Below are 57,671 nucleotides of genomic sequence, written 5' to 3' on the forward strand. Positions count from 1 at the left end.
TTTTTCAGGTTTCTTTACCTTTTCCTTTTCTTCCATTTTTTTCTCTTTTACTTTTTTCACGAAATCAGATGCCTCTTTAGCAGTATCAGCTGGAAGAATTTCTTTATTTGCCTGGTCCCCTTGTTTCTTTTCAATATATTTCTCTACAGCCTTTTTCGTCTCTTCTTTAGAAGATGCTGGATTAATTTCTCCTCTTTCTTTCAGAGCTTCCGCTAGACGATCTTCTTGAATTAAATTGTAATCAATTGGTGTTGTAGACACATTTTCTTTCTCTTTTGCTGGCGTTTCTGCGTATGCTAATGGAGCACTCATTACAGATGTGCATCCGATAATTGCCGCAATTGCTAATGACGATAACACTTTAAATGGCGCTTTTCTTCTCATTTCATTTCTCTCCTTTTATAAAACTTAAAATTCAGATAAAGTGGGATAAATAAGTGCATTTAAATCAAAAGCTCTACTTTCTGACCTCCCTATATAAAGTGAAACTTTAATCAGTGGGGAGTTTGTTCATCCCCACTGATTATTAGTTGAACCAATCGGGCATTTACGGGCAGTTGATTTCCCACCTAACTTCTTTGCCCCAGCTGAATTTTGAGGTGGGAGTCTTACTGACCGTTAATGCGGGATAAAAAGGCATAATTCTATAAACATTAAGCTTTCTGTTATAGAATCATGCCCTCCAGTTTTCTGGTCAGACTCTCTATCTGTCTATATCAAAATATGAAAAATAAAGAGTGATTTGTATATATTAAATAGTTTATATAACAAATTTAAAAGACAATATGCAAAATTGCATGAAAATTCTTTTAAATAAAAAAGAATCCTAGTCAATTAAACTAGGATTCTTGATTTTCTATTATTTCTCTTGTGTTTTTTCCCAATCAGCTAAGAATTTCTCAATTCCTTGATCTGTTAATGGATGCTTCACTAATGAAGCAATTACGTTTGCTGGGATTGTTGCAATATGTGCACCGTTTAATGCTGCGTCAGTTACGTGAACACTGTGACGTACAGATGCTGCGATAATTTCTGTTTCAATACCATGAATTGCAAAGATTTCTGCGATTTGGCGAATTAAGTCCATACCGTTATGACCGATATCGTCTAAGCGACCTAAGAATGGTGAAACGTATGTTGCACCAGCACGAGCTGCAAGTAATGCTTGAACTGCTGAGAATACTAATGTAACGTTTGTACGAATTCCTAAGTCAGAGAATGCTTTTACTGCTTTTAAACCTTCTGTTGTCATCGGAACCTTTACAACAACGTTTGGAGCAATTTTCGCTAATTCTTTTCCTTCTTCGATCATTTTATCAGCTTCTAAGCTAATTACTTCTGCACTTACAGGTCCTTCTACAACGTTGCAAATTTCACGAATACGCTCGTGAAAATCTACGCCTTCTTTTGCTACAAGTGATGGATTTGTCGTTACTCCAGCTAATACGCCTAATGCATTTGCCTCTTTAATTTCGTTAATGTTTGCTGTATCAATAAAGAATTTCATTTGTTATTCTTCCTTCCTAATTTTCATTTTATATTTATTTATTTTTCTTAATAAGCTCTAATTCAATCGGAATAGATTTGTCCACTTTTTTACCTTGCGTGATCTCTTTTGCTGTTTGCATCGCCTTCTCTCCGATTAATTCCGGTTTTTGAGCAACTGTTGCAGCCATACGCCCATCTTGAACCGCTTTTACAGCATCTTCAGTTGCATCAAATCCAACAACGACTACATCTGTTTTTCCAGCAGACTTCAATGCTTCAAGTGCCCCTAATGCCATTTCGTCGTTATGGGCAAACACCGCTTTAATGTCGCTATTCGCTTGCAAAATGTTTTCCATAACAGATAATCCTTTTGCTCTATCAAAATCAGCCGCTTGTTTGGCAACTACTTTTAAAGACTTATCCGCTACGTTATGGAATCCTTTCCCGCGCTCGCGAGCAGCAGAAGAGCCAGGGATTCCTTCTAATTCAGCAACGTTTGCTCCTTCGCCAACTAATTCACGAATGTAATCACTAGCCATTTGACCACCTTCAATGTTATTAGAGGCAATGTGAGAAACAACTTTACCTGAATTTGCAACGCGGTCTACTGTAATAACAGGAACATTCGCTGCATTTGCTGCACTTACTGCTGAAGCAACAGCATCTGAATCAGTTGGATTAATAACAACTACATCGACACCTTTTTGAATTAAATCTTCAACATCATTTGTTTGCTTTGCTGCATCATTTTGTGCATCAACAGCAATCAATTCGATGCCACTATCTTTCGCTTTCTTTTCTGCACCTTTTTTCAAAGTTACAAAGAAGGGATTATTTAAAGTTGAAACAGAGAATCCAACTTTAATAGTTTTATTTCGACCTTTATCGCTAGAATCCTTTGCCCATTCTGGTGGTTCCATTGAACAACCAGCAGTAATGACCATAATACATGCAACGAGTATAAGTAACCATTTCTTCATGAACTGTCCCTCCATTACGCTTCTTTTCGGCGATCAATTAATACAGCTAGTAAGATTACAAGTCCTTTTACAACTTGTTGGAAGAAAGAAGATACACCTAATAAATTTAAACCGTTATTTAGTACACCGATAATAAGTACACCGATGAATGTACCAACAATCCATCCTCTTCCCCCAGAAAGACTAGTTCCACCTAATACAACTGCTGCAATTGCATCCAATTCGTAAGAAGAACCTGCAGTCGGCTGTGCAGAATCTAATCGTGATGTTAAGACAATACCTGCAAGCGCTGCCAAAATTCCGGAAAGACCGTAAATCATTACTTTAATTCTCGTAACATTAATACCTGATAATGCTGCTGCTTCTTCATTTCCACCAATTGCAAATGTACGGCGACCAAATGTCGTTTTCTTCAAAATGAAGTACAGCACTGCGAAAGCGATCATCATTGTAACAGCTGGTACTGGAATACCAAGAAAATAACCGCGGCCAAACATTTGGAACATTAAATGATCACCAAGACCAGTGATCGGACGTCCGTCCATATAAACAAGCGTCAACCCGCGAAAAATAGTCATTGTTGCTAAAGTCGCAATAAATGGAGCTACTTTTCCCTTCGCTATGATGATACCGTTTACAATTCCCATTACAAGACCAGCTAATAATCCAACTGCCATCGCAAGGAACGGGTCCATGCCACTTGCCATCATTCCAGCAACAAGTGCACTTGATAATGCTAAAATAGAACCTACCGATAAGTCAATACCCCCTGTTAAAATTACAAAGGTCATTCCGAATGCAATAAGCGCATTAATCGATACTTGACGCAGTATATTAAATAAATTTGGAATTTCAATAAACGCTGGATTTAAAGCCGTAATTACTACAATAATTAGCGCTAGTCCAATTAAAGACCCAAGTTGTTGTAATACATTCCCCTTCTTAGCCATCCTTACTCTCCCCCTGTAGCTAGTGCCATAATAGACTCTTGTGATGCCTCACCTTTCTCTAAAATGCCGCCGACTTTTCCTTCATGAATAACAAGAACGCGATCACTCATCCCTAAAACTTCTGGAAGCTCAGATGATACCATAATAACGGCATCTCCTTCTTCGGTAAGCTTATTCATAATAGAGTAAATTTCTTTTTTTGCTCCAACATCAACACCCCTTGTTGGCTCATCTAAAATGAGTAACTGCGGGTGGATACCTAGCCATTTTGCAATTACAACCTTTTGCTGATTTCCACCAGAAAGAGATTTTACCGCTTGCTCTCCACTAGATGCTTTCACATTAAGAAGCTTCATCATGTCCGCCGTAAACTGTTGTTCTAGTTCGTTACTTACGACACTCCCCTTTGAAAGACTTTCTAAATTCGTTAAAGCCAAATTTTCCCGAATTGAGAAATCTAACACTAATCCTTCAGATTTTCTATCCTCTGTAATGAAAGCGATTCTTTGTCTAATCGCATCTATCGGACTATCAATCTTTACTTCTTGTCCATTTATAAAAATTTGGCCAGAATCTAAAGGTTCGTATCCAAATATCGCTTTCATAATATCTGTACGGCCAGCTCCCATCAAACCAGCAACACCAAGGATTTCACCTTTTCTCACCTGAAACGATACATTTTCAAACTTCCCTTTTTTCGTTCCATTACGCATCTCAAAAATCACATCGCCAATTTGACTATTTCGTTCTGGGTAACGTTCACCAATGCTGCGCCCCACCATCATACTCACTACTTCATCAAATGATGTTTCTGGAATTAATCTCTTTCCCACGTATTCTCCATCACGCAAAATCGTAATAGCATCACATATTGAGAAAATCTCTTCCATACGATGCGAAATGTACACGAATGAAACACCTTCTTTACGTAACTTATTGATTACTGTAAAGAGCGTTTCGATTTCACGATCCGTCAGTGCCGCAGTAGGCTCATCCATAATAATAACGCTTGCATTTGTCATTAGTGCTTTCGCAATTTCGATAATTTGCTGTTGTCCAACCGATAACTCTCCTGCCAACATAGCTCCTTTTACATGTAATCCTAACTCTGCTAGTTGCTGCTGCGCAATCGCGTTCATTTGGCGCGTACGTAAAATACCTGTCTTCCCATACATTAACTCTTTACCGAGAAACATATTTTCAGCTACTGTTAAATTCGGTAATATGTTCAATTCTTGATGTATAAATGCAATACCGTACTCTTCAGCTTCTTTCGCATTTTTAAAAGTTCGTTCTTGTCCATCAATCGTGATCGTTCCACCATCTCTTTTGTATACACCTGTTAAAATCTTCATGAGCGTTGATTTACCCGCTCCATTTTCCCCCATCAATGCATGGACTTCTCCTGTTTCAATCATAAACTGTGCATTCTTCAAAACAGGATTGCCATTGAACGCCTTTGAAATATTTTTCATTTCAATACGCATTCCCATCACTTCCCTTTATTAAAAAATCACGCCTGCATGTAAAATTACATTGGCATAAGGCGTAGCCTCGCCTGTACGAATAATGGCCTTCGCTTTCTTTGTATGCTCCTTAAATTGTTCATGAGATACATATTCAAACGCTGGCTCTACTAATTTCAGCTCAATCTCTTTATTTATTTCCGCATTATTGTTAATAACCTCTTCTGCTAACGTCACTTTTTCAATTGCCATATCATCAGCTACCACTTGCAATACATCTAAAAAGCTAGGTTTTCCTATTTCAACAGCTAAATCAATTCTTTTTACTCCGTCAGGAATTGGTAAACCGCAATCAGCAATTACAATCGTATCCGTATGCCCAAGTGAAGCAAGGATTGATGCAATCTCACTATTTAATACGCCGTGCTTCTTCATCCGACAATCACCTGCACTTCACGTACTTTATCTCTCGTTGGCATACCGCCTTGCGCCCCAAGTTTCGTTACAGAAAGACCACCAGCAATATTCGCAAAACGAATTGCTTTTTGAAGTATTTCTCCTTCAGAAAGCGCAACTGCTAATGCACCATTAAATGTATCACCAGCTCCAGTCGTATCTACTACATCAACAGCAATGCTAGGAACATGTACAATCTCTGTACCATTATGGAAACGTACACCGTTAGAACCTTCTGTCATCAATAGTTTGTTTGGATATTTAGCCAGTAACTCTTCAATTGGTGATGTGAAATCATCTAATACGATGCGACACTCATGTTCATTTGGCGTAATATAAGTTGCCTTTTCTAAAATATCTTCTGATAACACTTGTGCTGGCGCTGGGTTTAACATAACCGGGATTTTGTGTTCCTCACAAATAGCTAATACATATTTTACTGTTTCAAGCGGAATCTCTAGTTGAAGCACAACCATATCAGCTTTTATAAGAAGATCTTTTGAACGATTTACAACTGACTCATTGACAAGAGCATTCGCTCCTTGCACGACAACAATACTGTTATCCTCTTCTGCTAAAACGATATGAGCAATTCCTGTCGCCGCATCTGTAACCGGTACCACATAGTCGATAAAAACGCGTTCGTTCTCTAAATTTTTTCTAACTACAGTTCCATAATTATCGTCTCCTACCGCTCCAACCATCGCTACATTTGCGCCTAATCTAGCTGCAGCAACCGCCTGGTTAGCTCCTTTCCCTCCTGGAATTGTATGAAATGCTTCACCAATTACTGTTTCCCCTGCTTTCGGACGCTTTTTTGAAACGGCCACTAAGTCCATTGAAATACTACCTACTACTGCAATATTTGGCATCTATTTCATCTCCTTACTTCGTTGTATTTCGTTCTATAATTTCAATCGGTAAACGATAATGTTTCTCTTCTAATACGTTTCCTTCCATCTGCTCTAACAGCAGTTCTGTTGCAATTTTCCCCATTTCATAAATTGGCTGTGCAACAGTTGTAATAGATGGATACATCATCTCTGTTAAAGAAATTCCATCGAATCCGATAATTTGTAAATCATCCGGAATAGAGATCCCCTTTTGAAGCGCAGCCTTTACGATACCTATTGCAATTAAATCATTCCCAGCAACAATTCCATCAATATGCGGGTATTGTTCTAATAGTTCCACCGCTACACGCTCACTATTAGCTGGATCAAATGTACTCTCTGCAATCATATAAGAAAGATTATTTTGCGTAATAACGTCTACAAAGCCTTCAAAACGTTCATTTGCTGTGCTTACGTCACGCGGTCCACGAATATGTGCAATATGTTTACAGCCCTTATCTATTAATAACTTTGTCGCTACCTGACTTCCCGCATAGTTATCTGCATACACAGCAGGTATACGCTCATTAAACATACGGTCAATTGCAACGACTGGTACTGACAAGTTCATGTAATTCACACTATTTTGTGGATTTGTCGCTACAATAAATCCATCTACATTATTTTGCCTAAGTACATCAATATATTGCTTTTCTTTCTCTAAACTTTCATCAGAGTTACAAAGTACAACTGTATACCCTTGCTTATGCGCTACATCTTCTACGGCACGTGCAACTTCTGGAAAGAATGGATTCACGATATTTGGAACAACTAAGCCAATTAAACGAGATTTTTTATTATACAGTGAACGCGCTACTGTACTAGGCTTATAGTCTAGCATCTCAATCGCTCGTTCTACTTTCTTTAAAGTATCTTCATGAACATATCCATTTTTATTTAACACTCTGGAAACGGTCGCAACAGATACTCCCGCTAATTTTGCAACGTCTTTAATCGTACTCATTTTCTTTCCTCTCCATTTCATGTAACCGTTTACAGAAAATAATATAACGTATTTCTAGAAATACGTCAATCATTTCTCACGAAAAAGCTTTTAAGGTTATACTCAAAAAAGCACCGCCATAAGGCGATGCTTTTTCATTACGAATAGGATACAGTTTGTTCTTTTTCCTCTGTAGCTGGCTCTTCAGCATCTTTTTTACGATCTGACAGTTTAATCTTCTGTAAGAAAATCGTAAAGATAGCGCCTACTACGATAAATACTAATCCTGTTAAGAATACAGTATGAAGTGAGTCTACTAAAGAGTTTTTCAAAATTGGTACAATGCTATTAGCGAATGCTTCTGGCATTTGTTTTAATGCCTCTGGACTAAATAACATTGAATATAAGCCTTGCGGATCTGTATGAATCATATCTTTAAATTTCGTTACCATTTGTCCCGCTTCTTTTGGGAATGTATCTAATACAGGTACTAAATTTTTTGTTAACGTTGTACCTGAAGTGTTATTCATGATTGATCCTAAAATTGTAATACCAAATGTTCCACCGATTTGACGGAAGAACTGACTTGATGATGTTACGACACCAAGATCTTTTTTCGGGAAGCTTTCTTGTAACGCTAATGTTAATGTCGGCATTACAAGACCCATTCCTAAACCGATAACCATCATATAAGAAGTAGCAGTCAATTTAGTTGTGTGCATATCCATCGTTGTTAATAACCAGAACCCTCCAGCCATTATAAGCATTCCTGTAATAATTTGTGGTTTTACACCAACTTTTAATACAAGTTGCCCGCCAATAATACTCATTACAATCATAGTAATCATCATTGGCGTCATAATTGTTCCTGATTCAGCAGCACTGACTCCTACAATTCCTTGCATGAAGAATGGTACGAACATAATCGCACCGAACATTCCAATACTCATAAAGAATCCAATCGCATTTAGTAATGTAAATGTACGATTTTTAAAGAAATGCATCGGTAAAATGGGTTCTTCTGCTTTCGTTTCAACGATAACAAAGCTAACAATACCAATTAGAGCTAATGCAAATAACCCGATAATTTGCCAAGAATCCCATGCATAATCTTTCCCGCCAAACGTTAACGCAAGTAATAAACTTACAACACCGAGAATCATCGTAAAGATTCCAGCGATATCAATTTTAATTGGTCCTGTTTGTTTATGTGATTTTAATCCCATTGCAATAAAGATTGTTGCTAAAATACCAACTGGTAAGTTGATATAGAATACCCATCTCCAGTTCACTGCGTCTACAATCCAACCACCCACTTGTGGCCCAATTACAGAAGCAAGACCGTATAACGCACCAAAAATACCTTGCCATTTCGCACGTTCTTTCCCCGTGAACATATCTCCGATAATAATCATAGCCATTGGCATCATAATACCGCCACCAAGACCTTGAATACCACGGAAAATAATTAATTCTGTCATACCATTTGCCATACCACATAATGCTGAGCCAACCATAAAGATAACTAGCCCTGTTATATATACGTTACGACGGCCAAGTAAATCCGCTAATTTACCTGCGATTGGTACAACTGTCGTTGATGTTAACATATAAGCTGTTGTTAACCACGTCATTAAGCTTAATCCGCCTAGTTCACCGACGATACGCGGCATTGCTGTACCAACGATTGTTCCATCTAAGGCAGCAAATAGCATCGCAATGATTAAACCGATTAACAACAACTTTCTATTTATATTTTCTTGTTGCTCCATGTAATCTCCTCAATTCCTCTTAGTTATTCTCTTTTTTCTCTTGTGTCCCGCAAATAATTGTTTCTAACTTCTCAAAGAGGCGTAACAAATCTTCTCTTTCTTGTAATTCTAAATGTGAGAAATATTTTGCAATGTGCTCATTACGAGCGGTCATTGCCTCTTCTACTCTAGCTTTCCCCTTTTTGGTTAACTCAATGACGACAACACGACGGTCCTCTTTGTCGTGATAACGCTCTACAAGCTCTTGGTCAATTAAGCGATCGATCATCACTGTAATTGCACTAGGCTTTACATACATCTTTTTTGCTAATTTTGTCGCCCTTGAAGCTCCATAATGATCTAAAATCTTTAAAATATAAAACTGCGGTGGTGTAAGTCCTGTTGCTTGCATTTGTTCTAATAACTCCGTCTGCATTTTCTTTCCAATTGAAAAGGCAAGAGCTTGAATTTTATCGATATGCATCATATCATTTGGCATGTTATCCACCTCTTATTTAAACAATAAAATATTTAATGTATTTAAATATTAATCCGACGAATAAAATCCGTCAACGTTTTTATTTATAAAAACGTTTACATTTTTGTCACAAAGTTGTATAATTTTCGACGAAGTTAATATTGACAGTCACGGAGAATCGGAGTACACGGCTATGAATCATAAAAAAGGAAACTTTTTTATATTTCATGGCCTTTTTATATTCTCTCTGACTTACGACACTTCGAATTAATTTGGGGAGGATTTTCATTTTATGTTTTTTACACAATTTTTTAAACCTGCGCCCCACGCGGAACGCTTACCAGCTGACCGCGTTGATAGTGAATACCGTAAACTACGTTTACAAGTATTTTTAGGTATCTTCATCGGCTATGCAGGTTATTACTTTGTTCGAAAAAACTTTTCACTAGCAATGCCATACTTAATTGAACAAGGCTTTAGTAAAGGGGAACTTGGGGTTATCCTTTCAGCAGTTTCTATCGCTTACGGATTAAGTAAATTTCTTATGGGTATCGTATCCGATCGTTGTAATCCTCGCTACTTTTTAGCAGCTGGGCTATTTTTATCAGGTATCATTAATATTATTTTCGGCTCATTTTCTTTCATTACAACGAGCATTATACTTATGTTTGTACTTCAATTTTTAAACGGATGGGTGCAAGGTATGGGATGGCCTCCTTGTGGGCGTACGATGGTTCACTGGTTCTCTATTAGTGAACGTGGTACAAAAATGTCTATTTGGAACGTCGCTCATAATGTCGGCGGCGCACTTATGCCTTCTCTTGTAACATTAGGCCTATATTTCTTTGCAAATGACTGGAAGAGTATATTTTACTTCCCAGGTATTCTTTCAATTTTAGTTGGTATTTATGTATTAATTACGATGAGAGATACACCTCAATCTTGCGGATTACCTTCTATTGAAGAACATACTGGAGAATATCCACCAGATGAGAAAGTACAAGATCGCGAACGCGAACTTTCGGTAAAAGAAATTTTATTTAAATACGTATTAAACAATAAATTTTTATGGTACATCGCTATTGCGAACGTTTTTGTTTATTTCGTACGTTACGGTGTTGTAGACTGGGCTCCTACTTATTTAGTAGAAGAAAAAAGCTTTACTCATAGTAGTTCACGTACAGCCTATGCTCTATATGAATGGGCTGGTATTCCAGGTACACTTCTTTGCGGCTGGATGAGTGATAAACTATTTAAAGGACGCCGTGCACCTGCTGGTATTTTATTTATGGTTGGTGTATTTATCGCCGTTCTTGTGTACTGGCTAAACCCTCCTGGTAACCCAATGGTTGATAGTATCGCACTTGTTGCAATTGGATTTTTAATTTACGGACCTGTTATGTTAATTGGTCTACACGCTCTTGACTTAGCACCAAAGAAAGCGGCTGGAACTGCAGCTGGATTAACTGGCTTCTTCGGTTACTTAGGCGGAGCAGCTTTCGCTAGTGCCGCTATGGGCTTTATCGTCGATGCATTCGGATGGGATGGCGGATTCATCTTATTACTTGTATCTTGTGTACTTGCAATGTTCTTCCTTGCTCTTACTTTAAAGACAGGATCTCCAAAACAAAAGCAAGCTTAAGCACTAATATTATTCTTATCAAAAAAAGAGAGACTGTTCTTTCCAGAACGTCTCTCTTTTTCTACATATAATACTTTTTTCTTACAAAAGATTTATTTCCCTCTCTTATACATGTTAGCGTTTTCAAAGCGCTTCAACTACTTATATACATGCATCCAATCTCTATATAAAAAGATTTTTGAATATTTTCTCAACTTATGCTTGTCAAACATTGTCAATTTATATTAAAATAACAACAACATACAAAATATTTAGTCTTTTCAGAAAGATGGAGGGATAGCCATGAAGAATCCACTTCTTCGCATTGAAAACTTACAGACTTCCTTTCGCATACAAGATCAATATCATGCCGCAGTTGATGATGTTTCGTTAACTGTCCATGAAAATGAAATTGTCGCGATAGTTGGTGAATCAGGTTGCGGAAAAAGTGCACTTGCCCTTTCCATTATGCGACTGCATAATGAAGCAAATACAAAATTACAAGGGCAGCTTAACTATAGAGATAAGGATTTACTAACGATGTCAGCCGCAGAGATGAATAAAGTACGCGGATCAAACATCGGTATGATTTTCCAAGAACCTCTTACAGCACTCGATCCTCTTATGACAGTTGGAAAACAAATCGAAGAAAATTTAGACTACCACACAAGCCTTTCAAAAGTTGGAAAGAAAGAACGCACCTTAGAACTACTTCATCAAGTTGGTATTCCAAAACCAGAACTTACATATAAACAATACCCACACGAATTATCTGGCGGAATGAGACAAAGAATTGTTATCGCAATTGCAATTGCTTGTAACCCAGCACTTATTATTGCAGATGAGCCAACAACGGCTCTTGACGTAACCATCCAAGCACAAATTTTAGACTTACTAAAATCTATTCAAGAACAAACGAAAATGGGCATTATTTTAATTACTCACGATTTAAGTGTTGTCGCAGAAACAGCCGATCGTATCGTCGTTATGTACGCTGGACAAGTTGTAGAAACAGGAAAAGTTGAAGAGATTTTTAACAACCCTCTTCACCCATATACTCGTTCTCTATTAAACTCCATTCCATCTGCGTATGCTGAAAAAGAAAAATTGCATGTAATTCAAGGGGTGGTTCCTTCGTTAGCGAAGATGCCTCGCACAGGTTGCCGCTTCCAAGCTCGAATTCCATGGATTAGACCTGATCAGCACGAGGAAAATCCAATTTTACATGAAGTAAAACCAGACCACTGGGTGCGTTGTACTTGCTACAAACATTTTAACTTCCAAGATAAGAAAGGAGATGACGTAACTCATGGCACTGCTTAAAGTAGAAGATTTAAAAGTACACTTTCCAATTAAAGGTGGTGTTTTCGGTCGTACATTAGATTACGTTCGTGCTGTTGATGGCGTAAGCTTCGAACTACAACCTGGCGAAACGTACGGAATCGTTGGGGAATCTGGGAGCGGCAAATCAACAACTGGAAAAGCAATTATGCACTTAACAAAAGCAACAGGCGGTAGCATTCATTTTAATAATAGAGATTTAACAAAATTAAGTCGCTCAGAACTAAGAGAACAGCGAAAAGATATTCAGATGATTTTTCAAGATCCTTATTCATCCTTAAACCCGAAGAAACGTGTTATGGATATTATCGCTGAACCACTTCGGAATTTTGAGAAACTCTCACCTGATGAAGAGCGTAGAGCTGTTCAAGATTATCTTGATAAAGTTGGCTTAAATCCAGAGTCTATTTATAAATACCCACATGAATTTTCCGGTGGACAAAGACAGCGGATTGGTATTGCACGCGCACTTACACTAAAACCGAAGCTTATTATCGCAGATGAACCTGTATCTGCACTTGACGTGTCAGTACAAGCGCAAGTTTTAAACTTCTTACAAGATTTACAATCCGAACTCGGACTAACATACTTATTTATTAGTCATGATTTAGGTGTAATTCGCCATATGTGTGACCGTATAGGTGTTATGTATCGCGGACGCATTGTGGAAGAAGCAACTAGTGCTGAAATTTATAATAATCCACAGCACATCTATACGAAGCGCCTAATATCAGCTATTCCTGACATTCGTCCAGAAAACCGCGAACAACAGCGTAAATTGCGCCGTGAAGTAAGCGCCGAGTACGAAAAATCATACGAAAATTATTTCAATGAAAATGGACGTGCTTACGATTTAAAACCAATCTCGCCAACTCACCGGGTGGCATTACCATAAGGGAGTGATAAAACATGTGGAAATTTATATTACGCCGGATTTTAGTTATGATACCGCAATTATTCGTATTAAGCGTACTCGTCTTTACACTTGCTAAAGCAATGCCAGGTGACGCATTAAGTGGCGCTGAACTAGCAAACCCAAAAGCCGATCCAAAAGTAATTGAAGAACAACGTGAGAAACTTGGGTTAAATGATCCTATTCCCACACAATATGTAAGGTGGATTTCAAATGCCGTACAAGGAGATTTCGGTATTTCTTACGCACATAAAATACAAGTAACAGATATTATTGGGGAACGCCTTGGTAATACAGTGCTGTTAGCTCTTCTAATTCTTATTCTTACTTATTTAATCGCCATTCCACTTGGCGTTATAAGTGGGCGTTGGAATGATACGTGGGCTGACCGACTCATTACACTCTATAACTTTTTAGGATTTGGTACACCCCTATTTATTTTCGGATTAGTAATGTTATTCTTATTCGGCTTTTTATACCCGATCTTCCCTACAAGTGGTAGCGTTGATCCACAAGTGGCAGCCGGATCATTTGATTACTATTTAAGTAAATTAAATCATATGATTTTACCAGCTTTATCTGGGGCATTAATTGGCACTGTAGGAACTGTACAATATTTACGAAGTGAAATTATTGATACGAAACATAAAGATTTTGTACGCACAGTAAAAGCAAAAGGTGTACCAGAATCTAAAGTATATTCCAGACATATTTTACGAAATTCATTTTTACCAATTGCAGCATTTTTAGGATATGAAATTACAGGTTTAGTTGGTGGCTCTATTATTCTAGAAAATATTTTCGGCTACCCAGGAATTGGACAACTATTTTTCCAATCTATCACTCAACGTGATTTCAGTGTCGTAACTGCTCTTGTATTATTTACTGGATTCGCAACGCTACTCGGGACTCTTCTTTCCGATATTATTCTAAGCATCGTTGATCCACGTATTCGTATTGATTAATGGAGGTGAAGAAACGTTATGTTAGCAAATCCTGAAAAACAAACTGAGGTCATTCATTACGAAAAGAGCCCTTCTGGTTTCTCCATTATGTGGCGAGAATTTCGTAAAGATAAACTAGCAATGTTTTCCCTATTCTTTTTAGCTTTAATATTAATAGCCGTTTATACAACTTCATTTATTATGAAACAAGAAGATATCGTTCGAGTCGATCTGTTCGCCATTTATGATCCTCCTTCTGCTGAACATTGGCTAGGAACTGATTATGGAGGCCGTGATATTTTCGGACAATTAATTATTGGTACACGTAATTCCTTTACAGTTGGTTTAGCCATCACTCTTTTATCAACTCTTATCGGTCTTACAATGGGACTAATTGCTGGCTATTTTGGAGGAGTTGTCGATAACATCATCATGCGTTTTATCGACTTTATGATGATTTTACCATTCTTAATGATTGTTATCGTATTTATCTCACTCGTTCCAACTTTCAATATTACTACATTTATTCTCATAATGACCGCTTTCTTATGGGTCGGAAAAGCAAGACTTATACGCTCTAAAGTATTAACTGAGAAAGAACTTGATTACGTATCTGCATCTAAAACGTTAGGAACACCAAATTGGAAGATTATCTTCCAGCAAATATTACCTAATTTGAGCTCTATTATTATCGTAAATATTACATTAAATCTTGCTGGTAACATCGGGATTGAATCTAGTTTGACTTACTTAGGCTTCGGTCTACCAGAAAGCACACCGAGTCTTGGTACACTTGTAAGTTATGCAACAAACCCAGATGTATTGCAAGAAAAATGGTGGATTTGGTTACCCGCATCAATCATGATTTTAGTGTTGATGCTGTGTATAAATTTTATTGGTCAAGCGTTAAAACGTGCGGCTGATGCGAGACAAAGAAAAGGTTAAGGGGTGGAGAAGTTATGAACAAACCAAAACTGTACAAAGTATTAAGTACACTTGCTGCTTCAACATTATTACTGTCTGCATGTGGGGGTGCTGATAGCGGTAGCAAAAAAGCAAATACGAAAAAAGTAGAAACAAATAAATTTAGTGCTGCTGTAAAAAATGATGGTAAAGAAATTAAAGACGGATCATTAACTTATGGACTCGTTTCAAATTCACCTTTCGCTGGTGTTTTAAGTAGGGTATTGTATGAAGTTGCTCCAGATTCAGAAATTATGGATTTCTTTGATGAACAATTATTAGCTACAGATAAAAACTGGGAAATTACAAATGATGGTGCTGCAACTTATACAATTTCTGAAGATAAAAAAACAATTACAATTAAGATTAAAGATAATGTAAAATGGCACGATGGTAACCCTTTAACAGCTGAGGATTTAGAATATTCTTACTTAATTATTGGGAATAGCAAATATACAGGTATTCGTTACGATACACAAATGCAAATGATTGAAGGTATGGAAGAATATCACGCTGGAAAAGCTGACAAAATTTCTGGTATTAAAGTAGTCGATCCAAAAACAATTTCTATTACTTATAAAGAAGTAAACCCTTCACTGAAAACTGGTATTTGGACATATCCTACACCAAAAAAATATTTAGGTGATGTACCAATTGAAAAACTAGCTGAATCAGATAAAATCCGTCAAAATCCAATTGGATTCGGACCATTTAAGGTGAAGAAAATCGTCCCTGGTGAATCAGTTGAGTATGAGCGCTTCGATGATTATTGGGGTGGCAAACCTAAACTAAAAAATATAACGCTAAAGGTTGTAAATCCATCTATTGTTAGTGCATCTCTGAAAAAAGGTGATATCGATATTGCAGCAATTACTGCTGATCAATATCCGAACGTAAGTAAATTAAAAAACACACAACTAATTGGTAAAACTGACCTTGCTTACACTTATATCGGATTTAAGTTCGGACATATGGACAAAGCAAAGAATGAAGCTGTAATGGATAACGATAAGTTCAAAGACGTTCGTTTACGTCAAGCGATGGCGTATGCAATTGATAGAGAAAAATTAGGAGAAAAAGTATATCACGGACTTCGTGTTCCAGCTAACTCTCCAATTCCACCATCTATGCCAAAGTATCATAATAACAATGTTGGCGCATATAACTTAGATGTAAATAAAGCGAAAAAACTATTAGATGAAGCTGGCTATAAAGATAAAAATGGTGACGGATTCCGCGAGGATCCAAAAGGTAATGAATTTAAAATTAACTTCCTAGCTAGTAACGGTAGTGAAACAAGTGAACCACTGGCTAAATTCTATATTCAATCTTGGAAAGATATCGGCTTAAAAGTAGAACTTGTTGACGGACGCTTACATGAATTTAATGCTATGCGTGATATGATTAAAAAAGATGATCCGAAAGTTGATATTTTCTCTGGTGCTTGGAACACTGGCTCTGACCCTGACCTTTCTGGCCTATGGGGCAAAAATGCTGGATTTAACTATCAGCGCTGGGTAAATGATGAAAATACGAAGTTATTAGACGCAGGATTATCAGAAAAAGCTACTGATGAAAAATATCGTAAAGAAGTATACGATAAATGGCAAAAATTAATTCATGACGAAGCACCGATGATTCCAATTCATTACACATTTGATTTAACAGGTGTTAATAAGCGCGTAAAAAATTATGATGTCAACACTGAAGTGAATCAAATAACTTCACATTGGAAAGACGTTACTGTAACAAGTGAAAAGCCAGAAGTAGAAAAATAATCATAAAAATAGCTCCTAGCATCTACATACATGCCAGGAGCTATTTTTTATTTACAACCTTTTTAGTGCTATTAATAACAACCAATTCCTTCCCTACTCTAAGATTAAAAGATTTGATGAATTATCTTTATTACAACAGCTAACGTAACAGATGCAGCAAATCCCCCTAAACAAATAAGACCAACACCTTGGCTATATGATAAATTTTGAAGTGCTTTCATCTTTTTCATCCTCCCTATCTCCCCTTCGTTATTTTTATTTTACCAATGGAATAAATTTCATAACATCGATTTTTCTGACAAAAAACTTACAAATTTGTAAGTTAATATTTTCTAAAACTTATGTATCTATTATGTCCACACTCGCCCCTTTTATACGTCAAAAAAGACCTCGAATTATATCAAGGTCTTGCTTACACTACAAAATATTTCACTCAATTTATTTAATAATCATCACCGGACATTTCACACGCTTTGCTATTTTATGACTGACACTACCAAGCACCATTTCTTGCAATGTATTTAACCCTCTACTCCCAGCAATAACAAGATCTATATCTCCTGTATTCACATATTGAACAATCGTATCTCCTGGATCGCCATGTAATATCGTAATTTTATAAGAAATGTTCTCTTTCTTTAATAACCCTTCAATCTCTTTCAATTTATCTTTTCGACTAGCCGATATTGTTTCTAAATCCGTTTGACCTTGTATAATATCTGATTTTGCTGTTCTATTATCTACTACGTACACAACTTCAACATTTGCTTCTTCGCTACATTTCGCAATATATGTTGCATGTTCCGCCGCTCGAAGTGCATGTTCAGAACCGTCACATGCTAATATAATTTGTTTATACATATGCTGAATCCCCTTTTCGTTATCCTACTCGTATTATATAATAAAGCCCCCTAAAAAGGAGGCTTCTAACTAGCAATTCTTTTATTATAAGTAGCTAAATTTTTAACAAGTTTTGCACTACGTTCATTTAATCCCGTTATACTTACTTTCACGCCACTTTGTTCATACTTCATGATAACTTTATCAATTGATGCCACTGCTGAATCATCCCATACGTGTGCGTGAGAAAAATTCAACTCAATTTCTTTTACATCTTCCTCAAATGAAAAATTATTTATGAACTCTGCCGTAGATGCAAAGAAAAGTTGACCGTGAATTTCGTATATTTTCTTATTTTCAATATATAAATGTTTCACGTGAATCTTTGCCATATTGAATGCAAATAAAACCGCACTAATTACTGTTCCGATAATTACACCTAATGCTAAATTATGTGTAATTAAGACAACCACAACTGTTACGATCATAACAAATGCATTCCCTTTTGGTACTTTATGAATCGTTGTTACAGAGTTCCAATCAAATGTTCCGATTGAAACCATAATCATAACCGCAACTAAAGCTGCCATCGGAATATGCACGACATAGTCACCTAAAACGAATAGTAATACGATTAAAAATCCGCCCGCTACAAACGTCGATAAACGACCGCGCCCACCTGATTTAATATTAATAACAGATTGTCCAATCATTGCACATCCTGCCATTCCTCCGAAGAAACCAGCAACAATGTTTGCAATACCTTGCCCACGTGCTTCTTTATGTTTATTACTTTCCGTATGCGTCATATCATCTAAAACTGAAGCTGTTAATAAAGACTCTAGTAAACCGATAATTGCAAGCATAACTGCGTACGGTAAAATAATCCCTAATGCCTCAAGTGTAAAAGGCACGTCTGGAATACTAAAGAACGGTAATTCTTTCGGCAAACTTCCCATATCCCCTACTGTTTTTAACTGTAATCCGCTCATAATTGCAATACTTGTCACAATAATAATGGAAATAAGTGTAGACGGTACAGCCGTCGTAATACGTGGAAATACATATATAATTACAAGTCCTAATGCGACAAGCGCGTACATTTGCCAAGTTGCATTTTTAAAATGTGGCAATTGTGCTGTAAAAACTAAAATTCCAAGTGAATTTAAAAAACCACTCATAACAGATTTCGGAACAAACTTCATAAATGAGCTCAGTTTGAACACGCCAAAAATAATTTGAACAATACCTGTTAATATTGTTGTAGCAAATAAATATTGCAAACCATGATCTTTAACAAGCGTTACCATTAACAATGCCATTGCACCTGTTGCAGCTGAAATCATTCCAGTTCGTCCACCAACAAATGAAATGGTAACGGCAATACAAAAGGCTGCGTACAACCCAACGGTCGGATCCACGCCTGCAATAACAGAGAAAGCAATTGCTTCAGGGATTAACGCTAAAGCAACAACTATTCCTGATAGCACATCCCCTTTCACGTTGGAGAACCAATCATTTTTTATCGTCTGAAACAAAATACCACTCCTCTACTCTTTTACCCCGCTATTTGCCGGGCAGTAAGACCCTACCTCAAAATTCAGCGACAACAAAGAAGTGAGGTGGGGATCAACTGCCCATAAAAGCTCGATTGGTGAAGGCTAATAATCATTGGGAGATGAACAACCACTGATTAAAGTTTCACTTTATCATTCGATTTTCTCCATAAGAAAATCTAGCCGACTGCACGAAGGCTATTATATAACGAGTAGAGGATTTTGCGCTATGTAAAAGTTTCCTAAAAAAGACGCTACCTTCATAGCGTCTTCTCTCATTTCATTAATGTCCACCGTGCCCTTGACCACTTTCCTGAACAATTTCTAACCTCTCATCTAGTATTCCTTGCGTTTCAAATGAAATATTTTCAGTATTCCCTAATAAGAATCCATGATTGTACGGGCCAAGTGTTGGGTCATCTTTAAACTTCGGTTGAATAGTAGCAAGGAAATCATACACTGGTTGTGAAGCTTTTCCTTCCTCTAATAAGATAACGGGGGCATGTTTACCCATATGTGAAAATGGTGCTCCTGCAACTGCTAAGTCTGGTGTTTTGCTTGAAACAAATGATACACCGTGACCTGGTTTTGTGAACCCCCATCCAAATTTTGTTTTTTCATCTTTAAACTTTGCAAATGCAATAGAATTCTCTACTGGAGTCTCTCCACTAATACGCGTTACTTTCCCGTATTTGCTTAACTCTTTTTCTACTTCTTTTGAAATGATTTTTTCTGGTCCTAGTACATATATATTTGCTTTATCTTTTCGCGTCTTTAATGCCTCTATCGTCGCTTCTGGCACTTTATTCTTTTCTGTATAAAGTAGTGGTTCTGGCATATGAGAAATCCAGTTTACAGCTGGTGTTGTATATAAACGCCCTTCCTCTTCGGATGAGCCGATAATAACACTATTCGGATAACTACCTGTTATATCGGCATATTCTTTATCCACATCTTTAGCAAATGTAGCTGGATCCGTTTCTTTTATTTGCTTTACTTTATACTCTTTTAATTGCTCAAGGATAGATGCATCGACATCCCCCATCACCATAATTTGTGTTCCATCTTTCGTTCCGAGCGGATTTAATCGTTTTATTTCTTTTAATGTCATTTCGGGTACCTTTTCTTTTTCTATAAATAGAATCGGTCCGTTATTCGGATGATGAATAAGGTCTGCACTTGCAATACCTAATTGCCAGTCTTTTACTGGTACTAAAATAACAGCGCCTGGCTGATTCTCTTTATGTGTTGCTGGCCATATCGTCTGCGAAGTTAATACTGCCATTTGAAGAGGATCATTTGTGTTTAATCTCGTTACATTTTTTAAACTTATCGTTAATAAATCATTTGATGCCCCTTTGTTCATTTCTTTCGGCGCAGTTACCTCCTGATTCATTTTCATTTCCTTCTGCTCTGTTTTCTTCGCTTCTTTAGATTCATGATTTTTATGATCTGCATTTGTTTGTCCACACGCCGCAAGACCAACTGCTGTAATTATTGTTATCCCAAAAACTCGGGTCATTTTTTTCACTATACCGCCTCCGTATAAATCATTTTCGAGCCAATATCATTACCTAAAATGGAATTTCAACTTTACAATAACAAGCAATTCTGAAGAAATTATGCAGACGCATTACAATCTGCACCATTTCTTCATGATTTTGCATTACAATTTAAGTAAAGATTACATATGGAGGGCTCTCTATGATTGATATACTGCTCGTAGACGATGAACCGAGAATGCTTGAATTATTAACGCTTTATCTTACTCCAATTGGATATAACTGCATATGTGCACGATCCGGAGAAGAAGCGATTTCACATATAGAAAATCAAAACTTTAAATTTATTTTACTGGATATTATGATGCCAAAGATGGACGGATGGGAAACGTGTAAAAAAATCCGCTCATTTAGTAACGTTCCTATCATTATGGTAACAGCTCGTGATCAAACGGTAGATGTCGTCCAAGGATTAAAAATCGGAGCAGATGATTACGTAACGAAACCTTTCCATGAAGAAGAGCTTTTCGCGAGAATTGAAGCTGTTTTAAGGCGAACGAATCAACGGACGCAAATCCAATATCACGGCATTTTATGGGATGAGGCAAAGCATTTCGTTTCTGTCTATAACGAAGAACTTCTTCTTACACCAATTGAATTCTCTTTACTCGGATTATTTTTACGTCATGTGAACTACGTATTAAGCCGCGATCAGCTCATTGAACGAATTTGGGGATTAAATACAAATACAGAAGATAGAACTGTCGATTCACATATTCGTAATTTGCGTGATAAATTACGAAAAGTAAATTTCCCTATTGATGATCATTTAAAAACTGTGTACGGAGTTGGCTATCGATGGGTTGATACTTTAGATTAAGGAGCAAAGCAATGAAGCGAATTTCTATTCAGCTCGGATTTTATTTTTTGATTGTTACACTTTTAATCGAAAGTGTTCTATTTGTCTCGCTTTATTATAGTCTTGTCAACAATAGAGTAAATGAAGAAATGACAGCTTTATTAAAGCGCGGAAATAGTCACAGAGATGTCCTTGAAAAGTATTTTGATAAGCAAACAATCTCTCATGTTGCACTAATGGAATCCGAAGCCGAAACCACTGTTGTTATTACAAATGCAAATAAGGAAGTACTAGCTAAATCCAATGAAATAAATACTACTATAAAAAAGCATATTGAAAAGATGCAAACACGGACAGATCATGACGGAGCAATTATAGAGAATCACTGGAAAACATCTAATTATATATGTACGGTTAGTCCCATCATAGTAGCTGGAAAACATGAGGGGTATGTGTATATGTTTCTTGGGACAGAATCCATTGAAAAGTTGGTGAATGGATTAACAAAACAATTCATTATCGCTGGTGCCATCACGTTTCTACTCACAGTCATTACCATTTTTCTTTTATCTCGGTTATTAACAAAACCATTGTTACACATGAAACATGCCACTGAAAAAATGAGTAAAGGAGATTTATCAGTTTCATTAACGACTACTCGAAATGATGAAATTGGTGAACTAGCATCATCTATTCAAACACTCGCAAATGATTTACATTATATGAAAACAGAGCGAAGTGAATTTCTGGCAAGTGTTGCTCATGAATTACGAACACCATTAACATACGTAAGAGGTTATGCTGACATTGCTTCAAAAGAAGCAACATCTCCTGAGCAACGTTTGCGGTATTTATCTATTATAAAAGATGAGTCTGATTACATCACAAACTTAGTTCAAGATTTGTTCTCCCTTGCACAAATGGAACAACATAACTTTTCTATTCAAGTAAAGGAAGTGCATTTACACACCTTCCTTACGCGTATATGTGAAAAAGTAAACGCCATGTATAAAGAAAGGTACATTACAGTTTCTTTCTCTTGTCCTCCTACACTGCTAGTAAACTTAGATGAACAACGATTCGAACAAGTTGTGGTGAATATTTTAAATAACGCTTATAGACATTCAAAAGAGCATTCTCATATAAACATTTCTGTTACAGAAGAACATAAAAGTATTTCCATTGCAATTGAAGATGAAGGCGAAGGTATTCCGCTTGAAGACCTCCCTCACATTTTCGACCGCTTTTATCGAGTTGATAAAGCGAGATCACGAGCTACAGGCGGAACTGGTTTAGGATTATCTATCGTGAAAGAAATTGTAGAGCTGCACGGTGGGAATATTACTGTAACGAGCGAAGTTGATCACGGATCTTGCTTTATTATTTCATTGCCATCTATACAAAAACACGACTACCATCAGTAGTCGTGTTTCTTTATCATTTTACTTTATAATATAAGTTTACAAATTGCCCAAAACGTTTCGTATCCGTTAAAGTTAAATGAATTTCTGGGTTCTTGTCTTGAAATAACGGAACTCCAGAACCTAATATATGCGGTGTAATCGTAACAACATATTCATCAATTAGATTATTCTTAAAGAACTCTCTCAGTAGACTCCCTCCACCGACCATCCATATTTTAGATCCTTCTTGCTCTTTCAACCTTTTTGTAAACTCCACTACATCTTCATTTACAAACTCCACGTGTTCGTTCGAACCTTTTTCTGAGTTAGAGAAAACATAACATTTTTTATCTACATACGGGAATGTTTCCATATGCTCTACTACATAATCGTACGTTCTTTTTCCCATGATTATCGTATCAATTGTTTCATACATTTCTGTATAACCGTTATCTCCCTCTCCTTCTGTTTCCATTAACCACTCTAAATCATCATTTTCTTTCGCAATATATCCATCTAAGCTCGCCGCAATAAATAAAACTATTTCACGTGACATATCTTTTCCTCCTTGCATCTCATCTTGATAATCATCTTGATAACATATGATGTAAACAATATACTAACAATAAAACATGACAATTTATGTCATGTTAAAAAGAAAAAAGGTGATACATTTGTCAAAAGCTAAACGCTTATTAGATATTCTTATATTTGCTTCTGCCAAAAAGACATTTACAGCGCAAGAAATAGCTGATGAATTTAATATCTCCGTTCGTACTGTCCATAGATACATTTTAGATTTAAGTGATATGGGGTTGCCCATTTACGCAGAACAAGGTCGTAACGGCGGCTATAAAGTATTAACGAATAGAGTCATTCCACCTATCTTATTTACGGAAGAAGAAGCAGTCTCCATCTTTTTTGCTTTTCAATCTTTAAGTTACTATCGAGACTTGCCTTTTAACACAGAAATCAATTCCGTTACACATAAACTGTATAGCTCCCTACAACATGATGCGAAAGTGAAAGTTGATAAAATACGTTCTTACATCGCCTTTTGGAATCCGAAGCGTACAATTGATACACCTCTTTTAAACGAAGTACTAACTGCGGCTATTGAAAATAAAAATTTACAATTTCAATATGAATCTAAATCGGGGATAAAAACAAAACATGTTCATCCTATCGGTGTATATGCTCATGACGGACTATGGTACTTACCATCCTATGACTTCAGTAGAAAAAAAGTATTACTGTATCGCGTTGATCGTATTCTTTCTATATTATCAACGGAAAAAAATGAAAGTACATTCATGAATTTAGCAGAATGGTTTGACTCTAGCTCTAACGTCGTACACATTCCTACGCAGTTACATGTTTTACTGACAAAAGAAGGTGTGCGCCAATGTAAAAGCGTGCCTTACCTTGAAGAATTCGTTGTAGTAAACGAGGACGGGACAGGATATATACATTCAACAATTGATAAAGGTGAAATAAACTTTATTATCCCTTTATTTTATAGACTTGGAAAAGATGCAAAAGTGTTAGAACCGAAAGAATTAATAGATGGTTTACGTATACGTGCGAAAGAAATTTTACATATGTATGAAGACGAAAAAAGCTGCTAGATGTAAGCAGCTTTTTAGTCTCTTTGTTACTATTGACGAATATCAATCCACCAACGATATTCCGCATTCATATTTTCAGTGCCACCATTCCCTCTGTAATGGAAAGCATCAAGGAAGATTGAATCTAGTTTATCCTCATCTACAAAATAACCTAAGTTAACTTTCATGGTTTGTCCTGGTCGGATACTGCCAATATTGTAAAAACTTTTTCCATCTCCGTGAGGTTCTAAATAATCAACTTCACCTGTCATAATACGCGTTGCGTCCATTCCCTCTTCTTTAGCGTATTTCCATGCATTCCCTTCAAATTTAAGCTGTTTTATGGATGGATGCATATAGATTTCTTCTGTCGACTTTTTACCAATATTTTTCACTGTTGTTGTTAAGTAGACAAATTTAACATTAACTAATTTCGAATCTACTAATGTATCAATTGAATCTTTACCATTCCCTAATTTATATTCATCTCGTCTGTACGATAGTAATTTTCCCGTCTGATCTAAAGCCTTATTCTTGCTTAATATCTCTAGGCCAAGTTCATTAAAGTTCTCTTGTTTAAAATCTTTGATTGAATCAAAAACTTCAACTTTTTCTATCACATATTCAATTTGGCTGTTATCCATAGATATCGTTACTGGAACCTTTTGTCCTATATGAAATAGTCGTTTACTATCTTTTTTCAAAGGAATCACCTTATTTTCTTTCGGTTCAGCTGCTTTGGTAAAGCGATTCTCATCATAATCTGCTATATATGATGCCTTTTCTTTTGACGTAGGCTCAAGTGAAATACTCCCTAACACATCCATCATTTGTTCTTCATTTACATCGGATCCAATATAACTTTCTAACATAATCCCTTCTTTCTCAAAAAAGAGAAAGACCTTTCTGTCAAACATTACGTTGTTGTTCCCAGTTTCTTTATGGACAATTACTGCTTTCCTGCCATTTATCTCTTTTTCTTCATAACTTTTTGAATATAAAGTTTGAAAATCCGCATTTTCTCCCACTCTCGAAAGAACGAATGAAAACCCGCCCATTGCGTCGTTATCTTTAAATGAATATTTCATAGCACTATCATCGATTGCTTCCATATTTTCTGGCAATTTACCTATTTTCAGCTTATACCACTTATCAGCCTTTTTCGAGTCCTTATTTGTTACCGAAACATTTACTTCATAATTTTGTTTTTGAACAATCATATTATAGACTTTCACTGCACCAAAAACGGTTGTCGGCATACCAATCAATAAGCAAGCAGCAGCGATTAACATACGATGTTTTTTACGCTTTTTCTGTGGTTGTCCATTTTTCAGCTTCATTTCCTCCATAAACAATTTCTTTTTACGTGTATATGTATGTGAAAATTCATGTTGTTCTTCGAGTTTATCAAAATCATCTAAAGCAATTTTTTCAGCAAGTTCATATATTTCTTTGGAGTTCTTTGAATTCGTCATGTTGTATACCTCCTATCATATTTTGGACTCTTTTTCGAGCACGCTCAAACTGCTTTCGGACATTAGCCTCCGTTATCCCCATGACGCTTGAAATTTCTTGATACGTTAAGTTATAGAAGACTTTATACTTAAACACCTGTTTGTTAGATTCATTTAACTCTTTTAACAATGCATCAATTTGAACCTCGGACATTACACGTTTTTCCCACTCTTCAATATTTTCATCTACTGCTTCTGCTGATTCTCTTTCATATTCTTCTAAAAATGTTTCATGTCGTCTATTTTTCCGGTAGCTATCAATCGCCTTGTTTTTCGCAACCCTCAAAATGTATCGTTTAAGCTCTTCAGTACTCAAGCTATGGAGCTTTTCCAAGTTCTTATAAAGAGTAATAAACGTCTCTTGAACTGCATCTTCTGCCTGCTGAATATTATTTAAAATAGAATAAGCTACATAATAAATCTTTTGTTCATACAACTCATATAGCTCTTCCATCTTTTCATAATCGTTGTTTGTAACTTTCATATAATTCCTCCTCTCACTCTATATAACGAATGAGCACCATACTTTGTGACACTGCAAAATCTTTTTATAGATAAAATTTAATAATAGAATAAACAAAAGCCCAATTTCTCTATTTTAACTGAGAAATTGGGCTTTTGTTTATTAGAATTTTCCTGAAAACTTCTTTAAAACATCCCTCTTACACTTTTTCATTAAGCAGTATTTGCTCTATCGCCCCTTTTAATAAGCGCTTAGTCTCTTCAAAATTATGATTCTGCTTTTCTCCCGATTGTACCGTATAAAATTCAGCAAACGAGCGCTCTTTATATCTTGGTACGGCATGCATATGGTAATGTGTTAACTCGTTAAATACTCCACCATTTTGACAAACTGTAACTCCATCTGGTTTATATAATGCCTTAATCGCTTTTGCAATAAGCTTAGAAGCATCCATAATGGATTTTGCTACAACATCATCTAATTCATCTACTTCTACAACATGCTGTTTTGGCACAATTAAAGTATGTCCTGGATAGAAAGGTGCATGATCTAAAAAACATGTTACATACTCATCTTCGTATACTCTGTAAATTTTCTCCTCTTCGTTTGCTAATTTACATCCTAAACATTCCATCATACTTCCCCCCCTCTCTAAAACAGAAAAACGTGAGAGCCGTATTCTCACGTTTTTCTGTTTTACTTTATTAGCTCAATTGTTTCCGTAACTTTTATACTATCCTTTACAGATTGAACAATTGTGCAATTTTTCACTGCAAGCTGCAACGCCTTGTCCAACTGCTCTTCTGTAATGTTTTGTGCTTTAATTTTATAATGCAAATGAACACTTTCAACTGGTTTTGATAAAGCATCACTTCTACCAATTTCCGTTTCAATTGTAAACGTATCGTATGGAATACGTTTCTTTTCTAAAATTGTTCGAAAGACAATTGCACTACATCCTGCGATTGAAGAAATAAGTAATTGTAACGGTGAATACCCGTTTTCTTTTCCAATCGCTAATTGACCATACGATAAATCTGCCTCAATATCATCTTGTTTGATGGTTAGTTTCATTTGTTGTCTCCACCTTCATCGGTTTCTGCCGTTTCTTATTTATATAATAATATATGTAGCAGAAAATGATAAATGGAATACCACAATATAACGCCATTCTTTGTTCTGGAATAAACGCTAAACTAATAACAACGATACTATTTGTAATTAAAGCTAAAATAGGAACAATTGGATATAACGGTGTTTTATATTTTAAGTCCTCTAACTTTCCTCCGCCTTTTATATACTGACTTCTAAAGCGCAATTGCGACAGGGCAATAATGATCCAACTTGAAACAGCTGATAAACCAGCTATAGATAATAAGTACATGTATACTGTATCTTCTGCAAGGAAACTTGTTAATAAAGATAAAGCAGCTACAGCAATTGTTACGACTAGCGCTGTAATTGGAATACCACGCTTATTTACTTTCTGGAAAGACTTTGGTGCCATTCCTTCATTTGCAAGTGACCATAGTATACGAGTTGCCGCATATAATCCTGAATTCGCTACAGATAGTAACGCTGTAATAATAACGAAGTTCATAATATCAGCTGCATATGGAATACCGATTTTATCAAATACAACTACGAACGGACTTTCAATTACGCCAGCTTCTTTCCAAGAAATTAATCCTACTAAAATCGTCATTGTTAAAATGAAGAATAACATAATGCGCCATACTGTATTACGGATTGCACGTGGAATTGTTTTTTCTGGATTTTCACTTTCTCCCGCTGCAATCCCGATTAACTCTGTTCCTTGGAACGAGAAGTTAACTGTAATCATCGTAAGTAATACGGCAGCTAGTCCATTCGGGAATAATCCACCTTCGCTTACAAAGTTAGAGAAAAGAGGTGCTGCTTCTTTTCCGTCATATGATATAAACCCTAGTAACGCACTACCACCAAGAACAACAAAGGCAAGAATGGTAACTACTTTAATACTAGAGAACCAAAATTCTAATTCAGCATAACTTTTCGCCGAAATTGCGTTTGAAGCATATAAAATAACACCGAATACAAGACACCATACCCAAACATCAACATTCGGAAACCATCTTTTCATCATTAAACCGATTGACGTTAATTCTAATCCTACTGTTACTGCCCAGCCAAGCCAATATAGCCAGCCGATCATAAAGCCCGTTCCTGGTCCAATAAACCTCGTCGCATACTTTTGGAAAGAACCTGAAACTGGCATCGCTACCGTTAACTCTCCAAGACAAAGCATTGTTAAATACATAATAAATCCGCCTACTAAATATGAAAGGATGGCTCCCCCTGGTCCAGCCTGATTAATGGTGTAACCTGAACCTAAGAAAAAACCAGTTCCGATTACACCACCTAGTGCGATCATAAATAAATGTCTACTCTTCATCGTACGATGTAATTTCTCATTCGTTGGTTGCTGCATCTAAATCCTCCCCCTACCAATACCCCTATATCTTGTTAAAATTTTCTGATAATAAAAATATACACGAAAGCGATTACATTTTCTATATAAAATTAAAACTTTTCTGATAAAATAATATAAAAAATTGAATTATTGCAAGTTTTAGATTCTATTTAGAGGAAAATAAGGAGAAACAAGGAAAAACCCTTACATATATTGTAAGGGTTAACGAGAGTTCTAACCTTCTCGATAAAATTGATAAACTATAGTTTACAATAAAGTACATACAAGCTACTACTATAAACGTTGGAATCATATAATTTACATTTTGTCCGCTAATAATTTGAGCATTATGCATAAGCTCTGGGAGTGATATAACGACTGCTAGCGCTGTATCTTTCAGCAATGAAATAAACTGACTGACAAGTGGCGGGACCATTCTTCTTAATGCTTGTGGTAAAATAATGTGCCAAAGTGCTTGCACATACGTTAATCCTGAAGATCTTGCAGCCTCAATCTGTCCTTTTTCAATAGATAATAGGCCACTTCGAACAATTTCAGATATCATTGCAGCTTCAAATATTGTTAAAGCGACAATTACGGCTGTTATAATTTCTAATTTCAAGCCTGCTTCTGGAAGTGCAAAATATGTGAAAAATATAATTAAAAGTAGTGGTAAGTTTCGAATTACTTCAACGATAACTCCTAATATTTGTGAGAAGACGGGTATTTTTGTGTACCGTACAATCCCTATTACACTACCGATAATAAAGCTAAGTACAATCGCTACGAGTGCTACCTCTAATGTGATGAGTAATCCTTTTAATAAAAAGAGAATATGATCTCCTGTAATTGCTCCCTTAAAATCCATTTACACCGCCTCCTTTGCTAAGCGTTTTTCTAAATAACGCACTAGCATACTGAGCGGAATTGTTAATATTAAATAAAACATCCCGACAAATATATACACATCGAACGTAACAAACGTCTTCGTTGAAATTAAATCTCCTTGATACATTAAATCAGCACCAGCAATAATTCCGAGTATAGAAGAGTTTTTTACTAAATTGAGAAATTGATTTCCTAAAGGAGGGATTACGATTTTCATCGCCTGGGGTAAAACAATATAATACATTCCCTGTACATACGTTAATCCTGAGGAACGTGCTGCTTCCATTTGACCTTTTGCAACGGATAAAATACCAGCGCGAATGACTTCCGCAATAAACGCTGCAGTATATACGGTAAGCGTAACTGTTCCTGCTACAAAACCATTTAAAGTAATTCCTACTACAGGTAAAGCGAAATAGAATATGAATGCAATTAATACGAGCGGAATATTTCTTACAAATTCTACAATAGCAGCTCCCAACCAATTTAAAATGCGAATTGGTGCAATACGCATTACCGCCAATACTACCCCTAAAATAAAACTGCCTATTAATGCGATTACACTAGACAACACTGTATATTTAAAACCCTCTAAATACATATCAATGTTATTCGTTAATATAGAAAAATCAGGCACATATTCTCCCCTCTTTCTTTACAAGAAGAGGATGAGTACTCTCATCCTCTCACTTTTACTATTTATCACTTTACTTCTCTGGTTTCTGCCCAATCCATTTCTCATATAATTTGTCATACTCTCCGCTTGCTTTCATGTCTTTAATTAAATTATTAATCTCTTTCGTTAAATCATCTGCACCTTTTTGCACTGCGATTCCGTACGGTTCATCCGTAAAAATTTTCCCTACCACTTCATAATTTGAATCTTGTTTTGCCATACCGTAAAGAATTGCATTATCTGTCGTTAACACATCACCTTTTCCTGCTTTTAACGCTGTAAATGCCTCACTGTAATTTTCAAATTCTAATACAGTCGCTTCCGGTGATTTTTGGCGAATGTTATTTGTCGATGTTGAACCTTTTACTGCTAACACTTTTACGCCCTTTTTCACATCATCAATACTTTTAATATCGCTTCCTTTTTTCACGAGTAACGATTGCCCTGCTTTAAAATATACATCTGAAAAATCGACCTCTTTTTTACGTTCTTCTGTAATTGTCATTGTTGCAATAATTGCATCAATGTCACCATTTTTCAGGAGTGGAATACGCGTTTTAGATGTTACCTCTTTCAACTCTAGTTTCTTTTCATCCCCAAGAATCTTTTTCGCAAGCGCCTTTGCAACATCAACATCAAATCCTTCTACCTGCCCTGTCGAAGGATTTTTCAATCCAAATAAGTTCGTATCATTCTTCACCCCAACTACTAACTTCCCTCGCTTCTTAATTTGTTCAACAGCACCGCCTTGCTTCGTGTTCGTTTCTTTTGCCTCATCTTTTTTACTTCCGCATCCAGCAACGACAAGTACGAATAGACATGAAAATACGATTAACGTAAACAACTTTTTCATTTTAAGCATAAAACTCCTCCTTTAATGGTTTAACACTCGGCTTAAAAATAGACGCGCTCTTTCTTGTTCAGGACTTGCAAAAAATTGCGCCGGTGTTGTATCCTCAATGATTTTGCCATCATCCATAAATAAAATCCGATCGGCTACCTCCCGCGCGAATCCCATTTCATGCGTGACAACGACCATCGTCATCCCTTCTTTAGCTAGCGTTTTCATAACATCAAGTACTTCCCCGATCATCTCTGGATCAAGAGCAGACGTAGGCTCATCGAATAGCATAATTTCCGGCTGCATCGCAAGTCCTCTAGCAATTGCCACCCTTTGCTGTTGTCCACCAGATAATTGATGTGGATATACACTGGCCTTCTCCGGAATTCCTACTTTCTCTAAATAAAACATCGCCGTTTTCTCTGCTTCCTCTTTTGAAATTTTATTTACTTTAATAGGTGCTAGTGTAATATTTTGAAGAACCGTTTTATGTGGATATAAATAAAAATGTTGAAAGACCATTCCGATATTTCGGCGTAATTCATTCATATCTGTTTTCGCATTGTGTACCTCCGTATTTTGTACAATTAGCTCTCCATTTGTAATTGACTCTAACTGGTTTATACACCGAAGCAACGTGCTTTTTCCTGACCCTGAAGGCCCAACAACTACTACCACTTCACCTTTTTTCACTTGTACATTAATATCTTTTAAAACTTGAAAGTTACCATAATATTTATTTACATTACGAAACTCTATCAACATACTCCCCCCTTCCCCTAACAAAGCATGTACATTCTTTTTATATTCAAAAATAAGCAAAAAAATAACTTTGATCCTCATTTCACCCATAAAAAAAGCAAAGGGGTTTCCCCTTTGCTTTTTCATCTCTATTCCATTACGATACTTCTTCTTTCTTATCTTTTCCGTATTCATGTTCCCAGAAATCAGCATTTTTAATTCCCAATGGCCCTGGATCGAATACTGGATCTTTTCCTTCTTTCTTCTGCTTTTCATAATCCTTTAATGCAACTAATGCAGGTTTTTGTAACAATAAAATCGCAATGATATTTACCCATGCCATAATCCCTACACCGATATCACCTAAAGCCCAAGCCGTTGCTGCTGTTTTGATACAACCGTAGAATACAGCTCCTAAAAAGACAAACTTTAGTACCATAGACAGCCAAGGGCGGTCTTTATCACGGTTTAAGTACGCGATATTCGTTTCTGCAATGTAGTAATACGCCATAATTGTTGTAAATGCAAAGAATAGTAACGAGATTGCAACGAAACCGTTTCCAAATCCAGGGAAAACAGATTCTACTGCTGCCTGTGTATATCCCGGTCCTGGCTGTGCACCATTTAATTTATTTACGATAAAGTTTTTTCCGCTTGCATCAAATACGTTATACATGCCTGTAATAATCATCATAAATGCTGTTGCTGAACAAACAAATAATGTATCAATGTAAACGGAAAATGCTTGCACTAAGCCTTGCTTAGCTGGATGTGATACTTCAGCTGCTGCCGCTGCATGTGGCCCAGTTCCTTGCCCTGCTTCATTAGAATAAATACCACGTTTTACTCCCCAAGAAATTGCTAAACCGATAATACCACCAAATGCTGCTTCTAATGCAAACGCACTTCTTATAATTAACATAAATGCTTCTGGCAATTTTTCAATATTCATAGCGACAATAACACAAGCTACTAAAATATAACCAACTGCCATAAACGGTACGACAACTTGCGCTACGTTAACAATACGCTTTACTCCACCGAAAATGATAAGAGCTAATACAACAACTAATAAAGCCCCTGATAATGTAGTGTTAATTCCAAAAGCTGTCTCTAAACTTACAGCAATACTATTTGCTTGCACGCCCGGTAATAAAAGCCCAGTTGCAAGAATTGTCGCTGCAACGAATACTAAAGCATACCATTTCACACCTAGACCTTTTTCGATGTAATAAGCAGGTCCACCACGAAACTGTCCTTGATGCTTTGTCTTATAGATTTGCGCGAGTGTTGATTCTACATAAGCTGATCCTGCTCCTAAAAAGGCTACTGCCCACATCCAAAATACAGCCCCTGGTCCACCGAAGGCAACCGCTGTAGCTACCCCAGCGATATTCCCTGTCCCAACGCGCCCTGATAACGAAAGTGCTAACGCTTGGAATGAAGAAACACCAGCCTCTGATTTTTCTCCTTTAAATGTCAGCTTCACCATTTCTCCTACGTGCCTTACTTGTAAAAACCTCGTTCGAATAGAAAAATATAAACCTGCTCCTAAACATAAATAAACAAGTGCTGGACTCCAAACAATATTATTTAACCAATTTACGAAAGCTTCCAATATTCCCCCTCCTTTTTATCAAGAATATTCAGAATATATAAAAATTATAAGTGTATAGCGAATCTATGACAATATTATTTTAATAAAACAAACATATTTTTGTATAAAAAAACAAAGTATATATTTGTTTTATATACTTTGTTTTGAACAGAATGTATTATATATTCACAATTGCTTCTTTTTTTATAATTCTTTCGTATAGCTCTTCTGATAACTTTCGGAAATTATCTGGCATATCTTTCCCTTTAAATTTCTTTTGGAGCGTACCGTATAGACCTATGTCACGCAAACGTAAAAATAGTGGTAATGATTCATACCAGCTATCCGCCAGTCTGTGCTCATACTCATAGCCTTTCCGTAACACTTGTAACTGTTTACGAGCAAAGTCTGTCTTCTCTTCCGCTGTCCACGTTGTAAATAGAACAGAGTAATAAAGAACCATTGCTAAATCGTGTATAAAGTAATTATAAGCCGCATCATCAAAATCAAAGATTGTTAGCTCTTTTCCATCATAATGAAAATTACCTGGATGAATATCCCCATGCATAAGGCCGAATGTTTCTCTTTCAATTGGAAGAGCCTTTATCTCATCCATTAATACCGCAGCGATCTTTTTCACTTGATCATCTTCTAATCCATTAACAATCCCACTCTCATCTTCTTCCCACGTATCACGGTAGTCTGTTTTAGGATAATCCATTGTAAGGCGATGCAGTTGTCCAATCGCTTTTCCCCATGCTTCAAAGTAAGCCTCTCCCCAATATGGTGATTCCGCTCCTTTTACTTGCTCACCTTTTGCATATGTAAATAAGGAAACGAAAAAGAAAGTTTCATCCTCTGCTCCGATTTCTTCTACAAGATTTTGAAACGTTGAGTACAGGGGGCCTGCTACCTTTGCTCCGTTCTCTGCAACATATCGTAAAAAATCTAGTTCAGCCTCGACTTCTTTTTTAGAGCGATGCGACGAATGCGTTAAACGTAATACATAGTCTTCATCATTATCACCCTTCGCCTTAAAAATATAATTCTCAAAATCTCCAAGCGGCTTGTCTTCCACTGTTACACGAAACAAACTCGCTGCTCTTTTTAAAATCTCTTTCGTAAAAACACGTTCTACAGCTATTTCCATATGTATCCCTCCTATATATCTTCTTAATTCGACATAAATGTTAAAAGTACTGCTATGAAATTGAATAATGCGTGGGCAATCATAGCTGATAAAATAGAATTTGTTTTCTCATATAACCCAAGCATAAATTTCTCACAAAAAGCAAAAATTAACAGAAGTAACTTTATCTAAAAGAGGTGGAAATTATGACAGAGCAAAAAGAACAACAAGAGAGTACGGATCAAAAGCATATGTTTCCATCACTTCCGGAAAACATTAATTATATCGAAAATAAGCTCTGTCATTCAGACGATATAAAAAAATTAGATTTTCCTTTCCAAAACGGCAAAGGAACAATCTTATATATCGAATCTTTAGCAGATTTAAATTTAATTCACCAATTAGCTCTTGAGCCTTTATTAACTCGGTCGGATTTGTCTTTAGATAAAGCTTTTGCCACATTAAGTATGAAGAAAGAAACAAATTTAAATTACGGTGTGCAACTTTTATTACAAGGCAAATCATTATATTTTCATGAACAAGTCGACAGTTTTTGTATTTTCGAAACAGCTTTATCTTTAAAGAGAGATATAGCAGAGCCTGATAATGAAGGTATTGTACGTGGACCACATACTGGTTTTGTAGAAGATTTAGCAACCAATTTAGCTTCCATTCGTAAACTCATAAAAAGTCCAAATATCGTCGTTAAATATTTCACACTTGGTGAAGAAATGCATACGAAAGTGGCAATTGCTTATATGCAAAACATAGCGAATGACGATTTAGTTACAGAAGTAAAAAGAAGGTTAGAAACGATTAAGACAGATGCACTTATGCCTCCGGGATATATACAAGAATTTATAGAGGATACGTCTTTCTCACCATTTCCGCAGCAATTAAATACAGAGCGTCCAGATAGAGTCGCAGCAAATTTAATGGAAGGACGAGTTGCTATTTTATCTGATGGAGATCCAACAGCGCTTATCGTTCCTGTTACATTATTTGCTTTCTATCAATCACCAGATGATTACAATAACCGCTGGATTGTCGGTTCTTTCGTCCGAATGATTCGCTTAGTGAGTTTTTTGATTGCTTTTCTCTTACCAGCTATATATATCGCAACCGTAGCCTTTCATCCTGATGTATTGCCACTCGAACTTGTGTATACAATTAAAGCTTCATTAGAGAAAGTACCACTTCCTCCTATTTTTGAAGCTCTCTTAATGGAACTAATTTTCGAATTATTACGGGAAGCTGGTATTCGTTTGCCGAGCAGAGTTGGACAAACAATCGGTATTGTAGGCGGTTTAGTAATTGGTGATGCAATTGTAAAAGCCGGACTCGTTTCTTACACAATGATTATCGTTGTAGCTTTAACTGCCATCTCATCTTTTCTCGTTCCATCAAACGATATGAGTTCAGCAGTTCGGATTCTTCGATTTCCATTAATGCTCCTTGCTGCCCTATTCGGATATGTAGGAATATCGTTCGGTCTCATTATAACTTTCGTTCATTTATGTCAGCTTCATTCTTTTCATACACCATATCTTTCTCCTGTTGCACCAATGCGGATTAAAGATATGAAAGATTCTTTTGTCAGACTACCAATTTGGTCATTTTGGGAACGACCACATGATCCAAAACCGAAAAAAATGCAGCGCCAACATGTAACGAGAGAGGATGAGGACGGTGACAAACACGCAAAGTAAAATTTCGTTAGTTCAATTTACCTTTTTCGTTATTCAGTGCCAAATCGGAGTAGGCATACTTTCTCTACCGAACCGCCTTCACCCGATTGCTAAAGGCGGTGGGTGGATTTCTGCACTCATCGCTGGGCTTGCGATTCAGCTTATTATTTTACTTATGTGGCTTTTCTTAAAACGATTTCCTGATGCAGATATGTATGAAAGTGTTTGTATGCTATTTGGGAATAAGTTTGGAAAACTATTAGGTTTTGCTTATGTTTTTTATTTTACTCTTATTGGTATGACGGTTATGTTGAATGCTTGTAATGTCATTAAAGTGTGGATATTACAAGCAACTCCTTGGTATGCCATTCTCATACTATTTACAATAGCTTGTTGTTATGTAGCTTATAACACTTTTAAAGTCATCGTACGATTTTATGTCATGGCCTCTATTCTCATTTTACCAATGGCTCTTTTAATTGCCCTAGGGCTTTCCCGAGCTGATTTCTCTTATATTTTTCCCATTACAGAAGCCGGCTGGTGGAATGTAATTCAAGCATCCAAGGAAACAATTACAGCCATGTATGGTTTTGAAATCATTCTTATCGCTTTTCCAAAAGTAAATGGCAGTTCTGTCGCAAAACTAAAGGCAATTTCTATTGCGAATGGATTTGTAACCCTTTTTTATACTTTTACTGTTTGGATTTGCTTTATCGTATTTAGTCCAAAACAAATTGAGCTTATTCCAGAACCAGTTGCTTACTTATTACGATCCTTGCATATCGGGATTATAGACCGAACTGATTTACTATTCATACCAATTTGGATGATAACAGTTGTAGCTTCTATCGCTAGTTATTACTGCGCTGCTTCTATAGGAATTGGACATATATTCAATCTTGGTAATCATAAAAAGGCTGTCCCAATCGTTGGTATTATTGCTTTTAGTATAGCCCTATTTATCGATACACCTGAAGAATTAAAAGTGATTGCAACTTTCACAGATAAGTTCACCTATATTTTCATCGTTGTCCTCCCTCTTTTATTTCTACTTTATTCAGTAATAAGAAATAAGAAAGGAGAACAGTATGTTCAAAAAAAGAGTTAAATTACTTTTTGTATTATGCACTAGTGCATTCCTTGCTGGCTGTTGGGATCAAGAACCATTAAGGGAAGCAAGGTTAGCTTATAGTATTGGATCTGATATTACGGAAGAGAATCAACTCCAGCAAACAATTGAGCTCGTAAAAAGTTCAAGCGGCGAACAATCTTCATTCGAGAATGAAATACATTCAGCAACCGGGCATAACATAAGAGATACAAGCGATGCACTGAAAAAAAATGTAACGGGAAACATTCGTTATTTTAAATATGGTGTTCAATTACTAGGAACCAAAATTTTAAAAAAAGGTATACTACCTTATTTAGATGTCAGCTTTCGGGACCCAACAAACCCAACTGCTTTAGTAAAACTTATTGCAGTAGATGGTGAAACATCCGAGATACTAGAAAAAAAGAAAGTAGGAAATTTACTAATTGGAGATTTTCTAAAGAAAAAAGTGAAAAGCTTAGAAGATATGAGTGTATTTCCAAAAGAAACTTTAGAAACAGCTGCTACAAAAATGTTAGATCCCGGTAAAGACTTTACCCTCCCTTCTATAAAAATAAAAGGAAAAGAAGTAATTACAAACGGGTTAGCTTTATTTAACAATGATAAATTAACTGGGCATTTACCTTTGAAACAATCTGTTTTATTCGTATTATTAACTGGAAAAATGGGAACAAGTGCCCGTATAACTCAAAAACTTACTAGCGATGAATCCAAGAAGACATCTGATTATTTAACAATGGAAGTGAGCAATCGGAAATTAAAACGAGACTTAAAAATAACAACAGATAAAAAAGGAAATGTTTATGCTCATATTAAGCTTCAGTTAAAAGTTATAGCCCTTGAAGCTCCAAGAGATAACCTTTATAAAATGGATGAAAGAAAAAAGCTAAATAAAGAATTATCAAAACAACTTACAAAAGAAGCGAAAAAAATAACAAATAAACTACAAAAGGCAAATTGTGATGCTTTTGGGATTGGTAGACACCTTATCGCGTATCATCCTGATTTATGGAAGAAAAAAAAGTGGAATAAAGATTATGCAAAAGTAAAGTTTAAACCAGAAGTAGACGTAAATATTTTGTATAGTGGTGTCTTAAAATAAAAGGCTGTATGCCACGCAGGCATACAACCTTTTATTTCGTATATCGATATACAATTGATTCATATGGTCTTAAGTTAAGTTTTGCAATATCCTTGCTAGAATCTTTATAATTCGACAGTAGTATTTCTTGTTTCATTCCATCTAATTGAACATGAGCTGGTACAGAATACGTTATTTCTTCTCCATAGAAGTTATTTATAACAAGTAGCACTTCACTTTCTGTAGTACGAGTATATGCCCAAATTTTAGGATCATTTTCATCCAAAATAGCATATTCTCCTTCTGTAATTACATCATACGTTTTTCGAAGTTCGATTAACTTTTTATAATGATAAAATACAGACTCTTTATCTTCTAGTGCCTTCTCTACATTTATTTCTTTAAAGTTTTCAGCCACTGAAATCCAAGGTGTACTTGTTGTAAAGCCACTATTCATCTCTTCATTCCACTGCATTGGAGTTCGGGAGTTGTCACGAGATTTTTGTTTTAAAATCCCAATAATCTCTTCTTTTGATAATCCTTCTTCCAGCTTTATATCGTATATATTTAACGATTCTACATCGCGATATTGCTCAATAGACTCGAATTTAGGATTCGTCATACCGATTTCTTCACCTTGATAAATGTAAGGTGTCCCCTGCAACATATGCATAGCTGTCGCTAACATTTTCGCAGATTCATTTCGGTACTCTTTATCATCACCAAAGCGTGACACAATACGAGGCTGGTCATGATTACACCAGAATAACGCATTCCATCCCCCGCCCTTTTGCATTTCAATTTGCCAATTAGACATAATCTCTTTTAATTTAATAAAATCAAAATCAGCCTTCGTCCACTTATCACCATTCGGATAATCAACTTTTAAATGATGGAAACTAAACGTCATACTTAATTCATTACGCTCAGGGTTTGAATATTTAATACAATTATCAATTGTCGTAGATGACATTTCTCCAACTGTAATTACATCTTTCCCTTCAAAAACATTTCGGTTCATTTCTTGTAAATATTCATGAACACGTGGGCCATCTGTATAATATTTACGGCCATCGCTTGTCGCCGTACTTCCATTATCATTTAAGAACTGTTGATCTTTTGAAATTAAATTAATAACATCTAATCGGAATCCAGTTACCCCTTTATCAAGCCAAAAGCGCATCATATCATATACTTCTTCACGAAGTTTTTCATTTTCCCAGTTTAAATCTGCTTGTGTCTCATCAAATAGATGTAAATAATATTGCTCTGTCTTCTCATCATATTTCCAAGCAGACCCACCAAACTTAGATTGCCAATTATTTTTTTCATCACGCCAAATATAGTAATTACGATATGGACTATTTTTATCTTCCTTCGCTTCTTTAAACCACTTATGCTCCGTCGAACTATGATTTACAACGATATCAAGCATAATTTCAATGTTACGTGCTTTTGCTTCTTCTAAAAGCTCTTCAAATTCTTCCATCGTTCCGTAAGATGGATCAATATTGTAGTAATCACTTACATCGTATCCATTATCATTTTGTGGCGATTGGTATATCGGTGTTAACCAAATATAATCTACTCCGAGTTCTTTTAAGTAATCTAGTTTTTCTGTAACCCCTTTTATATCACCGGTTTCTTTATTGTAATAGCTATTAAAGCTCTTCGGATAAATTTGATAAACTACACTTTTATGCCAATCCTTCATGTTTAACTTCCTCCTACTTCTGTTTTACTCGTTTTGCAAATAACCACGTTAACGTAAATGGAATTACAATTGCGATAACCATTCCGACAATAAACATTGGAATCGATTTCGGAATGATAGAAATAAATGCTGGTAATCCACCAATTCCGATAGCAGGTGCTAATACACCATTTAATGTAATGAATATCGCCGCCACAGCCGATCCGATAATCGCTGCATAGAACGGGAATTTATTTCGTAAGTTTACACCAAACATAGCTGGCTCTGTAATACCGAAATATGCCGAGATTGCTGATGTCGATGCCATACTTTTATCATTTTGATTTTTAGAAATCCAGAACATCGCAAGTGCCGCACTACCTTGCGCAATGTTAGAAAGAGCAATCATCGGCCAAATGAATGTACCACCGTGTTGTGCAATTAATTGTAAATCGATAGCAATAAACATATGATGCATACCTGTAATTACAAGTGGTGCATACAATGCTCCAAATAATACTGCTCCAACTACTGGTACTGTTTCATATACACCTACTAATCCTACTGTTAATAAATCTCCAATATGACGTGTAACCGGACCAATAATCCCTAATGCTAATACACCTGTCACAACGATTGTTGTAATTGGTACAACTAATAATTGAATTGCATTTGGTACATGTTTCTTTAAAAAGATTTCTACTTTACTTAATACAAATGCTGCTACTAAAACCGGCAAGATTTGTCCTTGATATCCTACCTTCTCAATTTGGAACAGCCCTAAAATATTGAAGTACTCAATCTTTTGACCATCTAAACCAGTCGCTGCTTTTCCATAGTCCCAGGCATTTAATAAGGCCGGATGCACAAGCATTAATCCCATAACAATCCCTAGTATTGGACTACCACCAAAACGTTTTGTTGCTGACCACCCGACAAGTGCCGGTAAGAATACGAATGCTGTATTGGCCATCATATTAATTAAATCCCAAAGCCCGCCTAAGTTTGGATACACATCTAATAAATTTTTTCCATCAAAAAATAAGTCCTTTGCGCCTAATAGATTGTTAATACCCATTAATAAACCAGCTGTTACGATTGCTGGTAATATCGGCATAAATACATCTGAAAATACTTTTACAAACTTTTGAGCTGGATTTAACTTTTGGTTTCCAGAATCTTTTACATCAGCTACTGTCGCTTCCTTCATACCTGCAAGCGTTATCAATTCAGCATATACTCGATCAACATCTCCTGGACCGATTACAATTTGAAATACCCCAGCGTTATGAAACGCTCCCTTCACTAATGAAACAGACTGCAATTTATCGTTATCTATTTTACTTTCATCCTTTAAAGCGATACGGAGTCTCGTTACACAGTGCGCAGCTTGTTCAATATTGTCTTTCCCGCCAATATACTGCAACACTTCCTCTGCTGTTTTACGATAGTCTTTCCCCATATTCCCGTCCCTCTTTTCTTTTTTTGATACCGTTTACAATTACATATTAACTCGTATATATAAGTTAGTCAACACTCATATATACGAGTTTGTCATTTTTTTATAAAAAAAGAGATGAAACGTTATTACGTTCCATCTCCTTATTTTCTCCGCGCCACATCCGAAAAATGAAAAATATCTAAGCGGTGGCGGGATTCTGTATATTCGAACTGACTTCCATCATACAAATGCGTAAAGTTTTTCACGACAACAACATAATCTGTTCCATTTAAATCTAAATACTTTCTATCGTCCTCTGTACATGGTTGCACTTCAATTACTCTCTGTGAGTAACTAATATGAAGACCTAGTTCTTTCTCAATATATTTATAAATGGACCCCGCTGCAATCTCACTCGTTAATCCAGGAATATATTCCGATACAAAATGATTAATATCCAAAATTACTTTTTCTCCATCAATATTTCGTACGCGTTTAATATGATCTATGTCTGTTTTCTCTTTCACATTTAATAGCTTTGCAACCTCTTTTGTCGCTTTTACTTTCTCCATTTCCACGACTTCTGTAATACAATGGCGTCCTAAACGTTCATTTTCTTCTTGGAAACTTACAATACCACCAAAGTTGAATTCAATGTTTTTTCGCTTTAAAACAAAAACACCTTTTCCGTGTATTTTTTGAACATATCCACGTTCTTGTAATAAATCTACAGCTTTTCTTACAGTACCGCGGCTCGCTTCATATTGCTTCATTAATTCAGTTTCTGATGGGATTTTGCATCCCTCTTTTAATTGCCTATTATCAATAGAATTACTGATTTCTGTATAAATTTGTTCATACTTACTCATCATCTACAATAGCCCCTTGTCACCTTCTAGTTCTATATGTATTATACCATGCTACACTCTTCTGCCAATCTCTCACTTATTTTCCAGTATAGGAAAAATAAAGGTAAATATTTAATCTCTAAAACGTATTTTTATAAAAATTTTTATATTTTTCTTTTCATTCAAAAAAACATGTAGTATACTAACTTCAAAATCAGAGGAGAAAGGGAGCAAAGAACTATGCTTACTTATACAACAATTGTAGTTACATTTGCACAAAAACATCATCATCATACGTAACCCTTGAAACCTAGCGGAAAAATTACGCGTAGGTACAAGGGTTATTCCCGTTGTACCTACGCTTTGGCGAAGAGCCATGTAGGTATTTTTTATCTACATGGCTCTTTTTTTATTGCCAAAAAGCTAGTAAAAAATGATGTTTAAGCAAATATTACTACAAAGGAGTTAACAAAAATGGAAACGAAAAAATGGGGATTATGGGTTTTAACAGCTTTTGTTATCGGGAATATGGTTGGCGGTGGCGTATTTATGCTCCCAGCAAATTTAGCACAAGTATCAGGTCCAATGGGTTCTACACTTGCATGGAGTATTACAGGACTTGGCGTATTTATGATTGCACTCGTATTTGGAAATTTAGCAATCCGAAAACCAGAATTAAAAGCGGGACCACAAAGCTATGCTCAAGCGATGTTCCCTTCAAAAAAAGCGGGTAAAGTTGCAGGCTATAGTATGGCATGGGGATATTGGGCTGCGAACTGGGCTGCAACAGCATCTGTTATTATTTCCTTTGCTGGATATTTATCAACATTCTTTCCAGTTTTACAAAGTAAGCAAATTCTCTTTTCAACGAACGGATTTTCACTAGAACTTGGAAAAGGATTAACGTTCCTCGTATGTAGCCTTATGTTATGGGGAATTCAATATATTCTTTCTCAAAATATTGATCGTGCTGGAAATATGAATCTTCTTGCTACTATTGCAAAAATTATCGGATTTACAATGTTTATTGTAATCACATTATTCATTTTCAATGCCTCTAATTTCGGAGACGGGCAAACATTTATGAATGAAGCAGGACAATCCATTTCGTTAGGTGGACAAATCAATTCAGCTGCTATTGCAACACTTTGGGCATTTATCGGTATTGAATCGGCTGTCATGCTTTCTAATCGTGCAAAATCTCAGCGTGATGTTAAAAAAGCGACTATTTTCGGATTAATTATCGCTCTTCTTATTTACATGTCAATTACGCTACTTACAATGGGAGCTCTCCCGCAAGATGCTTTAAAAGACTCTCAAAAACCATTAGTAGACGCATTAAATTTAGCAATTGGCAATAAAGGCGCATATATAATGGCTTTACTTGCACTTGTATCTTTATTTGGATCTACAGTTGGCTGGATCGTTGTTAGTTCAGAGGTTCCTTATCAGGCAGCAAAAAATGGGCTTTTCCCTAAATTTTTTGCGAAAACAAATAAAAAAGGTAGTCCTTCAAAATCATTATTTATTACAAATGTGATGACGCAAATTTTCTTATTCTCAACGATTTCTGGTACCGTATCAGAAGCTTATAATTTCGCTATCGTTGTAGCAACATTAGCTTATTTAATTCCATACCTTGTTTCTACGCTGTACCAATTCAAATTAGTTATTACAGGAGAAACGTATGATATAATGCCTGGCTCTCGAATAAAGGACGGCATCATTACTACATTAGCATTCATATATTCTATTTGGGTTATCAAAACGGGAACTGCTGATTTAAAAACGTTCTTCTTAGGAATCGGATTGTTCGTATTAGGTCTTATTCTTTATCCTGTACTAATGAAAGACTCACAAAAAATGAATTAAAAAAGGAGAAGCTTCTGGCTTCTCTTTTTTATTAGAAGTCTATAATTAACTTTTCCTTTAACTCTGCTACAGATAAAGGTTTTGCATAATAAAATCCTTGTACATAATCACAGCCCATCGATTTTAATAAGCTTTCTTGCTCTACTGTCTCTACCCCTTCAGCAACTACTGCTAAATGTAAGCTATGGGCAATTTCAATAACAGATTTTACAATCGTTCGCTCTGGCTGTGCATGATCATAATGAAATTCACGAATAAAATTACGATCAATTTTTACTATATCCAGCGGTAGTTGTTTTAAATAATATAAGGAAGAATAACCCGTTCCGAAATCATCTAAAGCAATTAAAATACCCATATTTCTTAATTCTTGTAATGTAGCAATAATATAATCAAAATGACGAACAGCAATGCTTTCCGTTATTTCTAAAATTAAACGATTTGCAGGAAATCCAGTTCTCCTTAAAATGCTACGTACAGATAAAATAAAACGCTTTTGCATTAATTGTTGTATGGATAAATTCACAGATAACTTTAGTCCTTCTTCATACTCTGGCAATGTTTTAAACAAGCGACATGACTTTTCTAATACCCAGTCTCCTAATTTTATAATAAGTCCAGATTCTTCAGCTACTGGGATAAATTCGCTTGGTGAAATAGGTCCTTCTTCTGTCGAACAACGCGCTAAAGCTTCAATACCAGTATATTTCTTCGTTTTCAAATCAATAATAGGCTGCAGTGCCACATCTAACTCTTCATCACGAATTGCCTTTTGCAAAGCAAATTCAATTTTCATTCTACGATTTATTTTCGCACGTAACTCATCTGTAAAGAAACACGCTGCATTTCTTCCCTGTTCTTTCGCACTATACATAGCTAAATCTGAATTCTTCAATAGAGTTTCTACATCTTGTCCATCTTGCGGATATGAGCACAGTCCTAGACTAGCTGAAATGTATACTTCGTGACCTTCAAGTATAAATGGCGCCTGAAAGCATGACAACACAGATGTCGCTAGCTGCCTCATCTCATCTTGTGTATGATTTTTTGTTAACAACACAAATTCGTCGCCACCCAGCCTAGCCAGAACATCTTTCTCTCCTAGCACATAATGCAACCGTGAAGCAACTTCGCTTAAAAGTAAATCTCCTATCATATGACCTAGCGTATCGTTTACTAATTTAAAACGATCCAAATCAAAATAAATCATACCAAACTCTCTTTTATCTGCAATCAATTCGTTAACAGTCGTTATTAATTGTAAACGGTTCGGTAAACTCGTTAAAGCATCATGATACGCAAGCTCCCTATAACGACTTTCGCTTAACCGTAACCTCTGTTCTGCTTCTTTCCTACTACTAATATCATTTCGGATCGCAATAAATTGATATGGCTCTCCTTTTTCATTTAAAAATGGAACAATTGTTGTTTTAACCCAATAATATGTACCATCTTTTGCTTGATTTCGAATCTCCCCTCTCCATACTTTTCCGCTCAAAATACGCTTCCATAGCATTTGAAAAAATGTTTTCGGATGATGTCCTGAATTTAAAATACGATGATCTTTCCCTATTAACTCTTCTCGTGTATATTTGGAGATTTCACAAAACTTATCATTTACATATGTAATAAGACCCTTTCGGTCTGTAATCGCAACAATTGAAGACTCATCTAATGCTAACTTTAAATCTCGCAATGAAGATTCATATAATGCATGACCTCTTTGTTCTAGCATGCGCATCTCTCCTTGCTTCCTATCTGACTAAAACATAACTTGTTTCTTTTCATAGAAATAGAGATATTTCATTTCCTAATAATCGTTCTTTACATACATCACGTTTTGAAATATGTCGATTAAAATAACATAATATTATTTGTAATAAAAAGCAATATAATACCGTTTCGATTATAAATAGTAGTTTTTGAATTATAATAACAAAATATTAACATATTTTTACCTTGATTTTGGAAGAATTTTATAAATAAATACTGTATTAAACAAAAAAGAGGATATCCTCTTTTTTTGTTTAATACGGATATGGTGTTGGATATGGCGCTGAATAAATTACTGGGTACGGTGCTGGATATGGCGCTGGATAAGTTACTGGGTATGGTGCTGGATAGTAGCCTCCACCTGCTGCACCCGTTAATGCGCCAGCTGTAAGCCCACCTAACACACCTCCAGCAAAACTTCCAGGGAAAAATCCACCGCCCCATGAGCCGCCACCCCAGCCCCATCCACCTCCGTGATGGTGATGATGATCATGGTGATTGTGCCCACCATGGTGGTGATGTCCGCCGTTATGATGGTGCCCTCCATGATGATGATTACGATAATACAATCCGTTATTTTCTATATAATTCATATTTCCCCTCTCCTTTTCCATTTTCTCATCTTAATAGGTATTGTAAGAATAATATGGATCTTGTTGGTAACCTGTATAATAAGAATAATCCGAGTAATACGGATAACCATATCCGCCATAACCAAATCCAGGGCTGAGTAATGCTCCTGCTACAAACCCTGGAAAGAAACCTCCACCAAAAAATGGTGAATGTCCAAAACCACCATGAAAACCTCCGTGACCAAATCCTCCAATTGGACGACCATACATTTTATTCACCTTCCTTTTCTCTTTAAAAACGTAACAATACACTGTATGTAGGACAAATGCGGAAAGTATGGGGGAAATACCTACATTTTGTAAAAAACAGAAAACACTTTATAATAAAGTGAAACTTTAATCAGTGGGGGGCTTACTGCCCATTAAAGTGGGATAAAAATGTCACATTACATCCGCTATTTAGGAAGTCTATATTGAAGAAAGATTAGAGGAATTATATAGAAATGAAGAAACCTATTGTCCAATTACTATTAATATTTACAATTGTATCTATCGTTCTTTTCCTATTAAATACATCGTATATTTCGTTATATACATTTGTCGGCGTTCTCTGGTCCATCACAATTGTAGGAATTTCATTCGTTATTTTTATCGAAAATAGGTCTCCGCAAAGTACCTTAGCGTGGTTTTTAGTATTAGCACTTCTTCCCGTTGTAGGTGTACTTTTATACTCTATTTTCGGGCGTAGCCGTTGGAGAAGAAAAAAGCATCTCCATCGTTCAGAAGAACAAAGAAAATTATTCCGTGAAATATTAGAAGGAAAACGACTAGAGTTATCACTCAAAGTCCCATTAAGTGAACGCTCTACCCATTTAACAGAAGTTGTACAAAAATTTGGAGGCGGGCCTGCCGCAGATAGAACAACTACAAAACTTTTAACAAACGGAGATCAAACATTTTCAGCAATTTTGCAAGCGATCGAGCAAGCAAAACATCATATACATATTCAATACTATATTTATAAATCTGATGAGATTGGTACAAAAGTTCGGGATGCTTTAATAAACAAAGCAAAAGCTGGTGTTATTGTACGCTTCCTTTATGATGGATTAGGAAGTAATACGTTAAGAAGACGCTTTTTAAAACCTATGAAAGAAGCTGGGATTGAAATTGTTGAATTTGACCCTATTTTTTCAGCTTGGTTACTTGAAACCGTCAATTATCGTAACCACCGTAAAATCGTCATTGTAGATGGAGAAATCGGTTTTACTGGAGGACTTAACGTCGGTGATGAATATCTTGGCCGTTCAAAAAAGTTTCCCGTTTGGCGTGATAGTCATTTAAAAATCGAAGGAAAAGCGTTATATAAATTACAAGCAATTTTTCTAGAGGACTGGCTCTATGCATCTAGTGGTTTGAAAACCTATTCTTGGGATCAATTTATGAATAGACAATACTTCCCAGGTAAAGAAATTTCAAGTGCAGAAGGTGCCGTGCAAATTGTAGCAAGCGGGCCAAGCTCAGATGATAAGAGCATTCGCAATACATTATTAGCTGTTATGGGCTCGGCAAAAAAATCTATTTGGATTGCTACACCATACTTTATTCCAGATCAAGAAACTTTAACATTATTACGTTTAAGTGCAATATCTGGCATAGATGTACGCATTTTATATCCTGGTAAAAGTGATAGTATTATTAGTGACCAAGCATCTCAGTCCTACTTCACTCCACTTTTAAAAGCTGGTGCCTCCATTTATAGTTATAAAGATGGCTTTATGCATGCAAAAATTGTACTTGTTGATGATAAAATTGCAACAATCGGAACAGCAAATATGGACGTACGCAGCTTTGAATTGAATTACGAAATTATTAGCGTACTGTATGAATCAGAAACTGTTCATGATATTAAACGTGATTTTGAAGATGACTTTAAGCATTCTACTGAAATTAAATGGAACGCTTTCCAAAAGAGAAGTATCAAAAAACGAATATTAGAGTCTTTTATGAGGCTCATTTCTCCTTTACTATAAGCAATCAATGTACTATTGATTGCTTTTTCTTTTATATTTGTCCCCTCTCCTTTTCTTTGCATACCATATTAAAACAAGTTATCATAAGATGTATTACTTTATGAAAATAATGTTAGGTGGGACATACATGTTAGAACAATTTCATATACATGCTGATTTAAAACAGCAACTTTCTACAATTCACGAAAAGAATAAACAAGAAGCTGGTGAAAATGCACATTTAATCGGTACAAAAGTATATAAAGCATCTGATAATAGCATTATCGAAGATGCCATTACAGCACTTCTTCTTGGCAAAAATATTCTATTAAAAGGGCCGACTGGTAGTGGTAAAACCGTACTAGCTGAAACTCTTTCTTCTTTATTCCAAAAACCAATGCATAGCATTAACTGTTCTGTCGATTTAGATGTAGAAGGTATTTTAGGATACAACACACTACAAACGAAAGATGGCGCATCTGAAGTTACATTCGTTAACGGTCCTCTTATGAAAGCAATGAAGAACGGTCATTTCCTATATATTGATGAAATCAATATGGCAAAACCTGAAACGTTACCACTTCTTCACGGTGCATTAGATTACCGTAAAATGATTACAAACCCGTTTACACAAGAAGTTGTATACGGTGATGATGAGTATCGTGTAATCGCAGCAATTAATGAAGGCTACGTTGGAACAAGTGAACTAAACGAAGCGTTAAAAAACCGTTTCGTTATTATTGAAGTTCCCTACATCCAAGGTGATACATTAAAAGAACTATTATTAGCAGAATCAAAACTAAAAGACACTGCAACAATTGAAAAGTTCGTTGCATTTGCAAGCGATCTTATGCCTTTAGCTCGTGATGGCCGCGTAAGTGAAGAAGCAGCAAGTATTCGTGGCATTATTGATGCATGTGATTTAGGTGTATATATTCCCGTTATGCGTGCAATTGAACGTAGTATTATCGCAAAATTAAACGATGAAACAGAACAAATGACTGTCCGTGAATTAGCAGAAAGTTATTTCTTTGAGGGATAATTCATGAGACAAATTTTTAGTGACAAAAAAATTGATGCGTCGCTGTTTCTACAAATGGAAAACTTAATGTATGCCCTTCTCAAAGAAGATGATGCCTACCTTGAGTATGGCTATAAAGCATACTACGACGAAATTGAAAAAAAGGTTGTCATTAGTCACTTTTGGGATGATCGAAAAGAAGAGGATACAGTAATCGGATTAAAAAGCGAAGTGTTTTTAAAAGCACTTGGTAATAAACATTACTCGGACATGACTTTAATTCGTTCTTATGCAATTGAATTGCAAGAATCACCCTTAAAAAAGTTTTTAACACAATTATTTGTTCTATTAGAAGATTTACGTGTTGAGGAAATCGTAAAAAACTTACGCCCTGGCACAAAGCATGTTTTTAAAAGAAGAAAAGAAATGTATCGCAATTACTTTAGCTCACAAAATGAAATCAATCGTGTTCGTAACTATCACGGTGATCGTCTATTTTGTCTATGCTATCTTTCATTAACGAGCGATAAATATGAAATGTTTAATAATGAATATTTCGAGCAAATTGAAGCTATTTTGCATGAAACATTCCAAGCTCGTAATACGGAAGATATTATGTATATCGTTGAGAAAATTCGCTATCGCTTAGAGGAGCTTCTTGAAAGTGATATGCTGAACAACTATTTCGGGCATGCACCGCTTTATTTATCTGTCATTGCAGATGAAAAAAACTGTCGCGTCGAAGATTTAGCAAACGATGATACGCAGCTCATAGATGACGATGAAAATAAAAACAAAATGGATGAAAGCTTCTCAACATGGCACCGTGAAAATAAAAACAATGAAAACGAGAACTTTTTACGCTTTGAATTAGAAAGCGGAACAAAAACAAATATGATGGGTGACACTGCTCGCGAATCAGAAGATGGCGACCAAGCACTTGGCTCTGTACAAGGTACTTCTCAAAAAAGTACACAATCTAACTTTGATGGTGCTGACACAAAAGAAGCAAGAGCTTCTCACGCTTCTAGTCAAAATGATGGTGCATATGGTAAATATAACACTGGCGCTTCTCATACATTTAAAGAAGCACGTAAACCAAATCCTGATGAGAAAAAGGATTACCAAGCTATCAAATCAGTCGTTAATAAAGATGTAAAAGAATTAAAGAAAATTATCGAAAAAACGATTGAAAATAAAACGAATGCAAATAGTGATAAATATTACGGAAGACTTCGTAAGAAATTCCTTCGTATTTATACTGAAAAGCAGCCTCGCATGTTTTATAAAAAAGGGCAAGAATCACAAGAGCTCGACGTTGCATTCCAACTATTAGTAGACTGCTCTGGTTCTATGTATAACAAAATGGAAGAAACGAAAAAGAGTGTGGTCCTATTCCATGAAGCGTTAAAATCTTTAAAAATCCCGCACGCTATTAGCGGATTTTGGGAAGATGCTTCTAGTGCTAAACCTGAAGATAAGCCGAACGTTATCCATGAAGTTGTAACGTATAAAAACTCAACGTTACCAAACGTTGGTCCAGAAATTATGCAGCTTCGCGAAGAAGAAGATAACCGCGACGGATATATCATTCGGATCGTTTCTGAAAAGCTTGCAAAAAGACCAGAAAAACATAAATTCTTACTTGTCTTCACAGACGGTGAACCTTCTGCGCTAGACTACCAACAAGACGGTATTTTAGATACGCATGAAGCTGTCAAACTTGCTCGTAAAAGTGGTATGGAAGTAATCGGAATTTTCATCGAAGAAGGCGAAGCGAAAGAAGCAACTTATCAATTAATGAAGAACATTTATAACCATCACTTCTTAGTTGCAAATCACGCTGAAGATTTACGTCTGAAGATTAAACCACTATTGAAAAAGTTATTACTGAAGACGATTGAATAGAAAAACAGGAGCTTTGCGCTCCTGTTTTTTTCTATTCAATCACTTTGTTTCTGGTTGAAACTTATATGGAATGGCTACTTCTAATAATGAATCGAATCCTCCATCGTAGAATGGGAATCGTTCATTTGCAATTGCTCTGTCCACCCACTCCATTGCGGAAATTTCTCCTTCATCTGCTGCAACAAGTTCACCTTTTACTACATGCGCTCGAAATGTAAATAATAGCGCATGATTCCCTGGCTCTTCAAAGAATTTTTCATTAATCGCAACAAGTCCACCTGCCACAGCAGTTAACCCTGTCTCTTCTTTTACTTCCCTTACTAAAGCTTCCTCTAACGTTTCACCCTTTTCAACAGCCCCACCCGGCAATGACCAAACATTTTGTTCTACATTATGTACCATTAATATTTTATCTGTTTCTTCGTCATGTATTAGTGCGTATACGACATCAACCCTTTGCATGTTCCTTTTCTCCTTCAATTAACTCATCCATTGTAAATAAAGAATGTAGCTGTAAGCCATCTTCTAATAAGTTTTCTCTTCCCTCTTTTGTTCGTTCAATTACGCCTAAAACATGATGTACCTTCGCACCTAGTTCTCTTAAATCTTTCGTGCTTAATAATATTTGACCACCTGTCGTAATAACATCTTCAACAACACAAACATTTTTCTCAGTAATATTAACGCCTTCTGCTAACTTACATGTACCGTACTTCTTCGCTTCTTTTCTTACAAATACAACTGGTATACCCGTTTGTAAAGATAATGCTGTTGCTACTGGAATTCCTCCCATCTCTAAGCCTGCGAGCACTTCTGTCTCAGGAGGAATGAGCTCTTTCAATTGCTTAGCAATTTCTACTAACAATGCTGGATTAGATTCAAATAAGTACTTATCAAAGTATTGATTTGATACTTGTCCTGATCGAAGCTTAAACGTTCCCGTTAAACGTGACGTATTATAAATTTCTTTTGCTAACTCCCATTTCTCCATTTCCTGTCTCCCCTTTACACACAAATTAACTCATTCTATCACACTTGTAATTATTTGTATATTCCTAAAATACAAATAAAAGAGTCGATTCCTAAGAATCGACCCTTCCTATTAATTCATCACTAACTCAGCTGTGAGCTTTTTTTTTAACTTAGCCAACATGTCCGTTGTCATTTTGTCTAAATCGTATTCTGCTTTAAAGCCCCACTCTTTCATTGCTGCTGTTGCATCAATAGAGTTTGGCCAACTATCAGCGATTGTTTGACGAGCTGGATCTACAGCGTAGTCCATTGTAAACGTCGGAATGTGTTTACGAATTGATGCTGCGATTTGCTCTGGCTCAAAGCTCATTGCTGTAATATTAAATGCATTTCTATGCACTAACTTACTTGGATCAGCTTCCATTAATGAAATGATCGCTTGTAAAGCATCTGGCATGTACATCATATCCATGTATGTTCCTTCTGCAATGTATGAGGTGTATGTGCCTTTTTTAATCGCCTCATAATAAATTTCAACTGCATAATCAGTTGTTCCGCCTCCTGGAGGAGCTACGTAAGAAATTAAACCTGGGAAACGGACACCGCGCGTATCAACGCCAAATTTTTGATGATAATAATCACATAATAATTCCCCTGCTACTTTGTTTACCCCATACATCGTAGTAGGACGTTGAATTGTATCTTGTGGTGTATTATCTTTCGGTGTTGATGGACCGAATGCACCGATAGAACTTGGCGTGAAAAACTTACAGTTTAATTCACGAGCTGCTTCTAATGCATTTACAAGTCCGCCCATATTTAAATTCCATGCAAATAACGGATTTTTTTCTGCTGTTGCTGAAAGTAAAGCTGCTAAATGAATAATTGTATCTACTTCATTGCGCTTTGCGATATCATGTAGTTTTTGTCCATCTGTTACATCTAACGTTTCAAATGGACCAGACGTTACTACTTCACTATCTGTTTCACGAATATCTGTTGCAATAACATTTGATGCGCCGTATACATCACGAAGTTTCATTACTAGTTCAGAACCAATTTGCCCTAAAGAACCGGTTACTAGAATTTTTTTCATTTTCCCCACTCCTCATTTGCAAGCTATTCAAAAGATGTCGTTACTTAAATGATGCCCATTTCTTTCCCTACTTTTTCATACTTACGAATTGCTTCATCTAACATTTCTTTCGTATGAGCTGCTGTTGGCATATTACGAACACGTCCTGTTCCTTTAGCTACAGTTGGGAACACGATAGATTTTGCATATACGCCTTCTTCATTTAGACGTTTACTAAATTCTTGTGTTAATACTTCGTCACCAATAATACAAGGTGTAATTGGCGTTTCACTTTCTCCGATGTTAAAGCCAAGTTCTTTTAACCCTTGTTTTAAATAGCGACCATTTTCCCATAAACGATCGTGCAACTCTGTGCTTTCCATTAAGATTTCAATTGATCTCATGCAAGCTGCAGCATCAGCTGGTGTTAATGCTGTAGAGAATAAGAATGGACGTGAACGAACTTTTAACCAGTCAATTAAGTTTTGTTTCCCTGCTACATATCCACCAATTACCCCAATTGCTTTTGATAATGTACCAATTTGGAAATCAACTTTATCAGACAGACCAAAGTGCTTTACAGTTCCTGCCCCTTTACCAAGTACACCTGAACCGTGTGCATCATCTACGTATGTCATTAAATCTAATTCTTCCGCAATCTCAACAATTTCTGGTAGTTTTGCAACATCTCCATCCATTGAAAAGACACCGTCTGTAATTACCATTAATTTATTGTAAAGTCCTGATTCTTTCGCTGCGATTGCTTTTTGGCGTAAATCTTCCATATCAGAATGTTTATAAACAATAATTTTTGCTTTTGATAGACGACTACCATCAATAATAGAAGCATGGTTTAACTCGTCTGAAAGAATCGCATCATTTTTATCCATAACAGCTGAAATCGCTGCCATATTACAATTAAATCCTGATTGATAAGCAATTGCTGCTTCTGTATGTTTAAACTTTGCAATTGTTTCTTCTAATTTAATATGCAAATCTAAAGTACCGTTAATTGTACGAACCGCTCCTGCTCCAACGCCGTACTTATGAATTGCACCAATTGCAGCTTCTTGCAAACGGCTATCTGTTGCTAATCCAAGATAGTTGTTTGAAGATAAGTTAATATATTCTTTTCCGCCAATTGTAATGATCGGTCCATTTGAACTTTCGAGCGGATCAATTACGTTATAAAGCCCCTTTGATTTTAAATCCTCTAAATTTTCTTCTAAAAATTTCGCAAGTGTTTTACTAGACATCGTGAAGCCTCCCATCGTTCATGTAAGCGAATTATTGTCTTAATAGTTCTAATAATCCCTCTACTAGCTTAACACGTTTTCAGAATTTATTATAGAAAAATAGTTTAAAGTAACCGCTTACAATTCTAGATTATATATGATTCATTACAAGAAATCTATCATTTACTTTTCATATTTGGTAGAATAAAAAAAATATGTAAGGGGGCTTCAATCATGGCATTTACTGAATCTGATGTATATAATAACGAAGCGTTTTTTGAACAATATATGAAACGAAGATACCGAGAAAATAGCCCAAATGAATCACTTGAAAAACCAGCCTTCTTTCAACTCATTGGTGATGTGAAAGGAAAGAAAATTCTCGATTTAGGCTGTGGGGACGCAAAATTTGGCAAGGAATTATTAGAAAAAGACTGCCACTCTTACACCGGTATTGAAGGCTCCGAACTTATGTATGAAAAAGCTAAAAAACAACTAGAAAACAAAAATGGCGCCGTTCATTTTTTAAACCTCAAAGACTACACATACCCTCCTTCTACTTTTGATTTAGTAACATCTAGACTCGCCTTACATTATATCGAACATCTTACTATCATTTTTCAAAATGTGTACGAAACTTTAAAGACAAATGGAACCTTTACTTTTAGCGTTCAACACCCTATTATTACCTCTTCATTTGAAAGCTTGCAAACGAGCGGAAAAAGAACGAGTTGGCTTGTCGATGATTACTTTAAACTAGGCAAACGGGTTGAACCTTGGATTGATCAAGAAGTTATTAAATATCATCGTACAACGGAAGAATATTTTACACTATTACAACAGGCTGGATTTACAATTACAAATTTAAAAGAAGCTACACCAGATCAAACTTATTTTCAAAGCGCGGAAGAATATGAACGTCGTTTACGTATTCCCCTCTTTCTCTTATTCTCTTGCCGAAAATAAAAAAGACGATGATTTCCTCATCGTCTTTTTCTTTATCTCATTGCATGAGCAACTTCTTTACGTACACGTCTTCCTTTTCCATGCGGAATACAAAGTGGCGTCCCAAATAACGGATCCGTACTAATTTGACATTCCATTCGGAATACATCACGTACTAGCTTCTCATCTACTACTTCTTCTGGCTTACCTTGTGCATATATTTGTTTATCTTGAATGGCTACAATATTGTCTGCATAACGGCAGGCCAAATTTAAATCGTGTAGTACCATAACAATTGTTCTTTGTTCTGTTTCATTTAATTCGAATAATAAATCTAGCACTTCAATTTGGTGAGTCATATCTAAATAGGTAGTAGGCTCATCCAATAAAATAATATCTGTATCTTGCGCAAGCGTCATTGCAATCCAAGCACGTTGTCGTTGTCCACCTGAAAGAGCATGCACATCACGCTCAGCAAATTCTGTCATACCTGTTGCTGCAAGTGCTTTCTGTACCATTTCCTCATCTTTTTCTGACCATTGCTTCAGCCATGTTTGATACGGATAACGTCCTTGCTTTACAAGTTGCAATACTGTAAGCCCTTCTGGCGCTTGCGGTCCTTGCGGTAAAATTGCCATTTGACGAGCGATTTGCTTCGTTTGCATATTTTGAATGGCTTGACTATCTAACAAAATGTCACCAGCTGTTGGTTTTAATAATCTAGCTAGTGAACGTAATAAGGTCGATTTCCCGCAACCGTTAGAACCGATAAAGATGGTAATTTCACCTTTTGGAATTTCTAAATTCAACTCATCAATAATAATTGTTTCACCGTAAGACAACGTCAAACGTTTCGTCTCCAATGCTTTTTGCATATTCATCTTCCTTTATGAATTCCGACTTTTATAAAGTAAATAAATAAAATAAGGTGCACCAATTGCTGATGTAAATACCCCTGCTGGAATTTCAAGTGGGGTGAAAACTGTACGCCCAATTAAATCTGCAGCAAGTACTAAAATTGCACCGACAATAGCCGCAACCGGGAGTAATGCACCGTATAAAGAACCAACTAGTCTTCGTGAAATATGAGGTGCCATTAAACCGACAAATCCAATTCCACCAGCAAAGGCAACTGCTCCACCAATTAAAGCTGTACTAAGTAATAACATAAATATGCGTGACTTTGTTAAAGGAACACCAAGCCCTACCGCAATATCATCCCCTAGCTCTTGCGCATTTAAATGTCTAGCAGCTATAAATGATATTACCGTTAAAATGAGAACCCACGGCGCAAGTACCATGACGTTTTGCCAAGAAGAACCGTAAACAGTGCCTGTAATCCATACATTCGCTTGACTCGCTTGGTAAATTGGCGCTAACAACATAAACAA

The 57,671-nt window shown here is 36.1% G+C and carries 55 protein-coding genes and 1 pseudogene (2 of these 56 running past the window's edge); 17 read left to right on the forward strand and 39 right to left on the reverse strand.

Translation table 11 applies throughout. The features are described 5' to 3' along the window. The 10 genes from inhA2 to ACTT1L_RS14475 form a co-directional block, all read right to left on the reverse strand. A protein-coding gene (inhA2, locus tag ACTT1L_RS14430; protein WP_442821975.1) for a M6 family metalloprotease immune inhibitor InhA2 crosses the window boundary here: on the reverse strand, positions 1 to 384 show its beginning. Its footprint begins 2,016 nt before the window's first position; only the first 384 of its 2,400 coding nucleotides appear in the window; it begins with the start codon at positions 382 to 384; the stop codon falls past the left edge of the window. A 475-nt stretch (positions 385 to 859) separates the two neighbouring features. Further along, a complete protein-coding gene (fsa, locus tag ACTT1L_RS14435; RefSeq protein WP_000667661.1) occupies positions 860 to 1,507 on the reverse strand; it encodes a fructose-6-phosphate aldolase in 648 nt (215 codons plus the stop codon). Positions 1,508 to 1,541: 34 nt separating this feature from the next. Beyond that, positions 1,542 to 2,468 carry a ribose ABC transporter substrate-binding protein RbsB gene (rbsB, locus tag ACTT1L_RS14440; protein ID WP_000758978.1) on the reverse strand — a complete coding sequence of 309 codons (927 nt, stop codon included), beginning with the start codon at positions 2,466 to 2,468 and terminating at the stop codon, positions 1,542 to 1,544. Between the two features lie 14 nt (positions 2,469 to 2,482). After that, positions 2,483 to 3,418: an ABC transporter permease subunit gene (locus tag ACTT1L_RS14445; protein ID WP_229143110.1), complete on the reverse strand. Its 936-nt coding sequence runs from the start codon at positions 3,416 to 3,418 to the stop codon at positions 2,483 to 2,485. A gap of 2 nt (positions 3,419 to 3,420) precedes the next feature. Further along, on the reverse strand, positions 3,421 to 4,905 hold the full coding sequence (gene rbsA, locus ACTT1L_RS14450) for a ribose ABC transporter ATP-binding protein RbsA (protein WP_442821976.1): 1,485 nt from the start codon (positions 4,903 to 4,905) through the stop codon (positions 3,421 to 3,423). A gap of 18 nt (positions 4,906 to 4,923) precedes the next feature. Beyond that, positions 4,924 to 5,319, reverse strand: coding sequence for a D-ribose pyranase (gene rbsD / locus ACTT1L_RS14455; RefSeq protein ID WP_000716155.1), 396 nt, complete (start codon positions 5,317 to 5,319; stop codon positions 4,924 to 4,926). Next, entirely contained in the window at positions 5,316 to 6,212 is an 897-nt protein-coding gene (rbsK, locus tag ACTT1L_RS14460; RefSeq protein WP_071742047.1) for a ribokinase, read from the reverse strand. Before rbsK ends, rbsD begins: the two co-directional genes overlap by 4 nt. Positions 6,213 to 6,225: 13 nt before the next feature. Beyond that, complete coding sequence (gene rbsR / locus ACTT1L_RS14465; protein ID WP_000104044.1) at positions 6,226 to 7,197, reverse strand: ribose operon transcriptional repressor RbsR; 972 nt, start codon at positions 7,195 to 7,197, stop codon at positions 6,226 to 6,228. Positions 7,198 to 7,334: 137 nt separating this feature from the next. Continuing rightward, entirely contained in the window at positions 7,335 to 8,948 is a 1,614-nt protein-coding gene (locus tag ACTT1L_RS14470; RefSeq protein WP_000437635.1) for an MDR family MFS transporter, read from the reverse strand. Between the two features lie 19 nt (positions 8,949 to 8,967). Next, entirely contained in the window at positions 8,968 to 9,426 is a 459-nt protein-coding gene (locus ACTT1L_RS14475; protein WP_001132356.1) for a MarR family winged helix-turn-helix transcriptional regulator, read from the reverse strand. 271 nt (positions 9,427 to 9,697) lie between these two features. Here ACTT1L_RS14475 and glpT point away from each other — a divergent pair, with 271 nt between their 5' ends. The 6 genes from glpT (at position 9,698) to opp4A (ending at position 16,965) form a co-directional block, all read left to right on the forward strand. Continuing rightward, the gene (gene glpT, locus ACTT1L_RS14480) at positions 9,698 to 11,047 is read left to right on the forward strand and encodes a glycerol-3-phosphate transporter (RefSeq protein ID WP_000466370.1); all 1,350 of its coding nucleotides are present in this window, start codon (positions 9,698 to 9,700) and stop codon (positions 11,045 to 11,047) included. 282 nt (positions 11,048 to 11,329) lie between these two features. Further along, positions 11,330 to 12,349, forward strand: a complete 1,020-nt coding sequence (locus tag ACTT1L_RS14485; RefSeq protein WP_074544143.1) for an ABC transporter ATP-binding protein — start codon at positions 11,330 to 11,332, stop codon at positions 12,347 to 12,349. Continuing rightward, on the forward strand, positions 12,336 to 13,262 hold the full coding sequence (locus ACTT1L_RS14490) for an ABC transporter ATP-binding protein (RefSeq protein WP_001196379.1): 927 nt from the start codon (positions 12,336 to 12,338) through the stop codon (positions 13,260 to 13,262). The genes ACTT1L_RS14485 and ACTT1L_RS14490 overlap by 14 nt, the downstream gene beginning before the upstream one ends. A gap of 14 nt (positions 13,263 to 13,276) precedes the next feature. Next, a complete protein-coding gene (opp4B, locus tag ACTT1L_RS14495) occupies positions 13,277 to 14,245 on the forward strand; it encodes an oligopeptide ABC transporter permease (RefSeq protein ID WP_000265445.1) in 969 nt (322 codons plus the stop codon). 18 nt (positions 14,246 to 14,263) lie between these two features. After that, complete coding sequence (locus ACTT1L_RS14500; RefSeq protein ID WP_000880733.1) at positions 14,264 to 15,169, forward strand: ABC transporter permease; 906 nt, start codon at positions 14,264 to 14,266, stop codon at positions 15,167 to 15,169. Positions 15,170 to 15,183: 14 nt separating this feature from the next. Further along, positions 15,184 to 16,965, forward strand: a complete 1,782-nt coding sequence (gene opp4A, locus ACTT1L_RS14505; protein ID WP_001039726.1) for an oligopeptide ABC transporter substrate-binding protein — start codon at positions 15,184 to 15,186, stop codon at positions 16,963 to 16,965. 104 nt (positions 16,966 to 17,069) lie between these two features. Here the strand turns inward: opp4A and ACTT1L_RS14510 are convergent, their stop codons facing one another. From ACTT1L_RS14510 to ACTT1L_RS14525, 4 genes are all read right to left on the reverse strand, one after another. After that, the gene (locus ACTT1L_RS14510; RefSeq protein ID WP_000738298.1) at positions 17,070 to 17,195 is read right to left on the reverse strand and encodes a DUF4027 family protein; all 126 of its coding nucleotides are present in this window, start codon (positions 17,193 to 17,195) and stop codon (positions 17,070 to 17,072) included. 208 nt (positions 17,196 to 17,403) lie between these two features. After that, positions 17,404 to 17,826, reverse strand: coding sequence for a universal stress protein (locus ACTT1L_RS14515; protein WP_048558052.1), 423 nt, complete (start codon positions 17,824 to 17,826; stop codon positions 17,404 to 17,406). A gap of 65 nt (positions 17,827 to 17,891) precedes the next feature. Next, positions 17,892 to 19,343: a SulP family inorganic anion transporter gene (locus tag ACTT1L_RS14520; RefSeq protein ID WP_074544144.1), complete on the reverse strand. Its 1,452-nt coding sequence runs from the start codon at positions 19,341 to 19,343 to the stop codon at positions 17,892 to 17,894. Between the two features lie 301 nt (positions 19,344 to 19,644). Then, complete coding sequence (locus ACTT1L_RS14525; RefSeq protein WP_000738891.1) at positions 19,645 to 20,892, reverse strand: cell wall-binding repeat-containing protein; 1,248 nt, start codon at positions 20,890 to 20,892, stop codon at positions 19,645 to 19,647. Between the two features lie 173 nt (positions 20,893 to 21,065). Here ACTT1L_RS14525 and ACTT1L_RS14530 point away from each other — a divergent pair, with 173 nt between their 5' ends. Beyond that, the gene (locus ACTT1L_RS14530) at positions 21,066 to 21,743 is read left to right on the forward strand and encodes a response regulator transcription factor (protein WP_044791354.1); all 678 of its coding nucleotides are present in this window, start codon (positions 21,066 to 21,068) and stop codon (positions 21,741 to 21,743) included. Positions 21,744 to 21,754: 11 nt separating this feature from the next. Continuing rightward, positions 21,755 to 23,146, forward strand: a complete 1,392-nt coding sequence (locus ACTT1L_RS14535; RefSeq protein WP_000822577.1) for a sensor histidine kinase — start codon at positions 21,755 to 21,757, stop codon at positions 23,144 to 23,146. Positions 23,147 to 23,159: 13 nt separating this feature from the next. On the opposite strand, the gene ACTT1L_RS14540 is transcribed toward ACTT1L_RS14535, so the two are convergent. Continuing rightward, entirely contained in the window at positions 23,160 to 23,681 is a 522-nt protein-coding gene (locus ACTT1L_RS14540) for a dihydrofolate reductase family protein (protein ID WP_000085793.1), read from the reverse strand. A gap of 76 nt (positions 23,682 to 23,757) precedes the next feature. On the opposite strand from ACTT1L_RS14540, the gene ACTT1L_RS14545 reads away from it, so the two are divergent. Beyond that, the gene (locus tag ACTT1L_RS14545) at positions 23,758 to 24,753 is read left to right on the forward strand and encodes a helix-turn-helix transcriptional regulator (RefSeq protein ID WP_001996681.1); all 996 of its coding nucleotides are present in this window, start codon (positions 23,758 to 23,760) and stop codon (positions 24,751 to 24,753) included. Between the two features lie 29 nt (positions 24,754 to 24,782). Here ACTT1L_RS14545 and ACTT1L_RS14550 read toward each other — a convergent pair whose 3' ends face one another. The 12 genes and pseudogenes from ACTT1L_RS14550 to ACTT1L_RS14605 all read right to left on the reverse strand — a co-directional run. Further along, a complete protein-coding gene (locus ACTT1L_RS14550; RefSeq protein ID WP_061131311.1) occupies positions 24,783 to 26,207 on the reverse strand; it encodes a DUF4367 domain-containing protein in 1,425 nt (474 codons plus the stop codon). Beyond that, on the reverse strand, positions 26,173 to 26,730 hold the full coding sequence (locus ACTT1L_RS14555) for an RNA polymerase sigma factor (protein WP_000869279.1): 558 nt from the start codon (positions 26,728 to 26,730) through the stop codon (positions 26,173 to 26,175). Before ACTT1L_RS14555 ends, ACTT1L_RS14550 begins: the two co-directional genes overlap by 35 nt. Before the next feature lie 178 nt (positions 26,731 to 26,908). Beyond that, positions 26,909 to 27,346, reverse strand: a complete 438-nt coding sequence (locus ACTT1L_RS14560) for an HIT family protein (protein ID WP_442821977.1) — start codon at positions 27,344 to 27,346, stop codon at positions 26,909 to 26,911. A 59-nt stretch (positions 27,347 to 27,405) separates the two neighbouring features. Continuing rightward, positions 27,406 to 27,783, reverse strand: a complete 378-nt coding sequence (locus ACTT1L_RS14565; protein ID WP_000778858.1) for an OsmC family protein — start codon at positions 27,781 to 27,783, stop codon at positions 27,406 to 27,408. Further along, positions 27,758 to 29,179, reverse strand: coding sequence for an amino acid permease (locus tag ACTT1L_RS14570; protein WP_061185388.1), 1,422 nt, complete (start codon positions 29,177 to 29,179; stop codon positions 27,758 to 27,760). The genes ACTT1L_RS14565 and ACTT1L_RS14570 overlap by 26 nt, the downstream gene beginning before the upstream one ends. Before the next feature lie 148 nt (positions 29,180 to 29,327). Next, a complete protein-coding gene (locus ACTT1L_RS14575) occupies positions 29,328 to 30,029 on the reverse strand; it encodes an amino acid ABC transporter permease (protein ID WP_442821978.1) in 702 nt (233 codons plus the stop codon). Further along, a complete protein-coding gene (locus ACTT1L_RS14580; RefSeq protein WP_001112659.1) occupies positions 30,030 to 30,686 on the reverse strand; it encodes an amino acid ABC transporter permease in 657 nt (218 codons plus the stop codon). It lies immediately after the preceding gene. Between the two features lie 70 nt (positions 30,687 to 30,756). Then, a complete protein-coding gene (gene glnH / locus ACTT1L_RS14585) occupies positions 30,757 to 31,587 on the reverse strand; it encodes a glutamine ABC transporter substrate-binding protein GlnH (protein WP_000916479.1) in 831 nt (276 codons plus the stop codon). Between the two features lie 12 nt (positions 31,588 to 31,599). Next, the gene (locus ACTT1L_RS14590; RefSeq protein WP_073536234.1) at positions 31,600 to 32,328 is read right to left on the reverse strand and encodes an amino acid ABC transporter ATP-binding protein; all 729 of its coding nucleotides are present in this window, start codon (positions 32,326 to 32,328) and stop codon (positions 31,600 to 31,602) included. Positions 32,329 to 32,464: 136 nt separating this feature from the next. Continuing rightward, on the reverse strand, positions 32,465 to 33,925 hold the full coding sequence (locus ACTT1L_RS14595; protein WP_000387151.1) for an alanine/glycine:cation symporter family protein: 1,461 nt from the start codon (positions 33,923 to 33,925) through the stop codon (positions 32,465 to 32,467). A gap of 157 nt (positions 33,926 to 34,082) precedes the next feature. Further along, positions 34,083 to 35,054 (reverse strand): phosphotransferase enzyme family protein, encoded by a 972-nt coding sequence (locus tag ACTT1L_RS14600; RefSeq protein ID WP_076868077.1) that lies wholly within the window; start codon positions 35,052 to 35,054, stop codon positions 34,083 to 34,085. Positions 35,055 to 35,077: 23 nt separating this feature from the next. Continuing rightward, a pseudogene (locus ACTT1L_RS14605) lies at positions 35,078 to 35,170 on the reverse strand (CPBP family intramembrane glutamate endopeptidase); the annotation flags it as partial. Between the two features lie 69 nt (positions 35,171 to 35,239). Between ACTT1L_RS14605 and gerKA the strand changes: the two are divergent. The 3 genes from gerKA to gerKC are packed head-to-tail and all read left to right on the forward strand — an operon-like array spanning position 35,240 to position 38,934. Further along, positions 35,240 to 36,742, forward strand: coding sequence for a spore germination protein GerKA (gene gerKA, locus ACTT1L_RS14610; protein ID WP_061185384.1), 1,503 nt, complete (start codon positions 35,240 to 35,242; stop codon positions 36,740 to 36,742). Beyond that, a complete protein-coding gene (locus tag ACTT1L_RS14615; protein ID WP_074544148.1) occupies positions 36,723 to 37,829 on the forward strand; it encodes a GerAB/ArcD/ProY family transporter in 1,107 nt (368 codons plus the stop codon). The genes gerKA and ACTT1L_RS14615 overlap by 20 nt, the downstream gene beginning before the upstream one ends. Continuing rightward, positions 37,810 to 38,934 (forward strand): spore germination protein GerKC, encoded by a 1,125-nt coding sequence (gerKC, locus tag ACTT1L_RS14620; RefSeq protein ID WP_086707292.1) that lies wholly within the window; start codon positions 37,810 to 37,812, stop codon positions 38,932 to 38,934. The genes ACTT1L_RS14615 and gerKC overlap by 20 nt, the downstream gene beginning before the upstream one ends. A gap of 31 nt (positions 38,935 to 38,965) precedes the next feature. Here gerKC and treC read toward each other — a convergent pair whose 3' ends face one another. The 3 genes from treC to treR all read right to left on the reverse strand — a co-directional run bounded on the left by treC (position 38,966) and on the right by treR (position 42,919). Next, positions 38,966 to 40,627: an alpha,alpha-phosphotrehalase gene (gene treC / locus ACTT1L_RS14625; RefSeq protein ID WP_086707290.1), complete on the reverse strand. Its 1,662-nt coding sequence runs from the start codon at positions 40,625 to 40,627 to the stop codon at positions 38,966 to 38,968. Between the two features lie 13 nt (positions 40,628 to 40,640). Beyond that, positions 40,641 to 42,068: a PTS system trehalose-specific EIIBC component gene (treP, locus tag ACTT1L_RS14630; RefSeq protein WP_000513946.1), complete on the reverse strand. Its 1,428-nt coding sequence runs from the start codon at positions 42,066 to 42,068 to the stop codon at positions 40,641 to 40,643. Positions 42,069 to 42,208: 140 nt separating this feature from the next. After that, positions 42,209 to 42,919 (reverse strand): trehalose operon repressor, encoded by a 711-nt coding sequence (gene treR, locus ACTT1L_RS14635; RefSeq protein WP_000987250.1) that lies wholly within the window; start codon positions 42,917 to 42,919, stop codon positions 42,209 to 42,211. A gap of 450 nt (positions 42,920 to 43,369) precedes the next feature. Here treR and ACTT1L_RS14640 point away from each other — a divergent pair, with 450 nt between their 5' ends. Beyond that, positions 43,370 to 44,767 (forward strand): amino acid permease, encoded by a 1,398-nt coding sequence (locus ACTT1L_RS14640; protein WP_071742051.1) that lies wholly within the window; start codon positions 43,370 to 43,372, stop codon positions 44,765 to 44,767. Positions 44,768 to 44,798: 31 nt separating this feature from the next. Here the strand turns inward: ACTT1L_RS14640 and ACTT1L_RS14645 are convergent, their stop codons facing one another. From ACTT1L_RS14645 to ACTT1L_RS14655, 3 genes are all read right to left on the reverse strand, one after another. Further along, entirely contained in the window at positions 44,799 to 46,502 is a 1,704-nt protein-coding gene (locus tag ACTT1L_RS14645) for a putative bifunctional diguanylate cyclase/phosphodiesterase (protein ID WP_000893367.1), read from the reverse strand. A 292-nt stretch (positions 46,503 to 46,794) separates the two neighbouring features. Then, entirely contained in the window at positions 46,795 to 47,133 is a 339-nt protein-coding gene (locus ACTT1L_RS14650) for a cobalt transporter (RefSeq protein WP_074544151.1), read from the reverse strand. A 30-nt stretch (positions 47,134 to 47,163) separates the two neighbouring features. Then, a complete protein-coding gene (locus tag ACTT1L_RS14655; RefSeq protein ID WP_000274348.1) occupies positions 47,164 to 47,382 on the reverse strand; it encodes a hypothetical protein in 219 nt (72 codons plus the stop codon). Positions 47,383 to 47,615: 233 nt separating this feature from the next. Between ACTT1L_RS14655 and ACTT1L_RS14660 the strand changes: the two genes are divergently transcribed. The 3 genes from ACTT1L_RS14660 (at position 47,616) to ACTT1L_RS14670 (ending at position 52,053) form a co-directional block, all read left to right on the forward strand. Next, positions 47,616 to 49,145 (forward strand): cardiolipin synthase, encoded by a 1,530-nt coding sequence (locus tag ACTT1L_RS14660; protein WP_000743044.1) that lies wholly within the window; start codon positions 47,616 to 47,618, stop codon positions 49,143 to 49,145. Between the two features lie 127 nt (positions 49,146 to 49,272). Continuing rightward, positions 49,273 to 50,166 carry an ATP-binding protein gene (locus ACTT1L_RS14665; RefSeq protein WP_048558065.1) on the forward strand — a complete coding sequence of 298 codons (894 nt, stop codon included), beginning with the start codon at positions 49,273 to 49,275 and terminating at the stop codon, positions 50,164 to 50,166. A 3-nt stretch (positions 50,167 to 50,169) separates the two neighbouring features. Next, positions 50,170 to 52,053 carry a vWA domain-containing protein gene (locus ACTT1L_RS14670; RefSeq protein ID WP_001248871.1) on the forward strand — a complete coding sequence of 628 codons (1,884 nt, stop codon included), beginning with the start codon at positions 50,170 to 50,172 and terminating at the stop codon, positions 52,051 to 52,053. A 39-nt stretch (positions 52,054 to 52,092) separates the two neighbouring features. Here ACTT1L_RS14670 and ACTT1L_RS14675 read toward each other — a convergent pair whose 3' ends face one another. From ACTT1L_RS14675 to ACTT1L_RS14690, 4 genes are all read right to left on the reverse strand, one after another. Next, positions 52,093 to 52,515, reverse strand: coding sequence for an NUDIX hydrolase (locus ACTT1L_RS14675; RefSeq protein ID WP_001189954.1), 423 nt, complete (start codon positions 52,513 to 52,515; stop codon positions 52,093 to 52,095). Beyond that, positions 52,502 to 53,044 carry an orotate phosphoribosyltransferase gene (pyrE, locus tag ACTT1L_RS14680; protein WP_000417029.1) on the reverse strand — a complete coding sequence of 181 codons (543 nt, stop codon included), beginning with the start codon at positions 53,042 to 53,044 and terminating at the stop codon, positions 52,502 to 52,504. The genes ACTT1L_RS14675 and pyrE overlap by 14 nt, the downstream gene beginning before the upstream one ends. Positions 53,045 to 53,155: 111 nt before the next feature. Beyond that, a complete protein-coding gene (locus ACTT1L_RS14685) occupies positions 53,156 to 54,121 on the reverse strand; it encodes an L-threonine 3-dehydrogenase (protein WP_000723139.1) in 966 nt (321 codons plus the stop codon). A 44-nt stretch (positions 54,122 to 54,165) separates the two neighbouring features. Next, the gene (locus ACTT1L_RS14690) at positions 54,166 to 55,356 is read right to left on the reverse strand and encodes a glycine C-acetyltransferase (protein ID WP_000095906.1); all 1,191 of its coding nucleotides are present in this window, start codon (positions 55,354 to 55,356) and stop codon (positions 54,166 to 54,168) included. Between the two features lie 213 nt (positions 55,357 to 55,569). Between ACTT1L_RS14690 and ACTT1L_RS14695 the strand changes: the two genes are divergently transcribed. Then, on the forward strand, positions 55,570 to 56,301 hold the full coding sequence (locus ACTT1L_RS14695) for a class I SAM-dependent DNA methyltransferase (RefSeq protein ID WP_000885946.1): 732 nt from the start codon (positions 55,570 to 55,572) through the stop codon (positions 56,299 to 56,301). Between the two features lie 32 nt (positions 56,302 to 56,333). Here ACTT1L_RS14695 and ACTT1L_RS14700 read toward each other — a convergent pair whose 3' ends face one another. Next, positions 56,334 to 57,155, reverse strand: coding sequence for an ABC transporter ATP-binding protein (locus ACTT1L_RS14700; protein ID WP_001167951.1), 822 nt, complete (start codon positions 57,153 to 57,155; stop codon positions 56,334 to 56,336). A 12-nt stretch (positions 57,156 to 57,167) separates the two neighbouring features. Continuing rightward, a protein-coding gene (locus ACTT1L_RS14705; RefSeq protein ID WP_000760066.1) for a FecCD family ABC transporter permease crosses the window boundary here: on the reverse strand, positions 57,168 to 57,671 show its 3' portion. It continues 555 nt past the right edge of the window; only the last 504 of its 1,059 coding nucleotides appear in the window; the start codon falls outside the window, past its right edge — the gene reads right to left on this strand; it ends in the stop codon at positions 57,168 to 57,170.

The organism is Bacillus sp. FH, from assembly GCF_052216825.1.
In the GTDB taxonomy this organism is placed as follows: domain Bacteria; phylum Bacillota; class Bacilli; order Bacillales; family Bacillaceae_G; genus Bacillus_A; species Bacillus_A paranthracis.

What these genes read in the sequence shown, in the direction of transcription:
- fsa (WP_000667661.1), bottom strand. Translation starts at nt 1,507, where the DNA reads ATGAAATTCTTTATTGATACAGCAAACATTAACGAAATTAAAGAGGCA.
- rbsB (WP_000758978.1), bottom strand. Translation starts at nt 2,468, where the DNA reads ATGAAGAAATGGTTACTTATACTCGTTGCATGTATTATGGTCATTACT.
- ACTT1L_RS14445 (WP_229143110.1), bottom strand. Translation starts at nt 3,418, where the DNA reads ATGGCTAAGAAGGGGAATGTATTACAACAACTTGGGTCTTTAATTGGA.
- rbsA (WP_442821976.1), bottom strand. Translation starts at nt 4,905, where the DNA reads ATGCGTATTGAAATGAAAAATATTTCAAAGGCGTTCAATGGCAATCCT.
- rbsD (WP_000716155.1), bottom strand. Translation starts at nt 5,319, where the DNA reads ATGAAGAAGCACGGCGTATTAAATAGTGAGATTGCATCAATCCTTGCT.
- rbsK (WP_071742047.1), bottom strand. Translation starts at nt 6,212, where the DNA reads ATGCCAAATATTGCAGTAGTAGGTAGTATTTCAATGGACTTAGTGGCC.
- rbsR (WP_000104044.1), bottom strand. Translation starts at nt 7,197, where the DNA reads ATGAGTACGATTAAAGACGTTGCAAAATTAGCGGGAGTATCTGTTGCG.
- ACTT1L_RS14470 (WP_000437635.1), bottom strand. Translation starts at nt 8,948, where the DNA reads ATGGAGCAACAAGAAAATATAAATAGAAAGTTGTTGTTAATCGGTTTA.
- ACTT1L_RS14475 (WP_001132356.1), bottom strand. Translation starts at nt 9,426, where the DNA reads ATGCCAAATGATATGATGCATATCGATAAAATTCAAGCTCTTGCCTTT.
- glpT (WP_000466370.1), top strand. Translation starts at nt 9,698, where the DNA reads ATGTTTTTTACACAATTTTTTAAACCTGCGCCCCACGCGGAACGCTTA.
- ACTT1L_RS14485 (WP_074544143.1), top strand. Translation starts at nt 11,330, where the DNA reads ATGAAGAATCCACTTCTTCGCATTGAAAACTTACAGACTTCCTTTCGC.
- ACTT1L_RS14490 (WP_001196379.1), top strand. Translation starts at nt 12,336, where the DNA reads ATGGCACTGCTTAAAGTAGAAGATTTAAAAGTACACTTTCCAATTAAA.
- opp4B (WP_000265445.1), top strand. Translation starts at nt 13,277, where the DNA reads ATGTGGAAATTTATATTACGCCGGATTTTAGTTATGATACCGCAATTA.
- ACTT1L_RS14500 (WP_000880733.1), top strand. Translation starts at nt 14,264, where the DNA reads ATGTTAGCAAATCCTGAAAAACAAACTGAGGTCATTCATTACGAAAAG.
- opp4A (WP_001039726.1), top strand. Translation starts at nt 15,184, where the DNA reads ATGAACAAACCAAAACTGTACAAAGTATTAAGTACACTTGCTGCTTCA.
- ACTT1L_RS14510 (WP_000738298.1), bottom strand. Translation starts at nt 17,195, where the DNA reads ATGAAAAAGATGAAAGCACTTCAAAATTTATCATATAGCCAAGGTGTT.
- ACTT1L_RS14515 (WP_048558052.1), bottom strand. Translation starts at nt 17,826, where the DNA reads ATGTATAAACAAATTATATTAGCATGTGACGGTTCTGAACATGCACTT.
- ACTT1L_RS14530 (WP_044791354.1), top strand. Translation starts at nt 21,066, where the DNA reads ATGATTGATATACTGCTCGTAGACGATGAACCGAGAATGCTTGAATTA.
- ACTT1L_RS14535 (WP_000822577.1), top strand. Translation starts at nt 21,755, where the DNA reads ATGAAGCGAATTTCTATTCAGCTCGGATTTTATTTTTTGATTGTTACA.
- ACTT1L_RS14540 (WP_000085793.1), bottom strand. Translation starts at nt 23,681, where the DNA reads ATGTCACGTGAAATAGTTTTATTTATTGCGGCGAGCTTAGATGGATAT.
- ACTT1L_RS14545 (WP_001996681.1), top strand. Translation starts at nt 23,758, where the DNA reads ATGACAATTTATGTCATGTTAAAAAGAAAAAAGGTGATACATTTGTCA.
- ACTT1L_RS14550 (WP_061131311.1), bottom strand. Translation starts at nt 26,207, where the DNA reads ATGACGAATTCAAAGAACTCCAAAGAAATATATGAACTTGCTGAAAAA.
- ACTT1L_RS14555 (WP_000869279.1), bottom strand. Translation starts at nt 26,730, where the DNA reads ATGAAAGTTACAAACAACGATTATGAAAAGATGGAAGAGCTATATGAG.
- ACTT1L_RS14560 (WP_442821977.1), bottom strand. Translation starts at nt 27,346, where the DNA reads ATGATGGAATGTTTAGGATGTAAATTAGCAAACGAAGAGGAGAAAATT.
- ACTT1L_RS14565 (WP_000778858.1), bottom strand. Translation starts at nt 27,783, where the DNA reads ATGAAACTAACCATCAAACAAGATGATATTGAGGCAGATTTATCGTAT.
- ACTT1L_RS14570 (WP_061185388.1), bottom strand. Translation starts at nt 29,179, where the DNA reads ATGCAGCAACCAACGAATGAGAAATTACATCGTACGATGAAGAGTAGA.
- ACTT1L_RS14575 (WP_442821978.1), bottom strand. Translation starts at nt 30,029, where the DNA reads ATGGATTTTAAGGGAGCAATTACAGGAGATCATATTCTCTTTTTATTA.
- glnH (WP_000916479.1), bottom strand. Translation starts at nt 31,587, where the DNA reads ATGCTTAAAATGAAAAAGTTGTTTACGTTAATCGTATTTTCATGTCTA.
- ACTT1L_RS14600 (WP_076868077.1), bottom strand. Translation starts at nt 35,054, where the DNA reads ATGGAAATAGCTGTAGAACGTGTTTTTACGAAAGAGATTTTAAAAAGA.
- gerKA (WP_061185384.1), top strand. Translation starts at nt 35,240, where the DNA reads ATGACAGAGCAAAAAGAACAACAAGAGAGTACGGATCAAAAGCATATG.
- gerKC (WP_086707292.1), top strand. Translation starts at nt 37,810, where the DNA reads ATGTTCAAAAAAAGAGTTAAATTACTTTTTGTATTATGCACTAGTGCA.
- treC (WP_086707290.1), bottom strand. Translation starts at nt 40,627, where the DNA reads ATGAAGGATTGGCATAAAAGTGTAGTTTATCAAATTTATCCGAAGAGC.
- treP (WP_000513946.1), bottom strand. Translation starts at nt 42,068, where the DNA reads ATGGGGAAAGACTATCGTAAAACAGCAGAGGAAGTGTTGCAGTATATT.
- treR (WP_000987250.1), bottom strand. Translation starts at nt 42,919, where the DNA reads ATGATGAGTAAGTATGAACAAATTTATACAGAAATCAGTAATTCTATT.
- ACTT1L_RS14640 (WP_071742051.1), top strand. Translation starts at nt 43,370, where the DNA reads ATGGAAACGAAAAAATGGGGATTATGGGTTTTAACAGCTTTTGTTATC.
- ACTT1L_RS14645 (WP_000893367.1), bottom strand. Translation starts at nt 46,502, where the DNA reads ATGCTAGAACAAAGAGGTCATGCATTATATGAATCTTCATTGCGAGAT.
- ACTT1L_RS14650 (WP_074544151.1), bottom strand. Translation starts at nt 47,133, where the DNA reads ATGAATTATATAGAAAATAACGGATTGTATTATCGTAATCATCATCAT.
- ACTT1L_RS14655 (WP_000274348.1), bottom strand. Translation starts at nt 47,382, where the DNA reads ATGTATGGTCGTCCAATTGGAGGATTTGGTCACGGAGGTTTTCATGGT.
- ACTT1L_RS14660 (WP_000743044.1), top strand. Translation starts at nt 47,616, where the DNA reads ATGAAGAAACCTATTGTCCAATTACTATTAATATTTACAATTGTATCT.
- ACTT1L_RS14665 (WP_048558065.1), top strand. Translation starts at nt 49,273, where the DNA reads ATGTTAGAACAATTTCATATACATGCTGATTTAAAACAGCAACTTTCT.
- ACTT1L_RS14670 (WP_001248871.1), top strand. Translation starts at nt 50,170, where the DNA reads ATGAGACAAATTTTTAGTGACAAAAAAATTGATGCGTCGCTGTTTCTA.
- ACTT1L_RS14675 (WP_001189954.1), bottom strand. Translation starts at nt 52,515, where the DNA reads ATGCAAAGGGTTGATGTCGTATACGCACTAATACATGACGAAGAAACA.
- pyrE (WP_000417029.1), bottom strand. Translation starts at nt 53,044, where the DNA reads ATGGAGAAATGGGAGTTAGCAAAAGAAATTTATAATACGTCACGTTTA.
- ACTT1L_RS14685 (WP_000723139.1), bottom strand. Translation starts at nt 54,121, where the DNA reads ATGAAAAAAATTCTAGTAACCGGTTCTTTAGGGCAAATTGGTTCTGAA.
- ACTT1L_RS14690 (WP_000095906.1), bottom strand. Translation starts at nt 55,356, where the DNA reads ATGTCTAGTAAAACACTTGCGAAATTTTTAGAAGAAAATTTAGAGGAT.
- ACTT1L_RS14695 (WP_000885946.1), top strand. Translation starts at nt 55,570, where the DNA reads ATGGCATTTACTGAATCTGATGTATATAATAACGAAGCGTTTTTTGAA.
- ACTT1L_RS14700 (WP_001167951.1), bottom strand. Translation starts at nt 57,155, where the DNA reads ATGCAAAAAGCATTGGAGACGAAACGTTTGACGTTGTCTTACGGTGAA.